Here is a 57671-nt window from a genome sequence, read left to right on the forward strand (position 1 = left end):
GCCGCCTATGCGCGGGATGGCGCCCTGACCGAACGCTATCACACGATCAACGGCGGCAAGTGGGACGGCATGATGAACCAGGTTCACATGAACTACGTCATCTGGAACGATCCCACGCAACAGACGATGCCGAGCATCATCCGCGTCGGCGGCGATACGCCCGACGGCAAGCGGCGGCGCCAGCCGACCTTCGTGCCCGCTCCGGCCCGTCACCCCGGAATCGTCGCGCGCGAGGCGGGAACGTTCGATCGCGCCCATCATGGTCCCGGCCTGCGATGGACGAGCATCCCCAATCTCGGCCGCACTGCGGGCGGCGTGCTCGCGCTGCCCCAGGGCCAGGCCGCGACCAGCGAGCGGGACGGCGTGCGTCTCGAATATGACATGGTGGTGGACAGGCCCGGCGCCGCGACACTCACGCTGTTCCTCACGCCGACCCTCGACACGCTCGGGCATGGCGGGTTGCGTATCGGCGTTTCCGTCGACGACAGGCCCCTCCAGCCGCTCACGGTGCGCCTCGAGGCGACGGGCGGCACGCAGGATACACCGGGCAAGCAGGCCTGGGCGGATGCCGTGCGCGACAATATCGTGCGGCTGTCGGCGGAACTCGGCCCCCTGACCGCCGGCAGGCATGTCGTGAAGATCTGGCGGCTCGACGACAATGTCGTGCTCCAGAAGGTCGTTCTGGCGACCGTGCCCCTGCCGCCGTCCTATCTCGGGCCGGTCGCCGCCTAGAACAGGGTCAGCGTGGGCGAAGGAGCCGGTCCCACCCCAGGGGACCGGCAGCGCCCGTCGTCAGCGCCGCGCCAGGCAACGCAGCGCGGCGCGGGCGCCCTCGGTTTCCAGCAGGTCAAGCCAGCGCCGCAGCGCATCGCGAAACACCGCATCGTCCCGCAGCGCGCGCGGCACCACTAGGTCGGACCCGACGATAGCCTCCACCCGCTCCGCCGCGTTCGTCGCAGGCGCAAGCAGGGCGGCGATCGACGGGCCGAGCGGGTCATCGATCATATGGGCACGGCCCTGATCATCGCGCCCCGCCTGCCAGCGGATCCAGCCGGCGACGGCCAGCGACAAGGCCCCTACGCCCTGGCCCGCGGCGCGCCGTGCTGCGATCGGCGCCAGCAGGCGCTGCGGCAGCTTCTGCGAGCCGTCCATCGCGATCTGGCGCGTGCGGTGCTGCAAGGTCGGATTGCCGAACCGGGCCATCAGGTCGCGGCGATAGGCGGCGACGTCCAGCTCGGGCGGCGGCGACAGCGTCGTCTCGCTCTCGTCCCACAGCGCCTCGACGAAGGCGCGCGCCTCTGGAACGCCAAGCACCTCATGCACATGGTCGATGCCCGCCAGACCGCCGAGATAAGCGATGCCGCTATGCGCGCCGTTGAGGAGGCGCAGCTTCGCCTCCTCCCATGGCGCGACATTGGTGGTCAGTTGCACGCCCGGCCCGAAGTCCGGCCGGGGACCGCAGAAATCATCCTCGATCACCCATTGCAGGAACGGCTCGGTCTTGACCATCGCGCGATCCTCGACGCCGATCCGCGCGGCAAGCGCGGCGATGTCGCCATCGATCGTGGCGGGGACGATGCGGTCGACCATCGTCTGTGGGAATGCGCCCCGGGCAGCGATCCACTCGGCGAGGGCCGGGTCGTGGCGCCGCGCCAGGCCGAGCACCGCATCGCGCAGGCGCGCGCCGTTGTGCGGCAGATTGTCGCAGGAAATGGCGGTGAAGGGCGAAAGGCCGGCGGCGCGGCGCATGGCCAGCGCGGCGACCAGGTAGCCCGGCGCAGTCTGCGGCGCATCGAGGCTGGCAAGGTCCGTCGCCAGTTGCGGGTCGTCATCGAGCAGCGCGCCGGTCGCCGGGTCGAGCTTGTAGCCCTTCTCGGTGACGGTGAGCGTGACGATATGGGTATCGGGGCGCGCAAGGGCTGCGAGCAGGTCTCGCGGCGCTTCGGGGGCGACGATCACATCCTGGACGGCGCCGACGATCCTTGCCTGCTCCGCGCTCCCGTCCCGCACGACCAGCGTGTAGAGCCCGTCCTGCGGCGCCATCTGATCGCGCACGGCAGGCGATCGCAGCGAAGCGGCGATGATCCCCCAGCGCAGGTCGCCGCGGTTCATGACATCGTCGAAGAACACCGCCTGATGCGCGCGATGGAAGGCGCCGATGCCCAGATGGACGACGCCGCGCTTTACGGTGGCCCGGTCATAGGCAGGACGCAGGACGTCGTCGGACAATCGGTCGAGCGTGGCGGAGGACAGGCGGTTCAAAGCTTATAGGCCGCCTTGACGAGATCATAGGCCAGCGCCCGCGCCAGTTCGAACGCTTCGTCTTCCTCGAGCCGATGCTCGGCGACGAGTTGCGCCAGCCAGGCGCAGTCCATGCGCCGCGCGACATCGTGCCGCGCCGGGATCGACAGGAAGGCGCGGGTGTCATCGTTGAAGCCGACGGTGTTGTAGAAGCCGCCGGTCTCTGTGACCCGCTCGCGGAACCGGCGCATGCCTTCGGGGCTATCGTGGAACCACCAGGGCGGCCCCAGCTTGAGGGCCGGATAATGGCCCGCCAGCGGCGCCAGCTCACGCGAATAGACATCCTCGTCCAGCGTGAAGAGGATCAGGGTCAGGCGCAGGTCGTTGCCGAAGCGGTCGAGCAAGGGCTTCAGCGCGCGGACGAATTCGCCGGGAAGCGGAATGTCGCCGCCCTTGTCCCGTCCGAAACGGGCAAGCACGGCGGCATTGTGACTGCGATAAACGCCGGGATGCAATTGCATCACCATACCGTCCTCGGTCGACATCCGCGCCATTTCGGTGAGCATATGGCCGCGGAACAGCTCCGCTTCTGCCGGCGCCACCGGGCCCGCCATTACCCTCGCGTAGAGCGCTTCAATCTCCGCCCGCGGCAGGTCGGCGGTGAACGCGCTGGGATGGCCGTGGTCGGTCGACGTCGCCCCCGCTTCACGAAAATCGGCGCGGCGCTTCGCATGGGCGCGCAGATACCCCGCGAAACTGTCCGCATCCTCGCCCGCCATCGCACAGAAGGCGCGGACGTTCTCGACGAAGCCCGGCGTCTCCGGATCCATCACCGGATCGGGACGATAGGCGGTGACCACCCTGCCCTTCCAGCCGCTCGCGCGGATGGCGCGATGATGGTCGAGCGGATCGAGCGGGCCCTCGGTGGTCGCGATCAGTTCGATATTATAGCGTTCGAACAGCGCGCGCGGGCGAAAGGCGGGCGTCTTCAGCGCCGCATCGATGACGTCGTAATAATGATCGGCGGTTCCCGCCTCGAGCCGGACGTCGATCCCGAACCCCTCGGCGAAAACCCAGTCGAGCCACATCCGCGAGGGCGTACCCCGGAACAGATGATAGCGTTCGGCGAAGCGCTGCCAGATTGCGCGCGGATTGGGTTCAACCGCGCTGCCGTCGACGGTGGGAACGCCGAGCTGGTCCAGCGTCACGCCCTGGCTCATCAGCATCCGGAAGACATAGTGATCGGGGACGATCAGCAGCTCCGCCGGGTTGGCGAAGGGCTCGTCATAGGCGAACCAGCGCGGATCGGTATGCCCGTGCGGGCTGACGATCGGCAGGTCCTTGACGGTCGCATGGAGAGCCCGCGCAACATCGCGCATGCGCGGATCTGCGGGAAAGAGCCGGTCGGGATGGAGTGTCAGCGGCTTCATGCGGCGTCCCTCGCCAGACCTTCGGTTGAGACCGGCGCATAGGTCGGATTGATGAAATGATAGACCGCGAGCGCCAGCAGATAGGCGATGCCGCAGAAGGCGAAGATCGGCGTGTAGCTGCCCACGCTGTCGAGGACATAACCGGCATATTTGGCCATCAACATGCCGCCCGCCGCGCCGGCGAAGCCGCCAAGACCGATGATCGACCCTTGCGCCCAGCGCGGAAACAGGTCGGCGGGCATGGCGTAGATGTTGGACGAGAAGCCCTGGTGCCCCGCGCAGGCGAGGCCGATGAGCAGCACGGCGATCCAGAGGCCGGGCGCCTGCTGGGCGAAGGCGACCGGCACCGCCAGAAATGCGCAGCCTAGCATGGCGAGCTTGCGCGAACGATTGGCGGAATAGCCTTTGCCGAGCATGCGCGAGGAAGCATAGCCGCCCGCGATCGAGCCGATGTCGGCCAGCAGATAGACCGCGATCAGCGGCGGTCCGAAGCCCTTGAGGTCGACGCCATAGCGGCGCGAGAAGAAATCCGGCAGCCAGAAGAGGAACATCCACCAGACCGGATCGATGAGGAAGCGGCCGATGATATAGGCCCAGGTCTGTTTAAGCTGGAACAGCGCGCGATAGGGGATCGGCTTCTGCTCGATCGGCGAATCGCTCTCGATATAGGCGACTTCCTCGACCGTGGTCATCGCATGCTCGCGCGGGCGCCGGTAGAAGGCGAGCCAGGCGACGAGCCAGATGATGTTGACTGCGCCCGTGATCCAGAAGGCGGCGCGCCAGCCCATCGCGAGCGCGATCGCCGGGACGACCAGCGGCGTCACCAGCGCGCCGATATTGCCCCCCGCGTTGAAGATGCCGATGGCCAGCGCCCGCTCGCGCTTCGGAAACCATTCGGCGGCCGCCGCGATCGCGGCGGGAAAGGTGCCGCTCTCGCCCAGCGCCAACGGCAACCGCGCGATCGCGAAGCCCATGGTGGACGTGACCAGCGTCTGCGCGAAATGGCCGAGCGTCCAGATGCCGACCGCCACCGCATAGCCGATCTTCGCGCCGACCTTGTCGATGAACCGCCCGAACAGCAGGTAACCGACGCCATAAGCTGCCTGGAACCAGAAGGCGATGTCGGCATAGCCCGGCTCCGTCCAGCCAAATTCAGCCTGCAGCGAGGGCTTGAGCACGGACAGCACGAGGCGGTCGACATAGCTTAGCACCACTGCCGCGAAGATCAGCGCGCAGACGATCCAGCGGATTCTGCCACGCGGTCGAGAAGCATCGGCCACCACGGATCACCAATTGTACATGGTGCCGTCCTCAAGCCGGTTCACCGGCAGGAAGGCGCGCTTATACTCATATTTCGCGGCAAGCTCTTCGTCGATGTCGACGCCCAGGCCGGGCTTGTCCCCCGGATGCATTATGCCGTCGGCGAAACTGTAGGCATGGGGGAAGACCGCGTCGGTTTCAGGCGTGTGGCGCATATATTCCTGCACACCGAAGTTCGGCACCGACAGGTCGAAGTGCAGCGCAGCCGCCATGCAAACCGGCGAGAGGTCGGTCGCGCCGTGGCAGCCGGTGCGCACCTGATACAGGTCGGCCAGCGCAGCGATGCGGCGCAGATGCGTGATGCCGCCGGCATGGACCACCGTCGCGCGGATATAGTCGATCAGCTGATTCTGGATCAGGTCCTTGGCATCCCAGATCGAATTGAAGATCTCGCCCACGGCCAGCGGCGCCGTCGTGTGCTGGCGGATCAGCTTGAACGCCTCCTGGTTCTCGGCCGGTGTCGCATCCTCCAGCCAGAAGGGGCGATAGGGTTCCAGATCCTTGCCCAGCCGCCCCGCTTCGATGGGCGTCAGGCGATGATGGATGTCGTGCAGCAAATGCACGTTCCAGCCCAGCGCCTCGCGCGCCGCCTTGAACAGCTCGGGCACGATGCGGAGATATTTGGACGTGTTCCAGACATTCTCGGTGGGCAGGTCGGCGTCGGCGGGCTCGTAGAAATATTTGTCCTTCGACACGCCGTAGGTCGACGCCATGCCCGGCACGCCGCACTGCAGCCGGATCGCCTTGTAGCCCTGCGCCTGATATTCGAGCGCGACTTTCACGGTGTCCTCGACCGTCGTGCCGTTGGCGTGGCCATAGACCATCACGCCCTCGCGGCTGGCGCCCCCCAGCAGCTGATAGACGGGCAGGCCCGCTACCTTGCCCTTGATGTCCCACAGCGCCATGTCGACGGCGGCGATCGCGGTCATCGTGACCGGACCGCGCCGCCAATAGGCACCCTTGTAGAGATATTGCCAGATATCCTCGATCCGGTGCGCGTCCCGGCCGATCAGGCACGGAATGACATGATCGGTGAGGTAGCTCGCGACCGACAGTTCACGCCCGTTGAGGGTCGCGTCGCCGAGGCCGGTGAAGCCCTCGTCGGTTTCGATCTTCAGCGTGACGAAGTTGCGGCCGGGACATGTGACGATGACCTTGGCGCCGGTGATGATAGGCATGGACGATCCCTGTTCAAACGATTTCGAGCGTGACGGATTGGAGCGCGCGGCTGTCGGGGCCGGCCAGGATGTCGAACTGGCCCGGCTCGACCACTTCCTGCATGTCGAGGTTCCAGAGCGCGAAGGCGTCCGGCCCCAAGGTGAAGCGCACCGTGCGGCTTTCGCCGGGCGCGAGCGTCACCCGCTCGAACCCCTTCAACTCCTTGATCGGGCGCGTGACCGATGCAACGCGGTCGTGGACATAGAGCTGCACCACCTCGTCGCCTGCACGATCGCCCACGTTGCGGACATCGACTTCGACGGTGACTTCGCCGCCGACGCCGATGCGCGGCGCCGACAGGCGCGGGGCGCCGATTTCGAACCGCGTGTAGCTGAGGCCGAAACCGAAAGGGAACAGCGGCTCGATGTCCTCGAACACATAGCCGCGCCGCGCCGATGGCTTGCGGTTGTAGAAGACCGGGATCTGTCCCGCGTCGCGGGCGACGGTCACCGCCAGCTTGGCGCCCGGATTGACGTCGCCGAACAGGATGTCGGCCATGGCCGTGCCGCCTTCCTGGCCCGGATACCAGCATTCGAGCAGCGCGTTGGCGCCCTCGGCGACTGACGGATAGCTGGGGGGCCGCCCGTTGATCGCGCAGACGACGACGGGCTTGCCGGTCGCCTTGATCGCCGCGAACAGATCATTCTGCTCGCCCACTAGGTCCAGGCTGGTGCGGTCGCCCAAGTGATTGGCGGCAAAACCTTCGCGGCTGGTCTGTTCGGTGTCTCCGATGGCGAGGATGACGACATCGGCACCCTTCGCCATGTCGACGGCCTGCGCGATCAGCTGCCGGTTTTTCGCCGGATCGGCCAGCAGAACCTCATCCACCGAACGGTCCTCGCTCTGCGTGATGAACACGCCCTGAGCATGGACCACCTCGGCCTTGCCCTTGAGCTTGGCCTGTATGCCTTCGAGCAGCGAAACGGCCTCGCGGGGTATGCTGGAATAACCACCCAGGCGCGCCACCGCCGCATTGGGACCGATCACCGCCACTTTCGCCTGCGCGCCCGCCTTGAGCGGCAGCACGCCGTCATTCTTGAGCAGCGCAATCGACCTGTGCGCGGCCCTGAGGGCAAGTGCCCTTGCCTCCGCATTGCCGGTCAGCCGGTCATAGTCCTTCTGCGGCCAGGGATTTTCGAACAGGCCCGCGCGGAACTTGAGCGTCAACATCCGCTTGCAGGCGGCGTCGACGGCTTCGGGAGGGACGAGCCCCGCGCGGACCTGTTCTACGAGCGTCCGATAGGCCAGGCCGTCGGGCAGCTCGCAATCCATTCCCGCCCGCAGCGCAGCACGCGCAGCGGCCCGGAGATCAGGCTGGACATGGTGGATGGTGTCGAGTTCGGGAACGGCGCCATAGTCGCTGACGACCGCGCCGTCGAAACCCCATTCGCCGCGCAATATGTCGCGCAGCAACCACTGGTTCATATGGCTGGGTACGCCGTCGATCTCATTATAGCTCGGCATGACCGCGGCGATGCCGGTGCGCTTCACGACGGCGCGGAACGGCGGGAAGAAATTCTCGCGCAGGTCGCGCTGCGAGATCGGCGCCGGGGCAATGTTCTCGCCGCTTTGAGGCTGGCCGTGCCCGGTCATGTGCTTGAGCGTCGCCATCACCTTGCCGGGGCCGAGCTCCTTGCCCTCCCCCTGGAGGCCGAGGACGGCGGCCACGCCCATCTCTCCGCACAGATAGGGATCCTCGCCGAAGGTCTCCTCGATGCGGCCCCAGCGCGGATCGCGCGCGATGTCGACGACGGGCGAGAGCGCGAGGTGAACGCCGCGGGCGCGTACCTCGCGCGCGACGACGGACTGGACGTCCTGCATCAGCTGGCGATCGAAACTGCCGGCAAGGCCGATCGCCATCGGAAACATGGTCGCATCGGTCGCCATGTAGCCGTGCAGCGATTCCTCGTGGAACAGCACGGGGATGCCGAGGCGCGTCTCTTCCACCGCCCATCTCTGGACGGCATTGACGAAGGCGACGGTGTCCGCCGGCGTGCGCCAGCGCGCGCCGACGCCGCCGGCCTGGGTCGAGCCGTTGGGCGCACCGCGCCGGTCCGATGGACGCGTGATCTGGCCGAAGCCCGCCGGATAGGCGGCGCTGGCCTTGGCCGGCGAGAAAGTGAGATCGTCCATGATCTCGGCCTTGGTCGCCCAGAGCGCGATGATCTGGCCGACCTTTTCTTCCAGCGTCATCCGCCCCATGAGGTCGCGCACGCGCAGGTCGATGGGCGCGGACGCGTTCTTGTAGAGCGGCGTGCCCGGACGCGCGACAGCGGACGCGGCGCCCATCAACGATGTCGTCGCGAGCAGGCCCAACATATGGCGGCGGGAAAGCACAGGGGCGGTCACGGCGTGACCGTCAGCGTCGTCGACTTGAGATCAACCGAGCTGTTGCCGGTCATGATCTCGAACTCGCCCGGCTCGACGACACGCTCCATGCGGTCGTTCCACATCTGCAGGCTTTCGGGTCCGACGGCGAACTGCACCGTCCGGCTTTCTCCCGGCTTCAAGGTGATGCGCTCGAAGCCCTTGAGCTCCTTCACCGGCCGAGTGACCGAGCTCACCTTGTCGCGAATGTAGAGCTGAACGGTCTCGTCGCCCGCGCGGGCACCCGTGTTGCGGACGTCCACCGATACGGTGACGGTGCCGCCCGGGCCCATCCGCGGCACCGATAGCCGCGGCGGCGACAGCTCGAAGCGCGTATAGCTGAGGCCGTAGCCGAACGGATAGAGCGGCGCCGTGGTATCGAACAGATAGCCACGCCGCGCGCTCGGCTTGTAGTTGTAGAATATGGGCAGCTGGCCGACCGAGCGGGGGATGGTGACCGGCAGCTTGCCGCCTGGGTTAATGTCGCCGAACAGGACGTCGGCCATGGCGTTTCCGCCCTGCTCGCCGAGATACCAGCCCTCGACCAGCGCATCGGCCTGCTCTGAAATCTTGACCGTGGACGCCGGGCGGCCATTGATGAGCACGACGGTGATCGGCTTGCCCAGCGCCTTCAGCGCATCGAACAGCTCCTGCTGTTCGCCGACGAGATCGAGGCTCGGCCGGTCGCCGAGGTGATTATCGGCCCAGCCTTCGCGGCTCGACTGCTCGGTATCGCCCAATGTCAGGACGATGCGGTCGACGCCCTTCGCCGCCTCGACCGCCTGCGCGATCAATCCGCGGTTTTCCGCCGGGTCGGACTTGACGACCTTGTCTTCCCACCAGTCGTCATTCTCGGTGATCTTTACGCCCTGCGCGAAGACGATCTTCGCGCGGCCGCCGACCTTGGCCTTGATCCCGTCGAGGATCGAGACGGTGTGCGAGGGCTCGCCATAATAGCCGCCCAGGCGTGCGACAGCGGCGCTGGGGCCGAAGACGCCGATCGTGCCCTCGGCCTTGAGGGGAAGCATGCCGTCGTTCTTGAGCAGCGTGATCGACCGCTGCGCGGCCTTCAGGGCGAGCGCGCGCGCCTCCGCGTTGTTGGTGATCGCGGCGGATTGCGTGGCGTCGGCATAGGGGTGCTCGAAAAGACCCGCACGGAACTTGAGTTCCAGCATCCGGCGCACGGCCTGATCGACCTCCGCCTCGCTCACACGCCCTTCGCGCACGGCCCTGGTGAGCGTCGCATAGGACAAGCCGTCGGGCAGATCTGCATCCACGCCCGCATCCAGCGCGCGCTTGGCCGCACCCTCCAGATCATTGGCGATATGGTGGATGCTCATGAGCTGGTCGATCGCCGAATAGTCGCTGACCACCGCGCCGCGGAAGCCCCATTCGCCCCGCAGCACATCGTGGAGAAGCCAGCGATTGGCATGGCTCGGGACGCCGTCGATCTCGTTATAGCTCGCCATCACCGCTTCGATGCCGGTGCGTTTCACGACCTGCTCGAACGGCGGGAAGAAGTTCTCGCGCAGCTCGCGCTCGGAGATCGGCGCCGGGCCGACATTGGTCCCGCTTTCAGGCTGGCCATGGCCGGTCAGGTGCTTGAGCGTGGCGAACACATGGCCGGGGCCAAGCAGGCGCGAACGCCCCGGCCCTTGCAGCCCCTCGACCGCCGCGACGCCCATCTCGCCGACGAGATAGGGATCCTCGCCAAAGGTCTCCTCGATCCGGCCCCAGCGCGGATCACGGGCGATGTCGACCACGGGCGACAGCGCCAGGCGGACGCCGCGCGAGCGGATTTCGCGGGCAATCACGGTGTTGACGTCGCGCACCATGGCGGGATCGAAGGACGATGCCATGGCGATCGCCTGGGGAAAGCTGGTCGCGCCGACGGCGGCGTAGCCGTGCAGCCCCTCCTCATGGAACAGGATGGGGATGCCGAGCCGTGTCTGCGTCGTCGCCCAGCGTTGCAGCGCATTGACCAGCGCGATCGTCTGGCGCGGATCGCGCCCTGGCGAGACACGCGGGCTGACGGCGCCCTTGGCGTCGGACGGCCGTGCGAACTGGCCCAAACCGTCGGGATAACGGGCCTTCAACTTCGCCGGGTCCAATTGGAGCCTGTCGTCGAAGATCGCGACCTTGCCCTCCCACACGGTGGTTATCTGGGCAACCTTCTCTTCCAGCGTCATGCGCGACAACAGGTCGTCGACACGCGTCTCGATCGGCTGGCCGGCATCCTTGTAAAGAGGCAGCGCGGCCGATCTGGCGGCGGCGGTCGGCGCGCCGACGGCGAGCGGGGCACCGGCGAGAAGCGCCAGGACCGACACGGCGACCAGCTTTTGACGGAACCGAAACACTAGAGCCCCTCCTTTTCACGGCACCTGACTTTTCCGGTTGCCGTTCTCTATGATAGCGTTACCATTGCGCATGCCGCGATGGCTTGTCAATGCCCTTCGACCGGTAGTAACAAGGCGGATGACGGGAGAGAACCAATGACCCAGCGCCTAAATTGCCGAATGATTGCACCGGCTCAGACGCTGCTCTCGCCTGCGGGTTCGGCCAAGCGCGACACACGATAACGCTATCGAAATGCGCCGAGCTTTCAGCTGCATTTTCGCTTAGCTTTTGTCTCCATTGTCGCTTACCGGATCGGACTAGAGTCTAGATCGACTATGCGCAGATTGGCAGGATTTCTTGATGGATAGCAGGACGTCGCGTCGGCAGCGCAACGCGCCGACCATAAACGATGTCGCAAGATATGCCGGCGTGTCCCCCATGACGGTTTCGCGCGTCATCAACAGCGAAGATGTCGTGAAGGAAGAGACCCGAAAAAGGGTCCAAAAAGCAATAGAAGCCCTTAACTATGCGCCGAGCCCGGCCGCGCGTAGCCTCGCCGGCGGCGAAGAGATGCGGATCGGCCTGCTCTACAGCAACCCGTCCTCTTCCTATCTGAGCGAGTTCCTGATGGGCAGCCTGGATCGGGCAAGCCGCAACAACGCGCACCTGGTCGTCGAGAAATTCGACGAGGAGATGTCGGTCAAGAATGTGGTGAACCACCTGGTGCGTGGCCGGATCAACGGCGTCATCCTGCCGCCGCCGCTATGCGATTCGCTCGAGATGCTCCGGGCGCTCGCTGCGGCGATGATCCCGGCCGTCGCGGTCGCCACTGGCCGGACGCCCAAGCGCATGTCGGCGGTCAGCATCGATGACGAAGATGCGGCCTATGCCATGACCCGGCACCTGATCGCGCTCGGTCACCTTCGGATCGGCTTCATCCGCGGCAATCCCGATCAAAGCGCGAGCGAGCGCCGCTACCAGGGCTATGTCCGCGCGCTGACCGAAGCCGGGTTCGCAGTGGACGACCGGCTGGTGGCCCAGGGCCTGTTCAGCTATCGGTCGGGTCTGGATGCGGCGGAACAGATACTCGACCTGCCCGAGCCGCCGAGCGCGATCTTCGCCAGCAATGACGACATGGCCGCAGCAACTGTCGCCGTCGCGCACCGGCGCGGGCTGGACGTGCCCGGCGACCTGACCGTGTGCGGCTTCGACGATACCTCGCTGGCGACCACGATCTGGCCTGAATTGACGACGATCCGCCAACCGATCAGCGACATGTCGCGCGCCGCGGTCGATCTGCTCGTGCGCGAGATCAGGACCGGCAAGATGGAGAAGGACGGGCCGCCCAGCCATATCCTGCTCGACTATGCGCTGATCCGCCGGCAGTCGGACGCCGCGCCGCGCCGCCGCCCGCGCAAAGTCTGACGGTCGCGCCTATTCTTCGTCGATGGTCCGTGCGATGGTCATCGCCAGCGTGCGGGACTGGCCTGGCTCGAGTTCGTCCATGCCCTCTGGCCGGTTGATGGCGTCGGGCATGTGGCTCACCGGCTCAAGACAGAGAAAGCCGGCGTCCGGCGGACGGTAGACATGCAGGCCCCGCGCGCCTGTCGCCGTGAGGGTCAGCCGCGTCCGCGCGTCCCGCCGGAGGGTGGCGACACCGGTCCATCCGGCGTAGTAATGATCGATCAGGATGGTCCCCATCGCTGCTGCCCCGCCGGACCAGTCGCCAAGCCTGCCAGCCGGAGCAAGCGCCTGCGGCAGATGATCGGGCGGCTCCGACAACCACAGCCGTGCCGCGTCGAATTGCATGCGGGTTGCCTGGCTGACCGGGAAATAGGGGTGCAGGCCCAAACCGATCGGCGCCGTCCCGGCCGCATCGTTCCGCACGGCAAGATCGATCGCGAGGGCCTCGCCCGTCAGTTCGATCCGCTGCGTCGCGCTATAAGGCCACGGCCAGGCGCCCCTGCCTGGATGACGGTGGCACAGCGTCGCGCTATGGGACGCGGCAGCCTGCACGTCCCAGCCGGACAGCCAGCCAAGTCCATGCAGGCTGTGGGGATGATCCCCGAAATTGCGCGGCAGGCGATAGTCACGGCCGCCAAAGGCGAAGCGGCCGTTTGCGATCCGGTTGGCATAGGGGACGAGCGGAAAGCTCGCCATCGCCAGCGGATCGCGCGCCGCGCGCGGTGCGGGACGCAGCATGTCCTGACCGCCGATCCGCCAAGCCAGGACCGCGCCGCCCCGGTCGGGTGCAAGCAAGACTTCCGCATCGCCCGCGGCAAGGCGCAGGACGGTCAGCCGACCATATCCTCAAGCTCGCGCCCTTTTGTTTCGTGCACCATGGCCCGAACGAAAAAGAAGGACGCGAAGGCCGCCAGCGCATAGAAACCGTAGGTCACCGGCAGACCTACTCCGGCCGCGAGCGCCGGAAAGCTGACCGACACCAGGAAATTGGCGGTCCATTGGGCGAAGCCCGCCACGGCCAGACCCGACCCGCGAATCTGGTTGGGGAACATCTCGCCCAGCATGACCCACATGACCGGTCCCCAGCTGAGATTGAAAAACACCACGTAAAGATTGGCCGCGACCAGCGCGATAACGCCGGTCTGGTCCGAGAGGCGCAGGTTGCCGCCAACGAACGAGCCCGTCGAAAAGCAGATCGCAACCACGGCCAGCATGACCGCCATCCCCGCCGATCCCATGAGGAGCAGCGGCTTGCGGCCGACGCTGTCGATCAGGAACACGGTTGCGATGCATGCGAGGATCGACAGCGAGCCGGACAGGATGTTGATCAGCAGGGCGTCGCTCTCGCTGAAACCGACCGACTGCCACAGAACGGCGCCATAATAGAAGACGATGTTGATGCCGACCAGCTGCTGGAACATGGCCAGGCCGATGCCGGCCCACACCACGCCGCGCAGCTTGCCGCTGGTCTTGTCGATCAGATCGGAGAAACGGGGACGATGATGATCCGCTGCCAGGCTGGCGTCGATCTCGGCGACCTTTCGGTCCGCTTCGGTCGCGCCGAACAGCCGCGTCAGCACAGTGCGTGCGTCATCCACGCGACCGCGCGCTATCAGATAACGGGGACTTTCCGGGATCAAGAGCAGAGCGAGGAAATAGATGCCGGCGGGTACCACCTGCATCCAGAACATCCAGCGCCAGGCCGGCAGGCCGAGCCACAGCACCGCGAGCGATCCTCCGGCCGAATGGGCGAGCACATAATTGGCCACGAACGCGCCGGTCAGGCCGGTGATGATCATGATCTGCTGGACCGACGACAAGCGGCCGCGGATGGCCGCGGGCGTCACCTCGCTGATATAGACGGGCGACAACACGCTCGCCGCGCCTACGCCGAGCCCTCCGACCAGACGCGCGGCGATGAACAGCAGCGAGGAGGCCGCGGCGCCCGCCGCAAGGGCACTGGCCACGAACAGGAGTGCGGCGATCATCATCACCGTGCGCCGGCCGATCACGTCCGCCAGCCGGCCGGCCAGGAACGCGCCCGCGGCGCAGCCGATGAGGATCGCACCGACGTTCAGGCCGGTGCCGAGCTTCGAAAGGTTGAAGGCATGTTCCAGCCCGTCCTGCGTCCCGTTGATGACGCCCGAATCATAGCCGAACATGAACCCGCCGATCGTCGCCACGGCAACGATGGCCGTGATGAAGGCCATGTTGACCTGTTCGATTTGCCGTTCTCGCATCCCAATCCCCTCTTCGATTTTATAAGTCGGCGTAGTGGCCGGGAAGCCCGCTGACACCTGGGTCAAAGGCAAACAGATCCCCTGCCTGCGGCTGCTCGTGCAGCATCGCGCCGGTCAATCCCTTGCGCGCGGTCGTGGCATAGGCGGTCGCCAGGCCGTCGCCGCCAAAGGCGACCTTCGTGACGTTGGCGACGCGAAAGGCGATGTGCGTCATCAACGTCCCGGAGGGGTCGTAGCGCCGCACCCCCCAGCCGCCGAATAGGCCGATCCACAGGCATCCGTCCGCGTCGACCGTCGGCCCGTCGGGATACCCCGCGCCCTCCTCGATCCGCGCGAAGGGCGCCGTCTCGACGAGCCTCGCCGCGTCGATCCGACTTTTCCAGATCGTGCGTCCAAGCGTGTCGACATGATAGAGGATCGTGCCGTCAGGCGACAGCGCCGGCCCGTTGGTGATCGTCACGGGCAAGGCGCCCGTGTCACGCGATACGCCGCCGTCCGTGCGATAGATGCGGCCGCTCATCAGAACCTCCACGTCGTCCATGGACCCGAACCAGATCCGTCCGTCACGATCGACAGTAGCGTCGTTCAGCCGGTTGCCCGGAAGATGCGTTTCCGGATCGTGGATCAGGGCGAACCGTCCAGTTGCAGGGTCGAAGCGGTGCAACCCGGTCTTGAGGCCGACGATGAAATCGCCAGCGACGGCGGGCACGATCCATCCGACAGGCGCCGGAACCGGCCAGCTGCGCAACACTGCCGTCGCCGGATCGTAGCGGTGGATCAGCGGCCCCTTGATATCGACGAACCACAAAGCGCGGTCCCGCTCGACCCATAGCGGCCCTTCCCCCAAGACGGCGCCCAGGCTCAAAACCGATTGCGGCGTGCGCTCCATCGCTCAGCGCCACCCAGCATCGACGAAATAGTCATGGCCGGTGCACATGCGCGCGTCGTCTGATGCCAGGAACAGGGCCATCGCCGCGATATCGGCGGGGAGGATGCGGGCGTCCAGGCACTGGGACGCGACAATTTCCGCTTCCCCTTCCTCCGTGTACCATTTCATCTGGCGGGGCGTCTTCACATTGCCCGGCACGATGGTGTTGACGCGGATGTTGTCGCGGCCGAGGTCGCGGGCCAAGCCGCGCGTCATCCCTTCGATCGCAGCCTTCGCCGTCTGGTACAGCACCAGGTCAGGCAGGCCCAGATGCCAGCTGATCGACCCGAAGTTCAGGATGACGCCGCCCCCAGCCCTGCGCATGGCGGGCACCGCCGCCTGCGCGGCAAAGAACATATGCCGCAGGTTCACCGCCATGCGATCATCCCAATAAGCGGGCGTGACCTCCGCTATGACATGGCGATCGTCATTGCCGGCATTGTTGACGAGAATGTCGATGCCGCCCAGCGTCTGCTCTGCATCAGCGATGACCTGCTGAACGGCATTCACGTCGCGCAGATCGCAGCGGTGGAAGGACGGCGCAAAAGCCCCATTCCGCGACCGGGCGACCAGCGCCGCTCCTTCTTCTTGCAATATGTCGCAAAAGGCGACGCGCGCGCCCTGCGCGACGAAAGCCTCGACCAGGCCTTCGCCGATGCCGCTGCCGCCGCCGCTGATGAACACACGTTTTCCCGCAAGGCTGGGATAGGTGGCCGACGCGGTCATGCGAGGGCGTCCTCCGCCTCATGGCCGATCAGGCCCCGCGCCGCCAGATTGGCCATGAACGCGCCCAGCCCGAAGGTCCAGGGCGGCGCTTCCTTCGACGTCACGACCCGGTTGACCAGCCGGCCCAGCCGGGGTGTCGCGATCGATACGCGGTCGCCGACCTTGTGGGTGAAGCCTCGCCCGGGCTCGTCGCGATCCTGAACGGGCGCGAACAGCGTGCCCAGGAAAAGAGCGAAGCCATCGGGATATTGATGCTCGCTCAGCGCCTGGCGCACCAATTCCAACGGATCGCGACTGATCTGCGCCATGCTGCTGACGCCCTCCAGACGGTAGCCCTCCGGCCCTTCAATGACCAGTTCGACCTCGGCGGCGCGGACGTCGTCGATGGTGAAATCTTCGTCGAACAGGCGGATCAGCGGACCCAGCGCGCAGGAGGCGTTATTGTCCTTCGCCTTCCCCAGCAGCAGGGCCGACCGCCCTTCGAAATCGCGCAGGTTGACGTCGTTGCCGAGCGTGGCGCCGACCGCCTGGCCCGCCGAATCGACGATCAGCACGATTTCGGGTTCGGGATTGTTCCAGGTGGAGTCGGAGCGAATGCCGATCTGCATGCCCGAACCGACAGTCGAAAGCACCGGCGCCTTGGTAAAGACCTCCGCGTCGGGGCCGATCGCGACTTCCAGATATTGCGACCACAGGCCGTCCGCGATCAGCGCCTGTTTAAGGGCGGCAGCTTCGGGCGACCCCGGCACAACGGCGCGGATCGAACCGCCGACCTGTGCTTCCAGCCGCGTACGAATACCGAGCGCCGCGGCGGAGTCGCCGCGCGCCCGCTCCTCGATAACCCGTTCAATCGCCGACAAGGCGAAGGTAACACCGCAGGCCTTCACACACTGCAGATCGACGGGACTAAGCAGCGGCAGATCCAGCTTGTCCAGATCGCCAAGCGTATGGCCGGTGCCCACGTCGAGCGGCAGCGCATCGATCAGCGTTGAGACGGTGGGTCGGACCGCCGACATGTCGTAAACCACGCCTCGATCAATCAGAATGGGGCTTGGACCAGTTGGCTGCATGATCCGGCCGACGAAGCGGCCTGTCCGCCAATCCGGCGGTACATCGTCGCTCAAGCAAAAATCCCCCGGCATCATCAACTCCTACTCGACACTTTTCATTGATAGCGCTACCACCATGGAAGGCCGGTGCTGTCAAGTGGCGAGATAAAGCGGCCGTGGGAGAGGGCGTGGTGCGGAGCGGACGAAGGACAAAGCAATGAGCGGTGCGGTCCTGTGCATCGGCGAAATGCTGCTGCGCCTGTCCGGGTCCGGAGACGGACGCCTGTTCGACACCCCTGCCGTCCGCGCGCATTTCGGCGGCGCCGAGGCCAATGTCGCGATCGCGCTGGCGCAGCTAGGCTTGGACGGCCGCTTCGTCAGCCGGCTGCCGAACGGTCCGTTGGGCGATGCCGCGATCGACCATCTGCGCCGCCATGGCGTGGCGACGACCGGCATGGTCCGCGCGCCCGGCCGGCTTGGACTCTATTTCCTCAGTCCGGGCGCCGGCGTGCGAGCTTCCTCCATTGTCTACGACCGGACCGGATCGACCTTTGTCGAGGCGGCGGCGGAGGATTTTGATTGGCCGCGCCTGCTGCACGGCGTACGCTGGCTGCACCTGTCGGGTATCACGCCGGCGCTCGGGCCGACCAGCGCCCAACTGGGCCTTACGGCCGCTTTCGCAGCGAAGGCGCAGGGCGTGTCCTTGTCATTCGACGGCAATTATCGCGCGACCTTGTGGGACAAGTGGGAGGGAGATCCCCGCGCAATCCTGACCGACTATGTCGCGTTGGCCGACCTGTTCATCGGCAGCCATCGCGACATCGGTCTGCTGCTGGGCCGTGATTTCAGCGGCAGCGGCCCGAAGCGCCGCCGGGAAGCCGCTCTCGCGCTCTTCGACGCCTTTCCCCGGCTCGGCCATATCGCGTCCACCGCGCGGACCACCCTGGACGCCAATCATTATCGTCTCTCGGCGCGCGTGGACGGTCGGGAGAGCTTCCATCAGACGGACGAGGTTGCGTTGAACGCGGTCACCGATCGCATCGGCACCGGAGACGCTTTCGCCGCCGGTGTGCTGGCCGCGCTTCATCAGGGGGCGGAAGAAGCCGCGGAGCAGGGCCTGGCGCTCGCCTGCCTCAAACATTTCACCGCTGGCGACGCCAGCGTTTCGCGCCCCTCCGATGTCGCCGCATTCCGGCAAGGCCGGTTCGACGTGCAGCGGTAGGCGCTATTTCCCCCCTCTCGAACAAAGGACAGGACATGATCACGGGCGCAATATTGATCGGAGCGAAGGACGTCTCCAGGGAGCCCTTTTTCGACGCGATCAATCCGGCCACGGGCGCGGTTCTTGCGCCCGCTTTCAGCAATGCTGACGCCGCCGATGTCGATCGGGCATGCGCGCTGGCAGAGGCGGCGGCCATCGCCTTCGCCGATCTGCCCCCCGAGGCGCGGGCGACGTTCCTGGACACGATAGCGGACGCGATTGTCGCGATCGGCGATCCGCTGATCGAACGGGCAATGGAGGAGACCGGATTGCCCCGCGCCCGGCTGGAGGGTGAACGCGGCCGCACCACCAGCCAGTTGCGCCTGTTCGCGCAGCTGTTGCGGGAGGGCTCCTGGGCGCAGGTCACGATCGATCCCGCCCTGCCGGATCGTCAGCCGCTGCCCCGCCCGGACCTGCGCCGCCGCCATCTGGCGATCGGCCCGGTCGCCGTCTTCGGGGCCAGCAATTTCCCGCTCGCCTTCTCGGTGGCGGGCGGCGACACGGCGGCGGCGCTGGCGGCGGGCTGCCCCGTCGTGGTGAAAGGGCATCCGGCCCACCCCGGCACGGGAGAAATGGTTGCCCGCGCCATTACGGCCGCCGTGGCGTCCTGCGGCCTGCCCGAAGGCGTGTTTTCCTTCCTGCCGGGCGCGACCAACGAGCTGGGCGCCGCGCTCGTCGCCGATCCGCGCATCAAGGCGGTGGGCTTCACCGGCTCGCGCGCGGGAGGCCTGGCCCTCCTGAAAATCGCCGCTGCCCGCGCCGAGCCGATCCCGGTCTATGCCGAAATGAGTTCGATCAATCCCGTCATCCTGTTCCCCGCCGCGCTCAAGGCGAGAGGTGCGGCGCTCGGCCCAGCTTTCATCCAGTCGCTGACGATGGGCGCTGGGCAGTTCTGCACCAATCCGGGGCTGGTGATCGCGATCGGCGACCCCAACCTCGACACCTTCATCGATGCGGCGGCCGCGGCGCTGGCGGAGAGCCAGCCGCAACCAATGCTGACGCCCGGCATCCACGCCAGTTTCGAAAAGGACGTCGAAGCCCTCGAGTCGCACGAAGCGGTAACGCCGGTGGCGCGCGGCTGTGTCGGCGATGGCGTGAACCAGGCGCGCGGCGCGCTGTTCCGCACAAGCGCCGCGCGCTTCCTGGCCGACCCCGCCCTGTCGCACGAGGTGTTCGGCTCCTCCGCTATCATCGTCACCGTGCGGGACATGACCGAAGCCGCGAGGGTGATCGCGGGGCTCGAAGGACAGCTTACCGCCACGCTGGTACTGGATGCCGAAGATGAGCCCGCCGCGGCGGCGCTCATTCCCCTGCTGGAACGCAAGGTCGGACGCATCCTGGCCAATGCCTGGCCGACGGGCGTGGAGGTCTGCCATGCGATGGTGCACGGCGGCCCCTACCCGGCCACGTCCGACAGTCGCACGACTTCGGTGGGCACGCTGGCGATCGACCGCTTCTTGCGCCCGGTCTGCTACCAGGGCCTGCCCGCTTCGCTGCTGCCCCGTTCCGTCGCCCCGGACAATCCGTGGTCGCTGCCCCGGCGGATCGACGGCGTTCTGCAAGCAGGCTGAAGGGCAAGGACATGACGCAAACCCGCTTCCGCTCGCAGGACTGGTTCGCCGACCCCGCCCGTTCGGACATGGTCGCGCTCTATCTGGAGCGCTTCATGAATTACGGCATCACGCCGGCGGAGCTGCGATCGGGCCGGCCGATTATCGGCATCGCCCAGACGGGCAGCGACCTGTCCCCCTGCAATCGCATCCATCTCGACCTGGCGAAACGGGTCCGCGACGGCATTCGCGACGCGGGCGGTATCGCGATGGAGTTTCCGGTCCATCCCATCTTCGAGAATTGTCGCCGGCCGACCGCCGCGCTCGACCGAAACCTTGCTTATCTTGGCCTTGTCGAAATCCTCTACGGCTACCCGATCGACGCGGTGGTGTTGACCACCGGCTGCGACAAGACGACGCCGTCTGGGATCATGGCCGCGAGCACAGTGGATATCCCCGCGATAGTGCTCTCGGGCGGACCGATGCTCGACGGCTGGCACGAAGGCGAACTGGTGGGATCGGGCACCGTCATTTGGCGCAGCCGGCGGAAGCTGGCGGCGGGCGAGATCGACGAGGAGGAATTTCTTGATCGCGCCTGCGACAGCGCGCCATCGGCCGGTCATTGCAACACGATGGGGACGGCTTCCACCATGAATGCGGTGGCCGAAGCGCTGGGCCTGTCGCTCACCGGTTGTGCGGCAATCCCAGCCCCCTATCGCGAGCGCGGCCAGATGGCTTACGAAACCGGCCGCCGCATCGTGCAAATGGCGTATGAGGATCTCCGCCCGTCGAACATCCTGACGCGGGACAGCTTTCTCAACGCCATCCGCGTCGTCAGTGCGCTGGGCGGGTCCAGCAACGCGCAGCCCCATGTCATGGCGATGGCCCGCCACGCCGGCGTGGAACTCACCGCTGCGGACTGGACGAACGAAGGCTACGACCTGCCGCTGCTGCTGGATATGCAGCCTGCCGGCCGTTACCTGGGCGAGCGATTCCACCGCGCGGGCGGGGTCCCGGCGGTCTTGTGGGAATTGCTGCAAGCGGGCCGCTTGTCGGGCGATTGCGCCACGGTCACGGGCCGAACGCTGGCCGAGAATCTGACCGGTCGCGAAACCCGCGATCGGGACGTCATCCGACCATTCGATGCGCCTTTGCGCGAAAGAGCCGGGTTCCTGGTCCTGTCGGGCAATCTGTTCGACTTCGGCATTATGAAGACGTCGGTCATCAGCGAGGAATTCCGTCGGCGCTACCTCTCGACACCCGGATCGGAAGGCATATTCGAAGGGCGCGCAATCGTGTTCGAAGGCGGGGACGACTATTACCATCGGATCAACGATCCCTCCCTCGACATCGACGAGAATTGCATCCTGGTGATGCGCGGGGCGGGACCGATCGGCTGGCCGGGATCGGCCGAAGTGGTGAACATGCAGCCGCCAGACGCGCTGATCCGGCGCGGCATACAGTGGCTGCCGACGCTGGGCGACGGTCGCCAATCGGGAACGTCGGACAGCCCGTCCATCCTCAACATCTCGCCCGAAAGCGCCGCGGGCGGCGGGTTGTCCTGGCTGCGCACCGGGGACCGGCTGCGGATCGACATCAACAAGGGGCGGTGCGACGCGCTGGTGGACGAAGCAGAGATCACACGTCGACGACAGGAGGCCGCGCCCGCCAGTCCGCCGTCCAATACCCCGTGGGAAGAGCTGTTCCGGGAAAAGACCGGCCAGATGGACACGGGCGCGGTGCTGGAAATGGCGGTCAAATACCGCGGCATTTCCCGGCATACGCCGCGGCACAATCACTGAAGAGCATGGCCAAGGCTCTTGCCCCACATGTCGCCCTGGTGGCGGCGGCGTTAGCCGCGCAGCCCGCTGCGGCCCAGCCGGTGCTGGATGGGATGTTCGGATCCCATGCGGTGCTGCAACGCGAGCGGCCCATCCGCATCACCGGATCCGCCGCGCCCGGCGAGCCTCTGACCATGACGCTGGACAGCATGCAGGTACGCGGGCGCGCCGACCAAAGAGGACGCTTCTCAATGCGGCTCCCCGCCATGCCGGCGGGCGGACCCTATGCGCTGTCGGTCACCGCGCCCTCCGGCTCGGCCTATTCTCGCGACATTCTCATTGGCGACGTGTTCCTGTGCTCGGGTCAGTCCAACATGGAACTCCCGGTCGCTCGCGCGCAGGACGCACGGAGTCAGATCGCCGCCTCGGCCGACGTTGGCTTGCGCCTGATGACGATCCCTCATGGCACCGCGCTGGCGCCGCAGGCCACCCTGCCCGGCCAACCAGGCTGGGCGGTGGCCGGCCCGGACAGTGTGTCTGCCTTTTCCGCTGCCTGTTTCTACATGGTCAAGGAACTGCGCCGGACGGCCGCTGTGCCGATCGGTGCGATAACTTCAAGCTGGGGCGGATCGCGCATCAGCAGTTGGATGGGCGATCCTGCGCTGGCGGCCTCGGGCCAAGGCGAGGCGGCGCGGTTGCGGGCCGTCTTCGCCCGCGATCCCGCAACGGCCGCTCGCCGTTTCGGCGCGGCGTGGGAAGCCTGGTGGCGTGCATCGACCAGCGATGCGTCGGGCGCGGAACCTTGGCAGCCGGACGCGGCGGTGGACTGGAAGCCGGTGCCGCGCATGACCGCGTGGGAGGATTGGGGCGTCCCCACTCTCGCCGATTACAACGGCATGGTATGGTTCACCAGGGAGGTGACACTGACTGCCGAACAGGCTCGCCAGAGCGCGACGCTGGAACTGGGCCTGATCGATGATGCCGACCAGAGCTGGGTCAACGGCAAGGCGGTGGGAAGCGGCGGTGATCCCGGATCCCCCAGACGCTACCCGCTGCCGCCCGGCACGTTGCAGGCCGGGCGCAACGTCATCCGGGTCAACGTGAACGATGTCTATGCCAAGGGCGGCATGACGGGACCGGCGGAGAATATGGTCGTCCGTTTTGCCGATGGCAGCGTGGTGCCGATCGGTTCCGGCTGGTCCTATGCCGTCGAGCCGAGGCGACCCGAGCGCGTCCCGCGTGCGCCATGGGACGATCTGGCGGGCGCCGGCATGATCTATGACGCCATGGTCGCCCCGCTCGGGGACATCGGCCTCAAGGGCGTGGCTTGGTACCAAGGCGAATCTGACGTCGGCATTCCGGGCTATGCCGACAGATTGCAGGCGATGATGGCTGACTGGCGCAAGCAGTTCGGCAATGACGCCCTGCCCTTCGCCGTCGTTCAGATCGCTCCCTATGGCGCCGCGACGATCGCGCCTGGCGAGAGCCGAACGGCTGAACTGCGCGAGCAGCAGCGCCGGGTGACGCAGGAAGATCCCCACGCCGGGCTCGCGCTGACGATCGATCTGGGCGATCCGCTGGACATCCACCCCGGCGAGAAGAATGAGGTCGGGCGGAGGCTGGCGCGTGTCATGCGGTCCATCGCCTACGGCGAGGCCGGGCCGCCGTCCGGTCCCCGGGCGATCGCGGCGCGCAGGGGGCCGGACGGTTCCGTCACCGTCAGCTTCGCCGACGTGTCTGGCGCGCTTGCCACGCGCAGCAGCGCACAGGCCATCGGCTTCGAATTATGCGGCGCGCAGCCTGACGATTGCCGGTACGCCACTGCCACTGTCGGGAAGGACAGCGTCACGCTGGCCGGCAACGGCTTGTCGGCAGTTAGGGTGCGTTACGCCTGGTCCGAAAGCCCGGTTGTGAATCTCTACGACTCAAGCGGCCTTCCCGCCGGACCTTTCGAGCTGGTCGTCACGGGACGATGATGAAAGGGACGAGTCCGCCCCAGTGTGCGGCAATCGCGTAGCGAATGTTATTGGTTGACGACGTCACGGTAACGGCATAGGCAAACGAAAAATGGTAGCGCAACCATTGGATTGCGCTAAACCCGAAAAGGGGAAAGGAGAAGGAGCGTGAATCGATCTCCGGCTTTGCGGATGCGCAGCATGCGAGCGCCGCGCCAGGTAGCTGTTACCGGCTGCCCAATTCCCCGCCCGCGTTAATGAACGCGGGCGCCCTTCTGATTGGGCTGTCGGGTTTGGCCCTGCTCGCCGTTCCGTCCGTCGGCGTAGCCGGCAATGCCCGCTACGAAGATTTCCGGTATGACGGGCGGTCCATGGAGACCGTGCAGCTCAAGGCGGGCCAGTTCCGGAATCCGATCCTGTCTGGCTATTATCCCGACCCGTCGATCACGCGGGTCGGTGACGACTTCTATCTGGTGAATTCGTCCTTCTCGCATTTTCCGGGGCTGCCGGTTTTCCATTCCCGGGATCTGGTGAGCTGGGTTCAGATCGGAAATGCAATCGACCGGCCCAGTCAACTGAATCTTGGGGGTCGCGCCGTATCGGATGGCGCTTTTGCTCCTGATATCTCCTGGCACAATGGCCTGTTCTATATCGTCAACACTTGCGTGAGGTGCGGCGAGAATTTCGTCATAACCGCCAGCAATCCGGCCGGTCCCTGGTCCGACCCCATCTGGCTCCCGTTCGAGGGAATCGATCCGTCCATCTACTGGGAAGGCGACCGCGCCTTCATCGTCAACAATCGTGCCCCGGCCGAACCGCCGCGCTATGATGGACATCGTGCGATCTGGATCCAGGAATTCGACTGGCGCGCCGGAAAGATGGTCGGGGAGAGCACCCAGATCGTCAACGGTGGGGTCGACATCCGCCGGAAGCCCATCTGGATCGAGGGGCCGCACATCTTCAAGAAGGACGGCTACTATTACCTCATCGCGGCGGAAGGCGGCACGAGCGACAACCATTCCGAGGTGGTGTTTCGATCGGCAAGCCTTCGCGGTCCTTACCTGCCTTATGCCGGAAATCCCATCCTGACGCAGCGGGACCTGGATCCGGCAAGACCGGATCCGGTCGCTGCGGCGGGGCATGCGAAGTTCGTGCAGTTGCCCAACGGGGACTGGTGGGCGACTTTCCTTGCCACACGCCCTTATCGCGCCGGACTGTTCAATGTCGGCCGCGAAACCTTTCTGCTTCCGGTAAGCTGGCGTGACGGTTGGCCGCAGATCCTGCCGCAGAGGACCGCAATTCCCTTCGCCGCCGCTCGCCCAGCACTGCCCGTCCAATCGCCGCCGCCGCTACCGACGAGCGGCGACTTCAGCTATATCGACAACTTCGAAGAGGGACGGCTCGGGCCACAGTGGATAGGCATTCGCACGCCCCTGACGCCATTTTATCGGCTCGACGGGGGAGCGCTGGTACTGAGCCATGGCGCCGCTCTCGGCGACCGGACCGGCGTCCCTGCTTTCATCGGTCGGCGGCAGCAGCACCACATCGCGACGATTTCCACGACCATGCGGTTCACGCCCGACCGGGACGGAGAACGCGCGGGCCTTGCCGCAGTTCAAAGCGACGACTCCTTTCTGTTCTTCGGCATTGTCCGAATTGACGGCAAGGCAATGATCGCGCTCTGTGCCCGGGACAAGGCGCAAGCGGACAGGCTGGTCGCCGCCGCGCCGGTGCGCGTCGGCAAGCCTGTGACCCTGACCATCAGAGTAAGTGGCGGCAGGATGGGCTTCGATTATGCGGTCGGTAAGGAGCGGCATAATCTGCTTCAAAACTTCGATGCGTCGTTTCTGAGTACGACGCGCGCCGGAGGTTTTGTCGGAACTGTGATCGGTCCCTACGCGGCTATGTCGTAACTGTTGGCTCGGCATTTTTATTGACAAGCCGACAAACAACTGAAAATGGTATCGCTACCAAAGATTGCGGGCTCAGCGCAACAGTGTGAACGGGAGGATTTCAACAATGACAGCAACAGGTTTTACTAGGTCGGCTCCGCGACGCCCGGGCCGCAACAGCCGCATCTGTAATCTCCCCGTCCATGCACGGGCCCAATCCGTCCGGTGACCAGCGTTGCGGGATCAACCGTCCTTCGTCGCCGCATTGTTGAAAAATTCGAGAGGAACCGAAATGCTCTACCGTCCATTTTCATCCCGCAAGGCCCGGACTCTTCTGCTCGGCGCTACGATGCTGACCGCGATGCCGCCCGTGGCGGCGAGCGCGCAGGAGGTTCGGCCCTCCTCCTCCACCGCTACGCCGCAGAGCGACGAAACCCCCGCGGAAGACATCGTCGTGACGGGCTACCGGTCGAGTCTCGCCCAGGCGACCAATGCCAAACGCCTATCGAACGGCTTCTCCGACTCGATCTTCGCCGAGGACATCGGCAAGTTTCCCGACACCAATATCGCCGAATCCTTCAATCGCATCCCCGGCATCACCATCTCTCGCGACGTCACCGGTGAAGGCACCAACGTGGCGATCCGTGGCCTGGGATCGAACTTCACCAATGTCACGCTGAATGGCGCCACGATCGCGGTCGCCTCGTCAGGTGTCACCGACGCGCAGGGCACTGACCGCTCGGTAGATCTGAGCTTCTTCCCGACCGATCTGTTCACCAAGCTGACGGTGAACAAGAGCTACACCGCCGATCTGCTGGAGGGAGGCGCCGCCGGCAACATCGACCTGCGTTCAGCGCGGCCATTCGACCGTCCGACGTCGTTCCTCGCCTATAACATTCAAGGTACCAAGCAGACGCCGGAAGATCGGATCGGCGCACGCGGATCGCTGATCGGCAGTTGGCGCAACGACACCTTCGGCATCCTCGCCGGTGTATCGGCCCAGCGGCTTTACACGAGAACGCGCGGGTATGAGACGATCGGCTATACGAATCCCGCCCTCACTGCCGCCCAGTGCGGTGCCGCCACCGGATGCAACACGACTGGCGGTGGCAACTGGACGATCCCTGCCACGGTGCCGGTGGGTGCTGGCGCCGGGCTTGTTGCCGGCACGACGATTGATCGCGACTTCCTGCTCGCCCACAATCCCGGCGCGACAATCGAGCAAATCGACAATGCCCTGTTGCCGCGCCTTGGCCGCACCGCCGACATCCGCGGTCCACGTGACCGGATCAACGCAATCGTCAGCGCCGAATGGCGTCCTTCCGACGAGCTGCATTTTTACGTGGACGGCCTGTACGGCTACAAGAAGAACAATCTGATCCGTGAGGATATGGCCTGGATCGTGCGCAACGGCGGCATCATTCCGCTCAACCTTACGTTCGACAAGTCGGATTGTAGCGCCGGCTGCACGGTGACTGGCGGCACGTTCGCCAATGCGCAGTTCTTTGATGAATTCCGTCCCTATATCGAAACCACCAAGCTGTTCAGCATCAATCCGGGCGGCGAGTGGGAGATATCCGATCGCCTGAAGGTAACGCTGCAGGGCAATTACGCGCGTTCGACCTTTCATCGCGAAAACCCGACAGTGGGCATGACCACGCCGCTCGGCGTCGATAACACCGTGACCTATTCCAATACCGGCGGAATCCCGGAGATCACGAGCGGGCTCGACCTCAACGATCCCAAGAATTTCGGATGGTATACGGGCAGCCGCGTCAGCGTGAACGACGAGCGCCGGTTGAACGTCAACAAGGGCTTGCGCGGCGATCTCACATGGGGCGACAAGGCGCTCAACCTGCGCGTCGGCGGCGCCTACGACAATGTATCGCGGCGAATCCGCGGCTATGACAATACGCAGGCGTGGCAGAACGCGGTCTGCGGCAACAATCCCAGCGTTTTCGTCCCGTTGCCCAATTCGCAGCCACCGTGCGCGGGATTGAATGCCCCGGGCGCTGCGCCGGCGGGCTATCCCACCTATCCTGGCCTCGGTACCGGATACAGCGCCGGCACTTCGGGGCCGCTGACCTATGGCGGGTCGCTGGTGCCCAACAGCGCGGCACCGACCTATCTGATGCCCGGTCCGGCCGGTTTCGTGACGGTCAACTTTCCGGCCTTCGCCTCCGCCACCAATTATGACAGCTTCCACGACAGCGCGCCGGAAAGCGGCGGTTCGACGACCGGTGCGAGCGGCGGCCTGATCCGCGAGGTCGTCAAATCGGCGTTTGTCACGGTCAACGGCGAGCAGGAACTCGGCGGCAACATGTTGCGCTTCAATGCCGGCGTTCGCTACGTCAACACCATCCAGACCATTGCCGGACGCGTCTCGCTTCCCGATCCGCGCAACACGGATGCCTCAGGCGCGACCCTCCCGGATGGCAGCCGCTATCCCAATGTCGTAACCATAGTGTCAACGAAGAATAAATATACCAAATGGCTGCCGGCAGTGACGCTGGCCTATGATGTCGGCGACCATGCAGTCGTCCGCGCCGCGGCGTCACGCACCATGACCCGACCGGACCCGGCGGCACAGCTGCCCGGCGTCAATTTCAGCGCGCCGTCGGCCGATCAGGCGTCCATCGGCAATCCCTCGCTGGCGCCGTATATGTCCACCAACCTCGATATGGGCTTCGAATATTATACCGGCCGGGAAGGCGTGATCAGCTTCAACGCGTTTCGCAAGTCGATCAAAGGGTTCACGACCACCGCCATCACGACGGTCCCGTTTTCCAGCCTGGCGCAATATGGGATCACCTACGACACCATCAATCCTACGCAGCGGATCGCCATCGACTCGCGCGGCGGCCCAACGGCGGCGCAGGTGCAAGTGACGTCGCAGGTCAACGTGCCCAACAAGCTGACGATCAACGGTCTCGAATTCCAGTGGGTGCAACCGCTCGATTTCGTTACCAGGTTGATCGGCGTTACCGGCTTCGGCTTCAATGCCAATGCGACGATCGTCGACCAGCGCAGCGATGGCCCTGCGACGGCTTTCGGCGTGGCACCGTTCACCTATAATATCACGGGTTATTACGAAAAGAACGGCGTCATGCTGCGTGTCTCGACCACGTATCGGCAGGGATCACAGAGCAGTAATGTGGCCCAGAACGGCATCCCGGCAGCAGCGCTGTTTACGGATGACTATACAACCTACGATTTTTCCTCGTCGTTCGACCTGGACAAGATCTTCGGAATTCGCGGAGCGCCGCAGCTGACCTTCAACGTCGCGAACTTCACAAACTCGACGTTGCGGTCGTACTTCCAGTTCAAGAATGCGACTTTTACCTCGTACAAGCCCGGTCGCCAGTTCCTGATCGGCCTGCGCGGTTCATTCTAGAGTGTAAGGAAGGGGGCGTCGCACGACGCCCCCCCTTCGTGTAATGGCTTGCTGCATGGGCCAGCCGCCGGAAGGACCTGCCGGTCCTCCGGTTTTCAAGGGAGACCGACGGTGTTCACGAGGCGCAGTATCCTGGGCGGCGCAATGGCCGCCGGTCTACTCGCCTCGTCGTTGGCGGCGGCGGTTCGGTTCGATCGACGCAAGCCCGGATTCGATGTCGCCCTTGCCACGGGGGAGGTTACACCGATTTTCGTCGATCCTGCGGATCTAGCCGGCGTTCGTCGCGCCGTCAGCGATCTGGCGGCCGATATCGGACGTGTCACAGGCAGGAATGCCGAGATCCTATCCAACGACGGTGACCTGCCTCCCCGCGTCATCATCGTCGGGTCGCTGGGACACAGTCCGATCATCGATCGGCTGGTTGCGGCCGGCAAGCTGGACATCGGCGACATCCGCGGCAAATGGGAATCCTTCGTCGTACAGACCGTGGCCAGCCCCTTGCCGGGGGTCAGGGAAGCGCTCGTCATCGCGGGAAGCGATAAGCGCGGTGCGATCTACGGCGTCTATGACTTGTCCCGTACGATCGGCGTTTCGCCCTGGTACTGGTGGGCTGACGTGCCCGTCACCAGGCAGGATCATGTCCGCGTCAGCTACGGCCGCTATGTTCAGGGCGCGCCCGCGGTCAAATATCGCGGCATATTCCTGAATGACGAGGCACCCTGCCTGTCGGGATGGACGACTGAAAAATTCGGCGGCATGAACTCGACATTCTACGCGAAATTGTTCGAGCTGATGCTGCGGCTCCGGGCCAATTATCTCTGGCCGGCCATGTGGAACAACAGCTTTGCCGAGGATGATCCGGCGAACCCTGGCCTGGCCGAGGAATATGGCATTGTGATGGGCACATCCCATCATGAACCGATGATGCGCGCGCACAAGGACTGGACCGACCGCCGACCTCATTTGGGCAACGGCCAATGGAATTACGCCACCAATCGCGAGCCGATACGGCAATTCTTCCGCGAGGGCATAGAGCGTAACCGGGACAATGAGGTCATCGTCACCATCGGCATGCGGGGCGACGGCGATGTCGCGCTGGAAAGTACAGGCGGCCTGAAATCCGACATCGCCTTGCTCGAAACCATCATATCCGACCAGCGCGACATCATCGCCCAGACCATGGGACGCCCGGCCGACAGGGTGCCCCAGGTGTGGGTGCTCTTCACCGAGGTCTACAAATATTACGATGCCGGACTGAAGGTGCCGGACGACGTAACGCTGTTGTTCGCCGACGACAATGTCGGGAATCTGCGCCGGCTGCCGTTGCCGTCCGAGCGTGGCCGGCCTGGCGGCTTCGGCATCTATTTTCACATGGATATGCATGGCGGCCCGTTTTCCTACCAGTGGCTCAATTCCAATCCTCTGCCCAAAATCTGGGAACAGATGAACCTCGCGCACCAATATGGTGCGAACGAGATCTGGATCGCCAATGTCGGTGATCTCAAACCGCTTGAACTGCCGGTCGAATTCTTCATCGCGATGGCGTGGGACCCGTCCAGGGTAGACAAGGACAAGATCGCCGGATGGACGCGCTACTGGGCAGAATGTCAGTTCGGCCCCGACCATGCCGAGGAAATCGCCTTTCTCCTCTCGCGCTATGCCAAATATAATGCTTGGCGCAAGCCGGAGCAGCTGCGCCCCGAGACGTACAGTCTGGAACATCACCAGGAAGCGGAACGAGTATGCGACGCCTGGAACCAACTGGTCGAGCGGGCGGACGCGGTGAATGCGGCGCTGGCCCCAGACCAGCGCGACGCCTTCTACCAACTCGTACTCCATCCGGTGCGCGCCAGCGCAAACCTGACCAACATGTATGTCGCGGCTGCCCGTAATGCCCGTTTCGCCGAGCAGGCACGCGCCAGCACTCGCGCCGAAGCGGCGGAGGTGCGGCGGCGCTTCCTCTACGATCATGCTTTGAGCGATTATTATAATCGCCAGATGGCCGGGGGGAAATGGAACCACATGATGGACCAGACCCACATCGGTTATTTCGACTGGTATCCACCGGAAGCCGACATCATGCCGCCAGTCACCGATCTGGACCTGAAGGCGGATCATGGCTTTGGCGTGGCGATAGACGGCAGTGAACGGTCATGGCCAGGCTTTTATCTTCCGCCCAAGCTCCGCATACTCGACAGCATATCGAAGACGCCGACCTACATCGAAACATTCCCGCGCGGGACCGATCCGATCGCTGTTCAGGTTACCGCCGACCGGCCCTGGGTTCTGATTCGCGAAGGAAAGGCGTTCAGCAGTTCGCCCCTCGACCGCCGCTTCTGGATCGATGTCGACTGGGCCAAGGCGCCGGCGGGGCAGAGCGTCGCGCTCGTCACCATTTGCGACGACAGGGGCAGTCAGACGGTCGAAGCCCGCCTCACGGCCATCAAGGCCACGCCATCCCAGGCAAAAGACGCGCAAGGCGCGTTCGGGGGACTGACGGGGGCATTTTCAATTCCGGCCAACGCATTCCGCCGATCCATAGCGGTCGACGGAGTCCGCTGGGAAGCCATCGAGGATTACGGTCGGGTGAAGGCTGCCATGTCCATATTTCCGGTCGATGCCCACTCGTTTCAGGATCCCGCCGCAGCGCCTCGATTGGAGTATGACATCTTTCTCGGGGAAGCTGGCAAATACCACGTCCTGCTGGTGACAAGCCCGACGCTGGAAGTCATCCCTGGCAGGACGTTATCAGTGGCGGTTATTCTGGACAATCAGACGCCCGTCGTACACGGCGTCTTCACACCGGAAGACCGCGTCGCCGAGGATTTTCTCGGCGACAGGCATTTGCCCAATACCGCAAACAACGCCCGAACGATGCGCTTTGTCGTAAGTTCGGATCGGCCCGGCCGGCATGTTCTGACGGTAGCGATGATCGATCCCACCGTGGTCATACAAAAAATAATCATATCGAAGGACGAACCCGACGACTCCTATTTCGGCCCGCCTTCACCCAGTATGCCTTTTGAAATAACTTAAGTCCATGGATCGAGCGACCTGAGCATATGCTAAGCGGACTTTCCAAGAACGTCCCCCTTGCAGCTAAGGTCAGGACCTATTGGATTGCTTGCGGTGGTGAGGGTCGGTTGATTCAGCCGCCTTCATAGCGAAATCGGCGACGTCGATGTGGAAGTAGTCGATCTCGTATTTCTTGAATTGTTTGGGCTTTTTGCAATCTGTCTTCGGCAGGCGCGAGATGCCATGTCGTTGCAGACAGCGGTGCAGGCTTGAGCGCGTCCGGTGCGGAAGACGTCCTTGAGCGCGATGTAAACATCGTCGAGCGGCAACCTGGCCTGGACGCGCAAGGCGACGATCGCGGCCTCTTCCATCGGCGAAAGCACCGTGCTGCGCCACTTCAGGACCGTCTTCTCGTTGATCCCGTAGCGCTTGGCGAGGATCGCAACCGAAGCCTGCGATCGCTGTAGCTCTGCTCGTATGGCGTGCGTGGTCTTGGCGCTGCCGTGGAGAACCTGGCCCATAAGTCCCTCCGCTTTGAGGTTGTCAATTTAACGCCATCACATGCTGGGACTAAACACCTAGTCATCCTGTATCGGGTCTCACAGAGGCGAACGTTGCATTGACTCGACGCGGGCTTGCCGGCCCATCTGACTACCTTCGCAGATCATTCGTCCCTGCGTTCCCTCTCCGGACACCGCCCTCGGATCATATGTGGACGGCCCCCTCTTGCAAGGGGTTGAGAGGTGATTTGATCGGCCCGGTTGCGTTCATATGTGCGGCCTGTTGTTGCAGCCGCGCATGGCTGCCGGCCAAGATGGCATCCGCGACGCGAGCTCCAAACAGCATCGCGACCAATGACGGCCACTGAAACGAGCGGACTGTCTCACGTGTTGGATCGGTCGATCGCACCATCTTCTCATCATCTTGCAAGTTGCGGCCTCATCGCAACACGGTTGCTCGATAGCTGCTCCCCGTGCTGGCTGAGCTTGTCATGCGGCCTGGGCGAGCGGGGTCGCTTCGGCCGATTTGTAGCGTTCGCCTGTGGCCATGAGCTTCCAGGCGATGCGGGCGTTCTTGTTGGCGAGCGCTATGGCGGCGAGCTTGGGCGGCTTGCGCGCGACGAGCGCCTTGAGCCAGGGCGATGCGGATTTGCATCGCCCGCTTCTGACATGCTGGATGATCGCCATCGCACCGGTGACCAGCGCGGCGCGTAGCGTCTCGTCACCGGCCTTGGTGATCACGCCGAGCCTGGTCTTGCCGCCGGTCGAATGATCCTTCGGCGTCAGCCCGATCCACGCGCTGAAATCGCGGCCCGAGTCGAACAGCTCGGGCGCCGGCGTCTTCAGCCTGAACAGCGTGGCGGCGACGGGACCCACTCCGGGGATTTCGGCCAGCTGGCGGCTGCACTCGTCGGCGCGGTGCATTTCCTTGTGCCGGGCGTCGATCGTGGCGATCTCCTGCTCGAGCCGGGCCAGTTCCTCACCCTGGAGGGCGAACAACTCCCTGGCCAGCGCCGGCAAGGTCTCGTCGGCGGCGATCCGGGCGAGCAGCGGCTGGACGTGCGCCAGTCCCTTGGCCGCGGTCAGCCCGAACTCGGCGGCATGACCCCGGATCGCATTGGCAAGCTGGGTGCGGCTCGCGATCAGCCGGTCGCGCACCCCCATCAGCATCAATCCCGCCTGCTGCTCGACACTCTTTGCCGGCACGAACCGCATCGTCGGCCGGCTCATCGCCTCGCACGCCGCCTCGGCATCGGCGGCGTCATTCTTCCCCCGCTTTACATAGCGCTTCACATATTGCGGCGGCATAAGCCGGACCTCATGGCCCATTGCACCCAGCACCCGCGCCCAATGATGCGAACCCGCGCACGCTTCGATCCCAATCTCGGTCGGCGGCAAGCCCTCGAAAAACGTCACCATCTGCTGGCGCCGAAGTCGCTTGCGCAACACCGGCTCTTCCGCCGCGTTCACCCCATGCACCTCGAACACATGCTTTGACGTGTCCATACCTATGCGCTTAATCTCTTCCACGGACGGCCTCCTTCCATGCGTCTCTCACGACCATGTTGGCACATTGCGATGCCGCCGGGGGCCGTCCACCCCAACAGCTTTGGCGCTTTACCGCTGGCAAACAGGTTCTATCCTATCTCACGCTTGGAAAAAAAGTGCCATCACGCAGCATAGCATGCATGATGACCGCGAGGCGGCGGGCAAGAGCGACGCGGGCCTTCTTAGGGCCTCGGCGTTTGGCGATCTTCATGGCCCATGTCTTCAGGGCGAAGGTTTCCCGGCTGCGGGTGAGGATCGAGTTAGCCGCTTCGTAGAACAGCGGGCGCACGATCCCGTCGCCGTGCTCGGTGACCCGACCTGTCCAGTCGAGCTCGCCCGACCGATGGCCTCGGGGCACAAAGCCGAAGTAGGCTCCGGCATTGCGTGATTGTCGGAAGCGTCCAGCTTCATCGACTGCAGCGGCGAAGGCAGCAGATGTTTGCACGCCGACGCCCGGGATGGTCATCAGGATTTCGCAGGCCTGTGACCGGCTGGCCATGATCCGCAGACGGCGGTCCATGGCCTTGATCTGCTCGACCAGCTCAGCATGCACAAACAGCAAAGACGCGATCGTGTCGCCAAGGCCCGGGATGTACCCGGCCTGCATAATCCGCTCTAGAAATGCCGTTCCCTGGCCCGCATCTGGACGATAGCCAAACGTGGCGCAGAGACCGCGGATCATGTTGTCGAGCGGGACACGCGCTTTCACCAGTGGCCGCGTGCGGTGATCACGCTGCGCACGCCATGCGCAGCCGGAGATTTGACGTGCACCTCCTTGTAGAAGCCGGTGCGCGCCTATTGCGTCAGCCCGGCGGCATCGTGCGGGTCGGTCTTGTTCGCTTTCATCGCTTTCAGCCTCTGGCCGCAATTATCTACCGGCAAAACCGGGTTGCTGGCCTTATTGGGAATTTTTCCGCGTTAAAACAACGGCGTTCGGAGGAGCCGAGAGCCGCGATCGCCCGCACGAAGCCGAGCGGATCATGGACGCGATACGTCCCGGTCGGCCGCAGTGCAGCGACGCCGGGCTCGGTGACAGCGATCTGCAGTCGATTGTAGCGATTGATCGAGCGCACGGCCTCGCCCAGGGTGGTCTTTCCATCAAGGACGACGAGACTCGCAGCCCAGCGAGGGTCGGACGGCACGATCGGCCAGGCGCTGGCGGCAGCGCCCAGCGCGACGCTGTGGCCCGCCTCCAGCAAGGCCGGCGCGCCGGCCCGATCCCGCGCGGGTAGCGCGACGCGTCCGGCGAGCGCCGTCACGCGCGGCGCCCCATCGAACAGGCTGATCTCGAAGATGGCCTGCCGGGCGGCGATCTCACCCGTCGGAACGGTGACAATGAACGGCGATGCGGATCCAAGACCTATATGGTAGTTGACGTGCGAACCGTCCGCCCAGCGCCTCCTTACCGCCTCCGGTTCTCCATTAGGATCGGTCACCGCGACTCGCGTGACGCCCGGCAAGTCTCTAAGACGACAGATTACGGTCCGGGGGCCCCCGCTATATTTCCCAAAATCATATATGACCTTCACCAGACGAAAATGCAGCAGCCATCATCTCCATGAGATCATCGAAAAAAACCTGACGATCAAGGTCTCTCTGTCGGTTCCGTGCGGAGAATTGAATAATCCCCCCGTAGAACATCGCACCAACGGTTTCCGACCTGGAATCAAAGACTTCCATTTTCAGGAAGGACAATCTTCTTCGTAGAAGAGTCATCACCTCCGTCAATGACGGAAAAGGAATATCCGGTTCATCGACGGGATGCAGCACAGTACCAACCGGCCTGACATGGACCAAATAGGACAAGACCAGCTTAATATAGCTTATATCATCTCTCCTTATGAAAACTTCCATATATGGTTCAAATAATATCCTAATGAGCGTCTCAACATCATCAATTCTTCCATAATGGTATGCTTCGTCCAAAAGCTTTTTTCGAAGCGGTTCAAGCTGACCTTCACGATACCATAATATCGCGCGAATAAGGCCATTACGGTCTCCAAAATGATATTGGACGGAAACGATGTTGCGCTGACCAGCAGCTTGACAGACCGCCCGCAGGGAAACCGCCCCAATTCCGTATTCACCGAACAGGCGCTCGGCTGCCAGCATCAACTCCAGCCTCGTTGCCTCCGAAACTCTACCGCTTTCCAAGCCTCGCACTCCAGACATTGCCCGAGCCACCACCGTAACGCGAGCCGCCAAAGCCACCACCCTTGACAGTAGCAAGAATCATGTCATCATCTTTTTAATTCGATCGAATTAAAAAGATGGATGCGGAAAGGGATGTCTTGCGCGGAGCCAACGTCGCTTCATAAAGCGAGGAATCTAGCCATACGATCCCTCATTAAACCACCCTTCGGCGTGCGCCTATCTCGACCTTGAAAAATTCGAGCGCGCCGCCCCGTCAAGTCTGGCTGGAAGGAAAGCAGCATGAATTCTTCACCCGTCGTCGCAAAGCCGGCCCACGTTCCGGAAGATCGCGTCGTCGATTTCGACATGTTCGCGCCACCAGGCGGCAAGCAGGACATCCATGGAGCCTGGATGACGCTGCACAGGCCGGGCATCCCCGAGGTGGTCTGGACTCCCCGCAATGGCGGCCACTGGATCGCGACGCGCGCCAAGCAGATCAACGAGGTTTTCTCCGACCACAAGCGTTTTTCCAGCCGCGTCTTCCTGCTGCCAAAAGAAAATGGCGAGCAATTCAATGTTATCCCAGGCTCACTCAATCCGCCGGATCACGGCGCCTTCCGAGCCCTGCTGACCCCCATACTCTCGCCGAAGGCGGTCACCGCCCTGGAAGGAATGATCCGCGACCTAGCGGTCGATCTCATCGAGGGCATGCGGTTGCGGGGCTCGTGCACGTTCAACCATGACTATGCCGAGATACTGCCGCTCAAGGTATTCATGCTGCTCGTGAACCTGCCCTTCGACGACGCGATCGGCCTCAAAAGGGTCGCGGAGCAGCTCGTGCGGCCATCCAGCCAAATGGCGTTCGGGGAGGCCATGCAGCACCTGATCGCCTATCTGACGCCCCATATCGACGCGCGGATGGGAACGGATGCCGACGATCTGCTCAGCCGGATCGTCAACGGCGCCATCAAGGACCGCCGGATGACCCGCGACGAGGCGATCAACATGAGCATCTCGGTGCTGGCGGCGGGCCTGGATACGGTCGCTAACTTCGCGTCCTTCGCCCTGCTCTTCCTGGCGCGCAATCCCGATCGCCGCCGAGAGCTCATCGACAATCCCGGCCTGATCGGCAACGCGGTCGACGAGTTGCTACGCCGTTTCCCGGTCGCGATGGCGGCCCGGGAAGCGCGGGCCGACCTGGAGTTCTGGGGCGCGCAGATCAAGGAGGGTGAAATGGTCCTTGCGGTCGGCCCGCTCGCGGGGCTCGACGACCGTTGGAACGAAAACCCGCTCGAGGTCGATTTCAACCGGGGGAACATCAAGCACGCGGCATTCGGCTTCGGAGTCCATCATTGCGCCGGTGCCCACCTCGCGCGCCTGGAGCTACGGATCACGCTCGAGGAATGGCTGACGCGCATCCCCGAGTTCGAAGTCGCGCCGGGGACCGAGATCACATATAGCGCAGGGCATGTCTGTGTCGTCGACCAGCTTCCCCTCGTCTGGGATCCGTCCAGCACGGTGACGGTGGATGTATCGACAATAGCCGCCGAGTGAGGTGGCGGATGGATCATGTTCCGATCCGTCCCGTCATTCCGGACTGGTGCACGACATTTCCGGGCAATTCGGGCGATGTCTACGGAATATTGTCGCCACCATCCATCGGTCGCAGCCGCCATCGGCGAGCCGGCGCGCGAGATGCAAAGAGTGGAGCATGAACTGGCCGGACTGAACGTCATCACGCGTACGGGTGAGACGCTGCGCGTCGAAGGGCCGCGACGGCCTGTCCGTCATGCATCTGATCCACGATGCCGGTATCGACGAGTTGCTGGCAACTGTGCGGGGGCTGCTGCTCCTGCGCGACCTGCCATGTCTTCGTGGACGACGGGATCGAGGATCGCCTTCCGCCAATCGGCGATGACGGGAGCGATCTCCTCGACGGCTCACATCATCGCCACGAGCGCTCGCGTCTGTCCTGCCAGCTCCCCTGGTCGGCAACGCTGGATGGACTGACCGTTGAGATCGCGCCCGAAGACTGACATGAGTAGGGAACGAGTGGTAATCCACCGTGTGACCCGCTTGAAGCGAAGCGGATCGCACTCCCCTTTCCGCCTTTCGTCCTTTTCCCAAGTTGTCGGGCAATGCTGCCGGCTTGGATCCTCTAGCCGTCAATCGCGGCCGGAATCTCGCCGCTGGAGGCTCGATAAGTATCGGGCCGACGATCGCGGATCAGGCGCGCGCCCTGAAAAGTCTGTACATCCTCTATTCCGCCATGGATATCGACATCGGCCACGGCCATGCCCTTGTCGACCGTCCCCGTGGTGGCGACCACCCTGCCCCAGGGATCGACGATCTGGCTGAGGCCGACGAATTGTGCCCCACCGAGTTCGCCGCCAAAATTGGAGGAGATGAACCAGCGACCATTCTCGGCGGCGCGGATACGATCGAACATCCTGTACAGATCGACCATGATATTGGTCTCGGGATCCTTCTCATTGACCATCATCGGCCATGCAGTCGGCATCACGAGAATGTCGGCGCCGCGCAACGTCAACTCTCGCGTCGATTCCGGCCACATCTTGTCATAGCAGATCAGCATGCCGATCCGCCCGATCCGGGTTTCGAAGACAGGCCAGTCATCGCCCTTGCGCCAGGTCAGTTGTTCGGTGATGCCGACATGAACCTTGCGATATTTCCCGACAAAACCCTCCGGTCCCGTCAGAACGGCCGTATTATAGATCACGCCGGGCGAATTTCCAGTCTCGTGGAGCCCGAAGACCACATAGATGCCCAGCTTGCGCGCATGCTCGACGATCTGGCGCACATGCGGGCCGCCCGGAACGGGCTCGGCGCTTCTGAAGGCATTTCTTATCCTTTCAGGATATACTTTATCCACGTCCGGCGGATAGCCCTGCAGGCTCGTTTCTGGGAAAACCACCAATTCCGCGCCCTTGCCGGCAGCTTCGTCCATGCAGGAGAGATGACGTCGCGTGCTGATCTCGACATCGTAGCTGCCCTCGAATGCTACCGTTGCAATGATCGTCATTGTCAGCGTCCTCCCTCTCTTCTAACCATGCGCGCTGCACGGACCTCTCGTTCATGAACGCATCGTTCCCGGTAAGGACCCAAACCGGATAAACAGGCGAAAATGCGTTCCCTCGGACACTTGGCTTAGGCAGAGCGACGCACCTTATAGCCTATCGCAACGCGGTCGAACGACGCCTGCGTGCCGATTTCTTTCAGCTTGTGCCGCTCCACCTCATTCTTGGTAGCCGAAACCGGCAATGCCTCGACGAACTCGACGAAGCGCGGCACCTTGAAATAAGCGATCTTGCCCTCGCAATGCTTGATGATGTCGAGCGGCTCGAGCTCCGCACCGCCGACGAGCTTGACGAAAGCCTGGATTTCCTCATCGCCTGAGCGCGCATCATGTGCACCGACCACTGCGGCGCGCTCGACCGCGGGATGGGTCATGATGATCTCCTCAATCTCGACGGCCGCGATATTCTCGCCCTTCACCCGGATGGAGTGAGCCATCCGCCCCACGAAGTGCAGATAACCCTGCTCGTCCAGATAGCCGAGATCACCCGTGTGGAACCACAGGTCGCGACACGCCTCGGCGAATTTGTCCGGCCGGTTGTAATAACCCATCATGAAAGTCGACGGATATATGTTGCGGATCAGGATTTCGCCGGTGACGCCAGCTGCGACCATGCTGCCATGGGGATCGCCGATCGCGACATCGACCCAACCATGTCCCTTGCCTACGGAATGGTACGGCCGGTCCCACAGGCGCTGATTGACCGAGCCCAGCGGGCCGGTCTCGGTCTGGCCGTAGATCTCCAGCGTGTCCACATGGAACTTCTCGCGGAAGGCCAGCAGCTTTTCGTGCGGCAGTCCGGTCGTGGCGGTAGCGACGATCTTCAAGGTGCTGGCCGCGGCATCTTCCGGCTTGGCCTGCGCCATCAAGGCCATCATGATCGGTCCCACCATGACCGTGAAATTGGCACCCTGGCGGGTGATGGCATCCAGCATCGCGTCGGTCGAGTACCAACGCATGATGATGGTCGTCATGCCCCAGTAGATCGGCGCCAGCACGTCCACCGCGGATCCGATCGTATGATAGAGCTGCCCCACGCTGACATGGGTGTCCTCGGCCTTGGGCTGGAACAGCTCATGGTAGCGGTAGAGACCTGGGAGATACCAGGCGTTCGAGACGAGAACGCCCTTGGGCAGGCCGGTACTGCCGCCGGTGAAGATGATGCCGGCGGGGTCGGACCAGTGAATGTCGACCTCGGGCTCGACATCCTCCCCATCGAGCAGGCGGGTGAAATCGGCAAAGGGCGCGGGGTCGGCAGCGCCGCGCACGATCTCGTGCAGCTTGAAGCCCAGCTCCTCGCGGATAGACCGGTAATTGACCGCCAGCAGATCGTCCATGATGATCGCCGCCGGACGGCATTCCCGCAACGTGTGGGCGAGATCGACGGGCATCAACGCCACATTGACGGGCGCCCAGATCGCACCGAGCTTGGCGCAGCCGAACCACGCCAGAATATGATCGATGCTGTTCTGCATATAGGTGACGACCACGTCGCCCTTGCCGATGCCCAGCGCCTTCAGGCTGTTGGCGATGCGGTTCGCAGTCCCGTTCACCTCCACATAGGTGATGGCCTGATCCTCGAACCGGATTGCCACCTTCTCGCCAAGCGCAGCCTGGCGTGCGATGATCCCCTTTACCGTCGTCACGTCGAGGTCATAATCTTTCAGGCGCATGCATTACCTCTCAACAGGACATGCGCGGGACTCAGGCCGGCCGGCGCCCGCGCTTTTCGGTTTCATACTCGACGATCGATCGAACACCATCGGCAAGTGACCGATGAACGAGGCCGAATTCGTCGGCCGCCCGCTTGCAGCTGACGGCATTGGGAAGCGGCATCTGGGTGTCGCTGCCGAAAGCGATGTCGGCATCGGGACACAGCTGGAGCACCGCATTGGCGATATCCGCAAAGGACACGTCCGGCCCGCCGAGGTCATAGACGGTGTGCCGCGGCGCCTCGGCCTCGAAGAGATCGGCCAGGAACCGGGCGGTGTCGCCCACATGGGCGACGCAGATCCGCGCATCGGGAACATAGGCCACCTGAGCCCGATCCTTGCGCGCCGCCTGAACCGGAATGATGTTGACGCCCCGGCTGGCGATGTCCGCCCCCGGGCCATAGACCGCCGGCAGGCGCACGCACACGATGCGGTTGGCACCGAGACGGCCATTGACCTCGCCCGCGAAATATTCGCACAACAGCTTGGTCGCACCGTAGACCATGAATGGCCGCGCCCGGCTCGTTTCGTCCAGCAGAGCGCCATCGGCGGGTTGCACGCCGTGGACGGCCGTCGAGCTGGGGAACAGAATCCGCTTGATAGGCAGCGCATAGGCGAGGTTGAAAATGTCGAGCGCGCCACGCCCCATCACCTCCCACTCACCGCTGAGACTGCGGGCGCCCGGCGAGTCGCGGAAGAAGGGTCCATAGTAGATCCCGTCCACCCCCCGCGGGCCGATGGCCTGAAGGATCGTCTCCTGCTTGCTGCAATCGCCGGTGATCCAGGTGATGCGATCGGCGAGCGGCGTCAACCGGCCCATATCGCCGCGCACCTCCAGACCGATCACCTCATGCCCACGCGCCAGCAATTCTCGGACCAGCTCGACGCCGACAAAACCCCGCGCGCCGACGACCAGGATTCTCATGCTGCGGCCTCGATGATCGGGTTGACGAGGCGATGCGGCCGTTTCCAGTCGATAGAGCGGCTGCAGCCGCTGAGCCGCGACCCGAGCGGACGCCCGCTGATTGCCGCATATTCCTTGCTGACCTTGACGATCTTATCGGGATCGACCCCGGTTTCGATCCCCATGCCGTGCAGCATCTCGACCAGATCCTCCGTAGCGACGTTGCCGAAGGCATCGGGGACGAACGGATAGTCGCCGCCGAGGCCACCGAAAGACGCGTCTAGGCAGAAATGTTGAAACGGCGAATTGAGCGCGGCCAGAATATTCGCCAAACCTGCACCACGCGAATCGTGGACGTGAAAAGTGATGCGCTGATCGATCGGCAAGATCTTCGCCAGATCGGTAAACATCGCGAGCACCTGCACCGGGTCGGCCTGCCCGCTGGAATCGGAGATGATCAACTCCTTGACGCCCTGCATGTTCCAGATGCGCTGCGCGTTGCGCAGCACCAGCTCGGGATCCACCCAGCCTTCGACCGGCGAGCCGAAGCTCTCGCTGACGAACACCGACACCTTGAGTCCTCCCTCGGCAGCGGCCGCCGCCGTGCGTTCGATCTGGGCGAGCAGCGCCTCCATGTCCGGGGTTATGCCGTTGGCCGCCATGCTCGAGGCGATCGGCGAGAACACCAGGAACACGGTGTCGAGCAGGCCGGCCTCGCGCATCTTTATCGCGCGCCGGGCGCCCCCCTCGCTGAAAACCACGCCCGAGATGTCGATGCCGTCGCGCAGCGAGCCGAGCCCGCCCAGCAGCGCCTCGGCATCGGCCATGTGCGGCATCTTCTGGGCGTTGACGAAGGAAACTGCATTGATTTCCTTGACACCGGCCTCGACGAGACCGCGGAACAGCCCGATCTTCTGATCGGTGGGCACGACCATGGTGTGCGACTGCAGTCCCTCGCGCATGCCGACATCGCGAATATCTACGCGGGTGTTGCCGAGCTTGGCGGCGATCTGGTCAAGCATGTTCATTGTCTGCCTCATATCTGCGCATGGCTTCGGCGAGCGACGTCATCATCGCCCGCACTTCTGGAAATTCGCCTGTCGGAATCTCGACGATCACGCGCTCGGCCCCGATCCTCGCATAGTCGGCGAAATAGCGCGCATGGCCCATCATGATCGTGACGGGCAGCCGGCCGCGGCCGGCCTCTTCCGAACGGACGTGCAACTCGGCGATCTTTTCGCCCAGCGCGTCGAGATCCTTCTGATGACCAGGCAGCCAGCCGTCGCCGAAGCCGATTACCCGGTCGATCACCGTCGGCCCGCCGCCGCCGATCAGCACCGGCGGATAGGGCTTCTGCACCGGCTTCGGCCAGGAATAGATCGGATCGAAATCGACGAATTCGCCATGAAACTCGGCCTCGTCCTTGGTCCAGATCTCCTTGATGGCGCGAATCCGTTCCCCCATGAGCCGCGTGCGCGTCTTGGGATTGGTGCCGTGATTGGCCATTTCCTCCAGGTTCCAGCCGGCTCCCACCCCCAGGAGCAAGCGCCCCCTGGAAAGAAGGTCGAGCGAAGCGGTCGTCTTGGCGAGCAATATGGGATCACGGCAGACGATCAGGCAAATCGCCGTGCCCAGCTTGATCCTATCCGTGACCGCGGCTGCGGCCGAAAGCGTGACGAACGGATCAAGCATCCTGAAATGTCCGCGCGGCATTTCCCAAGGCGGCATCGGATAGGGCGACTCGCGCAACACCGGGATGTGGGTGTGCTCGGCACAGAAGAAGGATTCGAAGCCCAGTTGCTCGGCCAGACGGGCAACGTCCAACGCGTCCGCGCCTTCGTCGCTGTTGTGGCAATAGATCCCGACTTTCATGCCTCTCCCTTCATTATCGTCACAGAGATTAAACCCCGCCGGCTGCAAGTCAACGCATTTGTTGACGATATTGTCTTCTCCGCATAGCTATCCGCTCGAAGAAGGAGAAAGGCATGGCCACGGAAGCAATCGACGAAGCCTTGTCGCGCATATTGCGGCCGGGCCAGACCATCGTGATCGGCCAGGCGCTGGGGACGCCGATGCAGCTCGTCGCGGCTCTGCCTCGCCATCTCGATCGCCTGCAGGGCAGCCGCATCCTGCTGGGCTGGGTGTTGTCGGATTTTCCCGATCTGCCCGGTGTCGCTATTGACTCATTCTTTCCCTCGGGGCCGTTCGGCAGCGAGGCCGGACTCGCGCAGCGCAATGCTCGCTACCTGCGATCCACGCTGCACGACCTGGCCAAGGCGCTCGCCTCCGGAAGCCGTCCGGTGGATGTCGCAATGGCGCAGGCGACACCGCCGCGCGACGGCGCCTATTCGCTGGGCGTCACGCTAGACTTCGTTCATCCCGCCGCGGCCCGTGCCAGACATGTCGTGCTGGAGATCAATCCAAACACCCCATGGACCGGCCCCCGTTCGACCATCGAGGCAGCCGAGCACGTGATCGCCGTGGCCGGCGACGGACCGGCGCTGTCAGGCGGCGTCCTGCGCGCGGGTCAGGAGGCGTTGGCCGCCAATCTGCTTCCCTGGATCCCCGATGGGGCGACGCTGGAATTCGGCATCGGCCAATGGTTTCCGCCGCTGGTCGCCCAGCTCGCGGCCGCGAGACGGAATCTCAGGCTCCATACTGGCCAGATTGGCCAATGGGTCCGCCAGCTGATCGACGCCGACGCCTTGAACCCGGACATGCCGATCATCGGAACCGGCGCGGCGGGCGATGCAGAATTCTACCGGTTCCTCGATCGGCATCCGGGAATAGAATTGTGGCCAGCGACGATGACTCACGACCCCGAGCACCTGCGCCGGCTGCCGCTGTTCCGTGCGGTCAATTCGGTCTTCGAGGTCGATCTGCTGGGCCAGGCCAATAGCGAGCTGGCCCCGAACGGGGCGTTGGGCGGAATCGCCGGCCTGCCGGATTTCGCACGCGGCGCCTGCGCCAATCCGGAAGGATTGTCCGTCGTCGTACTGGCATCGACCGCGCGCGGCCAATCCCGGATCGTACCCAAGGTCGGCATCCCGGTACCGTCATTGGCCAGCGGCGAAATTGACGTCATCGTGACGGAACAGGGCAGCGCCGACCTGCGGGGCCTGTCGCCCGCGGATCGGGCTGCGGCGATCATCGCCATTGCCGACGAGACTCATCGCCCCGCCCTCACAGAAGCCGCATTCGCCATTCTGTGAAGCGGGCATGGCCGAATCGCGCTCGTCGATCTGGCCATGCCGGGCCTTGCTCGCCGGCGCGCGAAACGGGCCGGGCGTATCGACCCGGCCGAAACCGCTCAGGATATCGGGGGATTAATCTGGCCCTTCATGCCAACTGCGTCACCCCAACGGAAGCCGGACTCGTTCTCCACTGTCATCCAATCGACTGTCGAGAGTCATGCCAGCTCTCGCTGGCATGACGGTCCGGATTTACGCGCGATGCTTCTAAGCCTGGCAGGCGCATCGTTTCCGCGGACACCGGTCCCACTTTTCCGCACGATGCTCAACGGCCCGGGTTGAGGCCGCCATTCACGCCGAGGATCTGCGCGGTGATGAACTTGGATGCGTCGGAGATGAAAAAGGCCACGACGGGCGCCATCTCCGTCGCGGAATCGCCCATGCGCCCGCCCAGCGGAACCGTGGTCCGCAGATGGCTGGCGAAGGCGGCGCGCTGCTCATCGTTCATGCTCGCGACAAACTCATCATACATCGGCGTGGCCATGAGCGGGTTGAGCACATTGGCGCGGATGCCATATTGCCCCCAGGCCGAGGCGAGCAGCCGCGTGTAGCTCATCACTGCCCCCTTGGTCGCGGCGTAAGCCGACGTGGTGGGCGGGACGGTCGACAACGCGTTATCCGAGCCGAAGTTGACGATGGAGCCGCCATTCCGCTTCAGATGCGGGAAGGCCGACTGGCACATATGCGCCACGCCCTTGACGTTGATCGCCAGCAGCCGGTCCCAACCCGCTTCGTCATTGTCCTCCGGATCGATCGTCTGGGTGATTCCGGCGATGTTGACGATCCCGTCGAGGCCGCCGAGCTCGGCGACCGCCGCATCGACATTTGTCCGCACGTCGGCTTCATCGGCGACATTGACCTTGCGAAAACCGACCTTGCCGGGGCCTTCGGCACTTGCTTCGGCCGCGACCCTGCTCGCATCCTGCACGTCGAAAATGACGACATGGGCGCCTTCCCTTGCGAAATGGCGAACGGTACACTCGCCAATCCCTCTGCCGCCGCCAGTGATGATGACCTTCTTGCCCGCAATGCTTATCGGCATCTCTCTCTCCCTTCGCGACGATCCGCAGGATGCACGGTGCCACGTCTCAATTGTCCTAGGATCGGGTGCGCGCGCGTCCCCTCACGAGACGGGATCCGCCAATGAGCCGAGCAGCGCATATAAGGCATCCGTCGTTCCTTGCTGCCCGGGCCGGAACGAGACGCCCTCGGGCAGAAGCGGCAGATCCATGAACTTGCACCAGTCTTCCACCACCACCCGGGTCTTGAGCTTCCATTCGCCGTCGCGGCGCTCGAGCCGGTCGGCGTAGCGGCCCGCCCGCATACGCAGTTGTTTGCTGCCATCGACCTCGACGGTCGAAGCCGAAAGATAATAAGCCTCGCTCGCGGCCACATCGCCGTGGAATTCCACCAGATGATTTCCGATCATGTGGAAGGTGAGGATGCAACCACCCGCGGCCTTGGAGATGGCATCGGCGATCGCATCCCGCCCCTCGAGCAGGAGCGCGCCGAATTCGCATGTGCCATCGGGATGGAAGACGGAGGCGATCATATCGCGATCGACGCGGTCGACACCGCGGCAATAGCGCGCCAGCAGATCATGGACACGTTGCTTGTCCACAAGATAGCGCAGTTCGTCGGTACTTGGCTCGGACATGGCAGCCTCCCTTTGGCTTGCGATGAATCGGACAGAGGCACGCGTCCCGCACGCCTCTGCCCCGGCAACGGCGTCAGTCGGATATCACCGGCAACACTATGTGCGAGGCGAACCGCGCATCATGGAAAATCGTCTGGCGCGCGCGCGCCAGGTCTTCGGCGGCGTCTGTGCCGAAATCATGTCCGGTGTTCGGATTGCGGTCATAGCGCGGAAAGTCGCTCGAGGTGACGTCCACCCGAATACGGTGTCCCGCCTGGAACAGATGCGCCGTGGACCACATGTCGATCTCATATTCGACGATCGCGCCCGGCTCGACCATGGTCGGCTGATCCAGCGCCTCGCGGAAACGCGCCCGGATCACACCATCCGCCACGTTGAACGCCGAGCCGTCCGGACGAACGTCGACCAGCTTGACCATGAAGTCAGTGTCGGGCGCGGAGGTGGCGGCGAACAGCCGCATCAGAATCGGCCCCACCACCTCGATAGGCTTTTCGAGCGTGTCGCTCGTATAGACGAGCACGTCCTGCCGTACTTCCACGATCGCCTGATCGCATGAGCCCGCATCTCCGCCGAATGACAGCAGAGTGGTGCCGCCGCATGTGGGCACCGGGTCGGCCGGATCGTAGATATAGCTGTCCGGCGGCTGGACGCCCGGCCTGTCGAACGACAGCCGGCCATCGCCGTCGCGCGAGTTGGCCCGGCCGCCGCTGCCAAGATACAGCGGCGTATAGCGTGTGCGGGCGATCGGCCATTCCTGTTCATGGCGCCAGCGGTTGGCGCCCATGACGAATATCTTCACCGGCGCCTCATCCATGAGGCCAGTATCGATTCCTTTCATCCAATGATCATACCAGCGCAGCTCCAATTCATCGATGTCGAGCTCGGCTTCCGGCCCGAAATCGACCTGGCCAGCGATGCGCGAACCGAAGATATGTGTCCAGGGGCCGATCAGCATCTTCTGATTGCGCGCCACCTCTTCGGGCGCCTCGGCGCGGATGCGGTTGAACATCTCCGTAGTGTCGACCAGGAACGGATCGAACCAAGAGCCCACATGCAGCATCGGGATGGTGACGTCGCGGGCACGGGGCCTCGCATCCATACCGTGCCAGTAGGCCCCATCCTTCCAATTGTCGATCAGGTCTCGGACATAGGGCGCATCCTCGGCCAGCCGGTCGATCCAGTCGCGCAGCGGCAGATGCAGGAATTCTGGCATCTTGAGCTTGCCGAAGCGGATCGCCGGATTTTCGAGGAATTGATTGAGATAGTGCAGCCGCCGCTCGCCCTCTGCGCCGCCCATGCGGATGGCAATGTCCCGAGCGAGGCCGATGATATAGGATAGCTGCCAGCCGAGCTCGAAGACGCCGCGCCGATAGACGCAATTCTCGAAATAAGAGATGGGTGCCGACATCGGCGCACCGGCCACCAGATGCGGCGGCTTCTCGATGGCGGCGAGATATTGGACCAGACCCATATAGGATTTGCCGACGATCGCGACCTTGCCGTTCGACCAGGATTGGCTCGCGGCCCACTCGACCGTATCGAATCCATCCTCGGCATCCCAAACATAAGGATAGAAGTCGCCGCCGGATTGCCACCGGCCGCGGGTATCCTGCACTACGACCACATAGCCGTGCTTGGGGAAATAGCGGCTGTGGATCAGGTGGCGGCTCATCGTCTTACCGTCGGCATAGACCTGCATGCCCTTGTCATAGGGCGTCCGGATAATCATCACCGGAAACGTGCCCTCGGCGTCGGGACGATAGACATCGGAATACAGCGTCACCCCGTCACGCGTCCGCATCGGCACGTCATGCTCGACGATGATCCGCCATTCACCGCTGTCCTTGGTCGTCATCCAGTCTCTCCTGCCGCGCCCGTAGCTCGGCGCTATCACGATCTTAGGCGACCGTCTGTCCTTTTTCAACGATCATGTTGATACGAAGGGCACAACCGTGCAGCTACTCCGCATGTCGCGTCGACGGCAAAGCAAAGGCCATGATCGTGTCGCTCGAACCCGATCGCAATATTGCGTTGCCCCCTGCCGCGATCACCAGATATTGCCTTTTCGATGCGGCGGTGACGTAGGTCATGGGTGTCGCATTGCCGCCGGCCGGCAGCGGAGCCTGCCACAGGATCTTGCCCGTCAGGCTGTCGAACGCCCGGATCTTCCGATCCTGTGATGCGGCGATGAAGGTGAGGCCGCTCCGGGTCATGATCGATCCGCCGCTATTGGGCACGCCGATCGGCAAAGGGACGCGCAGGGGAAGCCCGAAAGGCCCGCTATAGCCTGTGGTGCCCAGCGGACGCGACCACAACAGCCGCCGCGTATCCAGATCGACCACAGCGATCCGGCCGAAGGGCGGCGGGGTACAGGGCATCGCCAGGGGCGAAAGAAACGGCCCCGTCGACAGCGCGAAAGGCGTGCCTTTCTGGGCCACCGGGGAGCCGACGTGCGCACCGCCGTCATTCGACGGCACGATGCCCATCGCATCGGCCTCGGCACGCGGAACGAGCCGCGTATAATTGCCCAGCCGGTTCCAATTGACCGTCATCAGCCGGCGCACGGGATCGATCGACACGCCGCCCCAGTTTATGCCGCCCGCATAGCTCGGATATGTCACCGTGGGGCCGAGGCCGGGTGGCGTGAGAGGTCCGTCATAGCGCGCTTGACGGAATTTGATCCTGCACCATAGCTGGTCCAGCGGCGTCGCACCCCACATGCCGGCCTCGCTCAGGCGCGTATCGTCGAATGCGGGCATTCCCGTCGAGAATGGCTGGGTCGGCGCCAGGAAGTCGCCCGGCGACGGCCGCTGGGGTGCCGGCAGCTCGCGAACCGGCGTCAACGGATGACCATTGCGGCGATCCAGAACAAAGACCTGGCCACGCTTGGTCGGCTGGATGAGCGCAGGCACCACGGCGCCGCCGATTGGCAGATCGACCAGCGTCGGCTGGGAGGCGACGTCATAATCCCACAGATCATGATGGGTGGTCTGAAAGGACCAGCGCAGCTCACCCGTGCGCGAATCCAGCGCCACGACCGAGCTGCCATATGTCTCGCTGGCCGCGGAACGATGCGCACCCCAATAATCGGGCGTGGAATTGCCGGTCGGAAGGAAAACCAGATGCAGCGTCTCGTCGCCGCTCATCGGCGCCCAGCTGTTGGCGGTTCCGCGCGAATAGCTCCGCCCGGGCGACGGCTCGCCATGCTCATGCGGGCGATCCATATCCCACGCCCAGGCGAACCGTCCGGTCGCCGCGCCATAGGCTCGCACCACCCCGGACGGCTCGCCCACATATTGTCCATCGGCAACCCAGCCGCCCACGATGACATTGCCGTCGACGATCGTTGGAGCGGAGGTGACGAGATAATAGCCCAGCTGGGCGCGTCCCATGCCGCGCCACAGGTCGATCGCACCGTTCTGACCGAAATCCCGACAGGGCCTGCCGTCGAGCGCATCCACTGCCATCAGTCTCGCATCCACGGTTGCAAAGAGGATGCGTTCGGCACATTGGCCGTCCGCGCCCGGGGCCTTGTAATAGGCCACCCCACGGCAGGTGCGAGTCGGCGGCAAACGGCTGTGCGGATCGAAAACCCACCTGGCCTTCCCGGTATCCGCGTCCAGCGCCATGATGATGTTGGTCGGCGAGCAAAGATACAGCGTATCGTCAACCATGAGCGGCGTCGCCTCGAACCCGAGCGCCGGGCCCATATCACCAGTATGCGCCGTCCAGGCGAGCTGCAGCCGATCGACATTTGCGGGCGTGATCAGCGACGCCGTGGAATAGCGTGAACCGCCCGGATCATTGCCGTAGTTCAACCATCGCGATGCCGAAGCAGTGGGATCGGGCGGACCAACCGAAGCGGCCGCCAGACGCGAGGGAAACGGAAAGCGCTCGCCTTGATAGGTTTTAGCGATCGCGAACCAGGCTGCCGCGCAAATCAGCAGGGTCCCGGCCATGCTGCACAAGGGCCTCGCGCGCAAAGCCGGCCAACAGACCCAGAAACCGAGAACCGCCGGTGCCGCGAGCCGCGCCTGGAGGCCCCACAGGTCGAGCCCGCATTCCCACAGGCTCCATGCCATGCTGGCGGCGAGCATGATAACGTAGGCCCAGATAGCCCGCCGATCGCCCCGCCAGGAGAACAGCGCCGATGCCAGCACGGCCAATCCCGCCGGCACATAGTAGATCGATCCGCCAAGCAGGACCAGTTGCACACCGCCCCCCAGCAGCGCACAACCGACGATCGCCAGGACTGCCGCCAGCAACCGGCGCGGCCTTCGCCCTCGCGCCGCGACTTCGCAGCGCCCGCTCGCGGCGGAAGGCGGGTTTTCCATGGCATCGGCCACTGAGGTGACGTCGCTCAAAACCGTTCGCCGACCAGATCCTCGCTGATCGTCCAAAGCCGCTTCGCCCGTTCGGGATCGAGCGCGTAGCGGCGCACTCCGCCGATCACGGCATTGATCAGACCGTCGTTGAACTCGGACACATGACAGTCCTCGCAATAACGGCCGCCCACCATCTCGGCCGGCGCCACGACACCGGCCCAGACCGAGGTCGCCGCCCCTTGGGGGATCGACTTGAACTCAAACATGGGCATGCCCTCGGCGGCGAGCTCCTCGTTCATCTGGACGATCACCTCGTCAAATTCGCCGGGACGCATGTGCTGCTGAAAACCGGTCTTGATCCCGCCCGGATGCACCGAGGTGGCGCGGACGCCGCGATCCCGGTGCCGCCGGTCGAACTCCACCGCAAAAAGCATGTTCGCCGTCTTCGAGCGGCCATAGGCGGTCATCGGATCGTAGGGCGGCTTCTCGAAATTGGGATCGTCCAGATCGATATCTGAAACATAGTGCGACGAAGACGCGAGCGACACCACCCTGCCGCCCGGAGAGACCAGCGGCGCCAGGCGGTTGATCAGCAGGAAATGGCCGAGATGGTTGGTGCCGAACTGCGCCTCGAACCCATCGCACGTGACCTCGTGCGCGGCGGTCATCATGCCGGCATTGGCGATGATGAGATCGAACAGACGCGCCTGCGCCATCAGTATGTCGGCACAGGCGCGAACACTGGCGAGCGAACCCAGATCCAGCTCGATAAGCTCATAGCTGCCGCCGCTCGCGCGCGCCGCCGCCTCCACCGGCGCCATGACTGCACGAGCTTTGGCGAGGTTGCGTGCCGCGCCAATGACCTGTGCGCCATGCGCCACCAGCGCGCGGGCCGTTTCGACGCCCAGCCCGGCGGAAACGCCGGTCACCAGGATTCGCTTGCCGCTCAAATCCACCCCTGACAGGACATCGTCGGTGGTGGACTTCGCCCCGAAACCCTGCGCCATCTTCGCTCTCCAACGATTTATGTCTCTTGAGATCAGACATTCGGGCCAAGCGTCAGCGAGGCAGCGCAGCAGATGCGCCACCGCGCCGACGCAGCCGGCGTTGCGAGCGCCGCGCGCCGGAGCAGCCGGCCTGCGCGACGCCGTGAAAATCGATACGAGACCTAGCGGTTGCGACTCTCTTCGCGGAGGCGGAAGCCGCCGCTATCGTAGCGGGTACTCGCCGACACATAATTCTTATCGCTGTCGGGATATTCGAGCGGCGGCTTCTCCCCGTTACGGGTCAGCTCGAACATCACGTAGCTGGGATCCGTCCGATCGTCCTTGCACTTCGCGATGGCATCCGAATTGGGCACGCGCTCATTCACGGCGTCGACCCGGTTCCAATTCTCCACCACCAGGCGATGGAAGATGCGCCATTCCCCGTCACGCTTTTCCCAGCGATCGATATAACGGAGCGAGCGGTTGATCAGATAGGCGACCTCGTTGCGCTCGGTTTCCGCGCAGTACCAGGATTGCGCCTCGGACGTCGCCAGATTGCCGTTCAGTTCGATCACCAGATTCATGATATAGTGGACCTGGCGGTGGGTATTATGCTTGCTGACATCCTCAAACAGGCGAGCAATGCTGTCGCCCTTGAACTTGGAATGGCCGTGGTCGACCAGCGCATCGGGCCAGAACGCATCCTGACACAGCGCACCCTCGTTACGGTCGATGCCGCGCGCATAACGCATGAGCCGATCGTGGATCTCTTGCTTGTCGATCACGGCGCGCATGCGGCTTTCAAGTGCGGTATCCAATCGAACTCTCCTTGAGATTCTGTTGTGCAACGGGACGGTCAACGCAGAAGTGCGCGATCCATTATGGCACCCATTCTCATGGCTCCCAAACGCGCGCGAGCAGTGGCCCCGGACGCCCCATCAACATGGGTGATGACAAATCACACGTCAAGCGATAAGTCCCGCCACCGAGATTCTCGCCGGAGCATCGCGCAAAGCATGCACACCTCGAAACCCAGGATGGCGCTGCTTCTGCGCTTCTGCTCAATCGCGCTCGTCTCGACCACGTTCATGCTCGGCAAGCTGGCGGCGCAATCCGGCATCCATCTTGTGGAAATGCTGTTCTGGCGCCAGGCCATCGGCGCACCTATCCTAATTGCAGGATTGGCTATGACCAATCGGCTCGCATTGCTGCACACCCACAAATTCGGCGGCCATATCTGGCGAGCCATATTGGGCTTGGCCGCGATGGCGCTCAGCTTCGAAACGCCTATCCTGCTTCCCCTGCCGGTCGCAACGACGCTCGGTTTTACCGCGCCGCTGTTCGCGCTGCTGCTCGGGGTGGCATTCTTCGGGCAGCGGGCAAGCCGCGAATGCGCGGCAGCAGTGCTGCTCGGCTTCCTTGGCGTGCTGATCCTCGTTGAGCCAGGGCGAAGCGCCCTGCCCCTTCCCGGCACTGTATGCGGCCTGGCAGGCGCTTTTATGGTGGCCCTGATCAGCTACCAATTGCGCGACCTGGCCCGTACCGAGCACCCTCTCTCGGTGGTCTTCTGGTTTTCCGCCACGAGTTCACCCGTTCTGGCTCTTGCGCTGCCGTTCGTGATGCATGGCCATACGCCGATACAATGGCTGTTGCTCGCGAGCATAGGGATGCTCGGCGTCCTGGCGCAATTCTTCATGTCCGCGGCGCTGAGATACGGCGCGGTAACCAGCATCATCGTGATGGACTACACCGCGCTGATCTGGTCGGTCCTGTTCGGCTGGCTGATCTGGCACGAACCTCTGTCGACCTCGACCTGGCTTGGCGCGCCGCTCATCATCGCGGCCGGCTCGATAGTGGTGCTGGCTGCCCACCGCGCGCAGTGGGCAGCCGATCGCCCCAACAGATCCGCCGAGGGCGACTCCGCTCCGGTGTGAGGGATGGGGGGACGCCACCGATGGGTGGTCTCACGATTGAATCTCCTTCGGGCAGGGCGAAGCCGCCAAAGCGAGCCCCGGGCAAGACATCTACATAGCTGTTGACCATCAAGCCCCGTGATATTAGAGCCTGATGGTTGCTCGATCCGGTGCACGCGATGGCGGGAATACACAAGTTCATGAAAACACGTCCAAAAAAATGAAAGTCCGGACGTCCGACTGCTTCCAGCGCCTCGATATTGATCGACCAACGCTATTTGAGGCCACGATGAGGCTAGTGATAACGTGACCTATGTAATCGTCGAAGCGTGCCGGTCCGAAAAGGCTGCGTCTTGTGTCAGGGTTTGCCCGGTCGATTGCATTCGACCGACGACGGACGATGCGGAGTTCAATGAGACCGAGCAATTGTACATAGATCCCGACGCGTGCATCGACTGCGGCGCCTGCGTTGCTGAATGCCCCGTCGACGCGATCTACGCCGATCATCAACTTCCGGCCGGGATGGAACACATGATAGCGGTCAATGCCGCACATTTCCGCAAATAATCGCGCCCACTCCCCTCTGGCCGCAAGGCCGACACGACCACCTCCGGGTCGAGCGGGGCATCCCAAGTGGCAGAATCCCAGCATCCCTCCTATTTCGCTATCGCTTTGCCCCATTGAACGGTTTGGCTATGAGTGGCAGGCTTGAGGGCAGAAACGCGCGTTTGCAGGGCGAAAGACGAATGAACGGAATCAAGAAGCGGCGTGCGGAAGCTCGCAAAGTGAGCAACGATCGCTATGTCAAGCGCCGCCAGGAGGTGATTGCGGCGGCTGCCAAAGTATTCAAGGAAAATGGCCTTGCGGCCACGAGCATTGATGATATTGCCAAGGCAACCGGCTTGAATCGGGCGTCCCTATATTATTATGTAGGCGACAAGCATGAACTATTTGGCGAAGTTATCATAGACGTCGTCAAGCATAATGTCGAAATGGCCGAGAAAATACGCGATAGTGAGGGAGAGGCAGAAGAAAAAATCCACCAGCTCTTTGGCAGCCTCCTACGATCGTACAACGATTATTATCCTCACGTGCATGTTTTCATGCAAGAAGATTTCTCGCAGATCAGCCACAACAAAGCGTCCGATTGGCTCGATCTGCAAAGACGCTTCGACCGCGCCTTGATCGCGATCATAGAAGAGGGTATGCAGCGAGGAAGCCTGCGAAGCGATCTGCCGGTCAGGCTGGTGGCATTCGGCCTGATCGGCATGGTCAACTGGACACATCGCTGGTTCCACCCGGATGGCCCGGTCTCCTGCGAGGACGTGGCCCAAGTGTTTGCAAAGCTGGCCATTGAGGGCATGCGTAAGGCTGGTTGAGCCGTTGCGAGGGTCCCCTTTGTAGCGATCAACCCGCGAGTCGCATGCTTGGGCCCGCCTGACGATAAGGTGCCGCCGGAGGTGTCTGAACCCGGAAGACGGCATAGGTGCAGGTTGCTTCAACCGGCGGATATCGGTTTCGCTTCCCCGATCGTTCGATAGCGATTGAGGCTGGACAACGGCGTGGCGCGCCAATCCGCTTTCGGACGGCGCCATATTACCCAAGAGCATGCCACCTCCGCCCATCCGGTCGCTGTCGAAGCGCCATTTCCCTTTCCTCGCGCAGATCCGGCCTACAGGAGCCCGACCCATCGCCTCCCCCTTCCGTGCCAAACCGGTCGCCATCCACCCTCGCGCAAATCGTCCTGCTGCCCCGTTCGGTTTGAACGGCAATCATCGAACGACCCATTTGCCATCTATCATCAGTACTGTTGACGCGCCGGGCCCTGCTCGTTATCTCATGCCGCGAGGCCATTTGACGAACTCCTTCGTGGCCCATGACGCATTCCGGCATCGGAACGGAGATGGCAAAGAAGGAGCAAGCAAGAAGCAAAGGCCGAGGGTGCTCATCGCATGATGGGCGAACAGGAGACATAAATGATGCGCTTGTGCGCTTGCATCGCCAGATCGCCAGCCACGGTGAGCCGGATATGAGCCGGGACCTCCCTGAGTTCGGCACGCCGCAAATGCTGGAAGACCCGTTTCCCTTTTTTGAGGATAAGCGGGCGCAATGCCCGGTCTTTTCCGTGCCGAGCCGCAACGTCCATATCGTCACGCGGCGTGAAGACATCGAGTTTGTCGCACTGCATCCCGAGATTTTTTCCAACAAGGGGCGCGCGTCGCTCGAGACCTTCCCCGGCCAGCGTTACAAGACCATGCCCGACCTCGCCAGCATGGATGGGGAAGAGCATAGGGAGGTACGCAAGGCGCACATGGCGTTCGTATCCCCCAAGCGCCTTCGCGAGATGCGACCGGCCATGGAAGCGGAAGCGCACAGGCTCATCGATCTGTTCATCGATCAAAAGGAGATCGATTTTATCCCGAGCTTTGCCAAGCCGTTCCCGGCATGGGTGATGGGCAGCGCGCTCCTGGATTTGCCGCGTGAAATGCATGCCCAGCTTGACATTTGGGCAGTCAATTATTTCGATCTGTTCGACAAGAATTTGCATCGCGGCGGCACGAACGGTCCCGATCGGCGCTTGATCGACAGCTATGTGGAATTCACCAACTATTGCGGCGATCTGACCGTATCGCATCGGGAAAACCCGCGGGACACACCGCTCAGCGAATTTGTGAACACAGCCAAATCCGATGGCGAACTCTATAGCATCGACGAGATGACCTGCTTCGTCCGCCTCTTGGTGGTGGGCGCGCAAACCAGCACGAACCTGATGGCGCAGGCGTTGGTCGACGCGATCCGGCTGGGCCCGCAGTTGGACATCACCGACCGCCGGGAAACGCAGAAGCTGCTCGACGAGTCGCTGCGCCTCGATGGCCCAGCAACCTATGGTCCGCGCGTCTGCACGCAAGATGTCGAACTGGGCGGCGTTCACCTGCCAGCGGGCAGCCGAATCATGCTCGCCTGGCAATCGGGCAATCGCGACGAAGCGACCTTCGAAAATCCCGACCAACTGTGCCCCAATCGCGAGAAATTGGCCAAGCAGCTCGGTTATGGCCTCGGCGCGCACCGTTGCATCGGCGCACCGCTTGCCCAGCTCGAAGGCGAGGTGGCTCTGCAAGCGCTGTTCGGCCGTTTCAAAACCATTCGCCTCTCGGACAAGAATGATTTCCGGCACGATACCTCGCTGACGAGCATGCGGAACCTGCTGGCACTTCATCTCGAACTGGAAGCCGCGTGACGGCCTGAGTCGAAACTCCGGCCCGACCGTTTTCAGCAGGGCAGGAAGCCGATGGGAAACACCCGGAACAGCCGTGCCGGATCAACGAATGTCAGCAAATGCGCGATCGGGAAATTGCGCGAGCAACGGAGCGGATAATGCAATCGGCAAAAAGCGAATTCGACGTCATCATTATCGGAGCGGGCGTTACGGGCCTGCACCAGCTGTACGAGATCCGCAAACTCGGCCTTTCGGTGCGC

General features: G+C 63.8%; 42 protein-coding genes and 2 pseudogenes (2 of these 44 running past the window's edge). 17 read left to right on the forward strand and 27 right to left on the reverse strand.

Annotated features, from left to right (window positions below; translation table 11 throughout):
- Positions 1-732, forward strand: the final stretch of a protein-coding gene (locus GQY20_RS29265; RefSeq protein ID WP_232476318.1) for a glycosyl hydrolase 115 family protein. 1893 nt of this gene lie to the left of the window's left edge; 732 of the gene's 2625 nt are visible here — the last part of the coding sequence; the start codon falls outside the window, past its left edge; the stop codon is at positions 730-732.
- A gap of 60 nt (positions 733-792) precedes the next feature.
- On the opposite strand, the gene GQY20_RS29270 is transcribed toward GQY20_RS29265, so the two are convergent.
- Genes GQY20_RS29270 through GQY20_RS29295 form a run of 6 tightly spaced genes read right to left on the reverse strand, consistent with a single transcriptional unit; the run spans position 793 to position 10933 of the window.
- A complete protein-coding gene (locus GQY20_RS29270; RefSeq protein WP_157220713.1) occupies positions 793-2262 on the reverse strand; it encodes a mannitol dehydrogenase family protein in 1470 nt (489 codons plus the stop codon).
- Complete coding sequence (gene uxaC, locus GQY20_RS29275) at positions 2259-3671, reverse strand: glucuronate isomerase (protein ID WP_157220714.1); 1413 nt, start codon at positions 3669-3671, stop codon at positions 2259-2261. Before uxaC ends, GQY20_RS29270 begins: the two co-directional genes overlap by 4 nt.
- A complete protein-coding gene (locus GQY20_RS29280) occupies positions 3668-4951 on the reverse strand; it encodes an MFS transporter (RefSeq protein ID WP_157220715.1) in 1284 nt (427 codons plus the stop codon). The genes uxaC and GQY20_RS29280 overlap by 4 nt, the downstream gene beginning before the upstream one ends.
- Before the next feature lie 6 nt (positions 4952-4957).
- Complete coding sequence (gene manD / locus GQY20_RS29285; protein ID WP_157220716.1) at positions 4958-6169, reverse strand: D-mannonate dehydratase ManD; 1212 nt, start codon at positions 6167-6169, stop codon at positions 4958-4960.
- Positions 6170-6182: 13 nt separating this feature from the next.
- Positions 6183-8498 (reverse strand): glycoside hydrolase family 3 N-terminal domain-containing protein, encoded by a 2316-nt coding sequence (locus GQY20_RS29290; RefSeq protein WP_232476319.1) that lies wholly within the window; start codon positions 8496-8498, stop codon positions 6183-6185.
- A gap of 56 nt (positions 8499-8554) precedes the next feature.
- A complete protein-coding gene (locus GQY20_RS29295) occupies positions 8555-10933 on the reverse strand; it encodes a glycoside hydrolase family 3 N-terminal domain-containing protein (protein WP_157220717.1) in 2379 nt (792 codons plus the stop codon).
- Positions 10934-11273: 340 nt separating this feature from the next.
- Between GQY20_RS29295 and GQY20_RS29300 the strand changes: the two genes are divergently transcribed.
- A complete protein-coding gene (locus GQY20_RS29300; protein WP_157220718.1) occupies positions 11274-12338 on the forward strand; it encodes a LacI family DNA-binding transcriptional regulator in 1065 nt (354 codons plus the stop codon).
- 9 nt (positions 12339-12347) lie between these two features.
- Here GQY20_RS29300 and GQY20_RS29305 read toward each other — a convergent pair whose 3' ends face one another.
- The 5 genes from GQY20_RS29305 to GQY20_RS29325 are packed head-to-tail and all read right to left on the reverse strand — an operon-like array spanning position 12348 to position 17416.
- The gene (locus tag GQY20_RS29305) at positions 12348-13211 is read right to left on the reverse strand and encodes an aldose 1-epimerase (RefSeq protein WP_332836120.1); all 864 of its coding nucleotides are present in this window, start codon (positions 13209-13211) and stop codon (positions 12348-12350) included.
- A complete protein-coding gene (locus GQY20_RS29310) occupies positions 13208-14617 on the reverse strand; it encodes a sugar porter family MFS transporter (protein ID WP_157220719.1) in 1410 nt (469 codons plus the stop codon). Before GQY20_RS29310 ends, GQY20_RS29305 begins: the two co-directional genes overlap by 4 nt.
- Positions 14618-14636: 19 nt before the next feature.
- On the reverse strand, positions 14637-15506 hold the full coding sequence (locus tag GQY20_RS29315) for an SMP-30/gluconolactonase/LRE family protein (protein WP_157220720.1): 870 nt from the start codon (positions 15504-15506) through the stop codon (positions 14637-14639).
- Positions 15507-15509: 3 nt separating this feature from the next.
- Complete coding sequence (locus tag GQY20_RS29320; protein ID WP_157220721.1) at positions 15510-16271, reverse strand: SDR family NAD(P)-dependent oxidoreductase; 762 nt, start codon at positions 16269-16271, stop codon at positions 15510-15512.
- Positions 16268-17416: a fumarylacetoacetate hydrolase family protein gene (locus tag GQY20_RS29325; RefSeq protein ID WP_408641149.1), complete on the reverse strand. Its 1149-nt coding sequence runs from the start codon at positions 17414-17416 to the stop codon at positions 16268-16270. The genes GQY20_RS29320 and GQY20_RS29325 overlap by 4 nt, the downstream gene beginning before the upstream one ends.
- A 121-nt stretch (positions 17417-17537) precedes the next feature.
- Between GQY20_RS29325 and GQY20_RS29330 the strand changes: the two genes are divergently transcribed.
- The 7 genes from GQY20_RS29330 to GQY20_RS29360 all read left to right on the forward strand — a co-directional run bounded on the left by GQY20_RS29330 (position 17538) and on the right by GQY20_RS29360 (position 32189).
- On the forward strand, positions 17538-18542 hold the full coding sequence (locus GQY20_RS29330; protein ID WP_157220722.1) for a sugar kinase: 1005 nt from the start codon (positions 17538-17540) through the stop codon (positions 18540-18542).
- Between the two features lie 35 nt (positions 18543-18577).
- Positions 18578-20152: an aldehyde dehydrogenase (NADP(+)) gene (locus GQY20_RS29335; RefSeq protein ID WP_157220723.1), complete on the forward strand. Its 1575-nt coding sequence runs from the start codon at positions 18578-18580 to the stop codon at positions 20150-20152.
- A gap of 11 nt (positions 20153-20163) precedes the next feature.
- On the forward strand, positions 20164-21933 hold the full coding sequence (locus tag GQY20_RS29340; protein WP_157220724.1) for an IlvD/Edd family dehydratase: 1770 nt from the start codon (positions 20164-20166) through the stop codon (positions 21931-21933).
- 5 nt (positions 21934-21938) lie between these two features.
- Positions 21939-23888, forward strand: coding sequence for a sialate O-acetylesterase (locus tag GQY20_RS29345; protein ID WP_157220725.1), 1950 nt, complete (start codon positions 21939-21941; stop codon positions 23886-23888).
- A 236-nt stretch (positions 23889-24124) separates the two neighbouring features.
- Positions 24125-25780: a glycoside hydrolase family 43 protein gene (locus GQY20_RS29350; RefSeq protein WP_157220726.1), complete on the forward strand. Its 1656-nt coding sequence runs from the start codon at positions 24125-24127 to the stop codon at positions 25778-25780.
- Positions 25781-26051: 271 nt separating this feature from the next.
- Positions 26052-29153, forward strand: a complete 3102-nt coding sequence (locus GQY20_RS29355; protein ID WP_157220727.1) for a TonB-dependent receptor — start codon at positions 26052-26054, stop codon at positions 29151-29153.
- A 111-nt stretch (positions 29154-29264) separates the two neighbouring features.
- Positions 29265-32189 carry a glycosyl hydrolase 115 family protein gene (locus GQY20_RS29360; RefSeq protein ID WP_232476321.1) on the forward strand — a complete coding sequence of 975 codons (2925 nt, stop codon included), beginning with the start codon at positions 29265-29267 and terminating at the stop codon, positions 32187-32189.
- Between the two features lie 132 nt (positions 32190-32321).
- Here the strand turns inward: GQY20_RS29360 and GQY20_RS29365 are convergent.
- The 5 genes and pseudogenes from GQY20_RS29365 to GQY20_RS29385 form a co-directional block, all read right to left on the reverse strand.
- A pseudogene (locus tag GQY20_RS29365) lies at positions 32322-32689 on the reverse strand (IS481 family transposase); the annotation flags it as partial.
- Between the two features lie 468 nt (positions 32690-33157).
- Entirely contained in the window at positions 33158-34198 is a 1041-nt protein-coding gene (locus GQY20_RS29370) for an IS110 family RNA-guided transposase (protein WP_157220728.1), read from the reverse strand.
- A gap of 112 nt (positions 34199-34310) precedes the next feature.
- On the reverse strand, positions 34311-34925 hold the full coding sequence (locus tag GQY20_RS29375) for a transposase (protein ID WP_198351278.1): 615 nt from the start codon (positions 34923-34925) through the stop codon (positions 34311-34313).
- Between the two features lie 163 nt (positions 34926-35088).
- Positions 35089-35652: a FecR family protein gene (locus GQY20_RS29380; RefSeq protein ID WP_157220729.1), complete on the reverse strand. Its 564-nt coding sequence runs from the start codon at positions 35650-35652 to the stop codon at positions 35089-35091.
- Positions 35653-35728: 76 nt separating this feature from the next.
- Positions 35729-36328 carry a TetR/AcrR family transcriptional regulator gene (locus GQY20_RS29385; protein ID WP_198351279.1) on the reverse strand — a complete coding sequence of 200 codons (600 nt, stop codon included), beginning with the start codon at positions 36326-36328 and terminating at the stop codon, positions 35729-35731.
- A 321-nt stretch (positions 36329-36649) separates the two neighbouring features.
- Between GQY20_RS29385 and GQY20_RS29390 the strand changes: the two genes are divergently transcribed.
- The gene (locus GQY20_RS29390; RefSeq protein WP_157220731.1) at positions 36650-37903 is read left to right on the forward strand and encodes a cytochrome P450; all 1254 of its coding nucleotides are present in this window, start codon (positions 36650-36652) and stop codon (positions 37901-37903) included.
- 162 nt (positions 37904-38065) lie between these two features.
- Positions 38066-38385, forward strand: a pseudogene (locus tag GQY20_RS29395) (2Fe-2S iron-sulfur cluster-binding protein).
- 122 nt (positions 38386-38507) lie between these two features.
- On the opposite strand, the gene GQY20_RS29400 reads toward GQY20_RS29395, so the two are convergent.
- The 5 genes from GQY20_RS29400 to GQY20_RS29420 all read right to left on the reverse strand — a co-directional run bounded on the left by GQY20_RS29400 (position 38508) and on the right by GQY20_RS29420 (position 43934).
- Complete coding sequence (locus GQY20_RS29400; protein ID WP_157220732.1) at positions 38508-39392, reverse strand: carbon-nitrogen hydrolase family protein; 885 nt, start codon at positions 39390-39392, stop codon at positions 38508-38510.
- A gap of 125 nt (positions 39393-39517) precedes the next feature.
- Positions 39518-41119 carry a class I adenylate-forming enzyme family protein gene (locus GQY20_RS29405; protein ID WP_157220733.1) on the reverse strand — a complete coding sequence of 534 codons (1602 nt, stop codon included), beginning with the start codon at positions 41117-41119 and terminating at the stop codon, positions 39518-39520.
- A gap of 31 nt (positions 41120-41150) precedes the next feature.
- Positions 41151-42083, reverse strand: coding sequence for an NAD-dependent epimerase/dehydratase family protein (locus GQY20_RS29410; protein WP_157220734.1), 933 nt, complete (start codon positions 42081-42083; stop codon positions 41151-41153).
- Positions 42080-43102, reverse strand: coding sequence for a beta/alpha barrel domain-containing protein (locus GQY20_RS29415; protein ID WP_332836118.1), 1023 nt, complete (start codon positions 43100-43102; stop codon positions 42080-42082). Before GQY20_RS29415 ends, GQY20_RS29410 begins: the two co-directional genes overlap by 4 nt.
- Positions 43077-43934, reverse strand: a complete 858-nt coding sequence (locus GQY20_RS29420) for an LLM class F420-dependent oxidoreductase (protein WP_157220736.1) — start codon at positions 43932-43934, stop codon at positions 43077-43079. The genes GQY20_RS29415 and GQY20_RS29420 overlap by 26 nt, the downstream gene beginning before the upstream one ends.
- 113 nt (positions 43935-44047) lie before the next feature.
- Here GQY20_RS29420 and GQY20_RS29425 point away from each other — a divergent pair, with 113 nt between their 5' ends.
- Positions 44048-45274 carry an acetyl-CoA hydrolase/transferase C-terminal domain-containing protein gene (locus GQY20_RS29425; RefSeq protein WP_157220737.1) on the forward strand — a complete coding sequence of 409 codons (1227 nt, stop codon included), beginning with the start codon at positions 44048-44050 and terminating at the stop codon, positions 45272-45274.
- Between the two features lie 304 nt (positions 45275-45578).
- Here the strand turns inward: GQY20_RS29425 and GQY20_RS29430 are convergent, their stop codons facing one another.
- The 6 genes from GQY20_RS29430 to GQY20_RS29455 form a co-directional block, all read right to left on the reverse strand.
- The gene (locus tag GQY20_RS29430) at positions 45579-46355 is read right to left on the reverse strand and encodes an SDR family NAD(P)-dependent oxidoreductase (protein ID WP_157220738.1); all 777 of its coding nucleotides are present in this window, start codon (positions 46353-46355) and stop codon (positions 45579-45581) included.
- 81 nt (positions 46356-46436) lie between these two features.
- A complete protein-coding gene (locus tag GQY20_RS29435; RefSeq protein ID WP_157220739.1) occupies positions 46437-46970 on the reverse strand; it encodes a nuclear transport factor 2 family protein in 534 nt (177 codons plus the stop codon).
- Positions 46971-47043: 73 nt separating this feature from the next.
- Positions 47044-48825 (reverse strand): CocE/NonD family hydrolase, encoded by a 1782-nt coding sequence (locus GQY20_RS29440; RefSeq protein WP_157220740.1) that lies wholly within the window; start codon positions 48823-48825, stop codon positions 47044-47046.
- 103 nt (positions 48826-48928) lie between these two features.
- Positions 48929-51334 carry a membrane-bound PQQ-dependent dehydrogenase, glucose/quinate/shikimate family gene (locus tag GQY20_RS29445; RefSeq protein ID WP_232476322.1) on the reverse strand — a complete coding sequence of 802 codons (2406 nt, stop codon included), beginning with the start codon at positions 51332-51334 and terminating at the stop codon, positions 48929-48931.
- Positions 51331-52302: an SDR family NAD(P)-dependent oxidoreductase gene (locus GQY20_RS29450; RefSeq protein ID WP_157220741.1), complete on the reverse strand. Its 972-nt coding sequence runs from the start codon at positions 52300-52302 to the stop codon at positions 51331-51333. Before GQY20_RS29450 ends, GQY20_RS29445 begins: the two co-directional genes overlap by 4 nt.
- 161 nt (positions 52303-52463) lie before the next feature.
- On the reverse strand, positions 52464-53099 hold the full coding sequence (locus GQY20_RS29455; protein ID WP_157220742.1) for a nuclear transport factor 2 family protein: 636 nt from the start codon (positions 53097-53099) through the stop codon (positions 52464-52466).
- A 219-nt stretch (positions 53100-53318) separates the two neighbouring features.
- On the opposite strand from GQY20_RS29455, the gene GQY20_RS29460 reads away from it, so the two are divergent.
- From GQY20_RS29460 to GQY20_RS29480, 5 genes are all read left to right on the forward strand, one after another.
- Positions 53319-54215 (forward strand): DMT family transporter, encoded by an 897-nt coding sequence (locus GQY20_RS29460; protein ID WP_157220743.1) that lies wholly within the window; start codon positions 53319-53321, stop codon positions 54213-54215.
- A 285-nt stretch (positions 54216-54500) separates the two neighbouring features.
- On the forward strand, positions 54501-54761 hold the full coding sequence (locus GQY20_RS29465) for a 4Fe-4S dicluster domain-containing protein (protein WP_157220744.1): 261 nt from the start codon (positions 54501-54503) through the stop codon (positions 54759-54761).
- Between the two features lie 179 nt (positions 54762-54940).
- Complete coding sequence (locus GQY20_RS29470) at positions 54941-55573, forward strand: TetR/AcrR family transcriptional regulator (RefSeq protein WP_157220745.1); 633 nt, start codon at positions 54941-54943, stop codon at positions 55571-55573.
- A 614-nt stretch (positions 55574-56187) separates the two neighbouring features.
- Positions 56188-57432, forward strand: a complete 1245-nt coding sequence (locus tag GQY20_RS29475) for a cytochrome P450 (RefSeq protein ID WP_157220746.1) — start codon at positions 56188-56190, stop codon at positions 57430-57432.
- Between the two features lie 137 nt (positions 57433-57569).
- On the forward strand, positions 57570-57671 hold the start of the coding sequence (locus tag GQY20_RS29480; protein WP_232476323.1) for a flavin-containing monooxygenase. 1530 nt of this gene lie beyond the right edge of the window; the window shows 102 of its 1632 coding nt (coding positions 1-102); its start codon is at positions 57570-57572; the stop codon falls past the right edge of the window.

Source organism: Flavisphingomonas formosensis (genome assembly GCF_009755815.1).
Lineage (GTDB): Bacteria > Pseudomonadota > Alphaproteobacteria > Sphingomonadales > Sphingomonadaceae > Flavisphingomonas > Flavisphingomonas formosensis.

Bases quoted from the DNA above. Each gene is read 5' to 3' on its own strand.
- GQY20_RS29325 (WP_408641149.1), bottom strand. From the start codon at position 17,416: ATGATGCCGGGGGATTTTTGCTTGAGCGACGATGTACCGCCGGATTGG.
- GQY20_RS29420 (WP_157220736.1), bottom strand. From the start codon at position 43,934: ATGAAAGTCGGGATCTATTGCCACAACAGCGACGAAGGCGCGGACGCG.
- GQY20_RS29425 (WP_157220737.1), top strand. From the start codon at position 44,048: ATGGCCACGGAAGCAATCGACGAAGCCTTGTCGCGCATATTGCGGCCG.
- GQY20_RS29440 (WP_157220740.1), bottom strand. From the start codon at position 48,825: ATGACGACCAAGGACAGCGGTGAATGGCGGATCATCGTCGAGCATGAC.
- GQY20_RS29350 (WP_157220726.1), top strand. From the start codon at position 24,125: ATGAACGCGGGCGCCCTTCTGATTGGGCTGTCGGGTTTGGCCCTGCTC.
- GQY20_RS29385 (WP_198351279.1), bottom strand. From the start codon at position 36,328: ATGCTGGCAGCCGAGCGCCTGTTCGGTGAATACGGAATTGGGGCGGTT.
- GQY20_RS29430 (WP_157220738.1), bottom strand. From the start codon at position 46,355: ATGCCGATAAGCATTGCGGGCAAGAAGGTCATCATCACTGGCGGCGGC.
- GQY20_RS29290 (WP_232476319.1), bottom strand. From the start codon at position 8,498: ATGGGCGCCGCGTCCGCTGTCGCGCGTCCGGGCACGCCGCTCTACAAG.
- GQY20_RS29335 (WP_157220723.1), top strand. From the start codon at position 18,578: ATGATCACGGGCGCAATATTGATCGGAGCGAAGGACGTCTCCAGGGAG.
- GQY20_RS29315 (WP_157220720.1), bottom strand. From the start codon at position 15,506: ATGGAGCGCACGCCGCAATCGGTTTTGAGCCTGGGCGCCGTCTTGGGG.
- GQY20_RS29390 (WP_157220731.1), top strand. From the start codon at position 36,650: ATGAATTCTTCACCCGTCGTCGCAAAGCCGGCCCACGTTCCGGAAGAT.
- GQY20_RS29405 (WP_157220733.1), bottom strand. From the start codon at position 41,119: ATGCGCCTGAAAGATTATGACCTCGACGTGACGACGGTAAAGGGGATC.
- GQY20_RS29330 (WP_157220722.1), top strand. From the start codon at position 17,538: ATGAGCGGTGCGGTCCTGTGCATCGGCGAAATGCTGCTGCGCCTGTCC.
- GQY20_RS29435 (WP_157220739.1), bottom strand. From the start codon at position 46,970: ATGTCCGAGCCAAGTACCGACGAACTGCGCTATCTTGTGGACAAGCAA.
- GQY20_RS29300 (WP_157220718.1), top strand. From the start codon at position 11,274: ATGGATAGCAGGACGTCGCGTCGGCAGCGCAACGCGCCGACCATAAAC.
- GQY20_RS29320 (WP_157220721.1), bottom strand. From the start codon at position 16,271: ATGACCGCGTCGGCCACCTATCCCAGCCTTGCGGGAAAACGTGTGTTC.
- GQY20_RS29345 (WP_157220725.1), top strand. From the start codon at position 21,939: ATGGCCAAGGCTCTTGCCCCACATGTCGCCCTGGTGGCGGCGGCGTTA.
- GQY20_RS29340 (WP_157220724.1), top strand. From the start codon at position 20,164: ATGACGCAAACCCGCTTCCGCTCGCAGGACTGGTTCGCCGACCCCGCC.
- GQY20_RS29410 (WP_157220734.1), bottom strand. From the start codon at position 42,083: ATGAGAATCCTGGTCGTCGGCGCGCGGGGTTTTGTCGGCGTCGAGCTG.
- manD (WP_157220716.1), bottom strand. From the start codon at position 6,169: ATGCCTATCATCACCGGCGCCAAGGTCATCGTCACATGTCCCGGCCGC.
- uxaC (WP_157220714.1), bottom strand. From the start codon at position 3,671: ATGAAGCCGCTGACACTCCATCCCGACCGGCTCTTTCCCGCAGATCCG.
- GQY20_RS29400 (WP_157220732.1), bottom strand. From the start codon at position 39,392: ATGACGATCATTGCAACGGTAGCATTCGAGGGCAGCTACGATGTCGAG.
- GQY20_RS29415 (WP_332836118.1), bottom strand. From the start codon at position 43,102: ATGAGGCAGACAATGAACATGCTTGACCAGATCGCCGCCAAGCTCGGC.
- GQY20_RS29470 (WP_157220745.1), top strand. From the start codon at position 54,941: ATGAACGGAATCAAGAAGCGGCGTGCGGAAGCTCGCAAAGTGAGCAAC.
- GQY20_RS29450 (WP_157220741.1), bottom strand. From the start codon at position 52,302: ATGGCGCAGGGTTTCGGGGCGAAGTCCACCACCGACGATGTCCTGTCA.
- GQY20_RS29355 (WP_157220727.1), top strand. From the start codon at position 26,052: ATGCTCTACCGTCCATTTTCATCCCGCAAGGCCCGGACTCTTCTGCTC.
- GQY20_RS29460 (WP_157220743.1), top strand. From the start codon at position 53,319: ATGGCGCTGCTTCTGCGCTTCTGCTCAATCGCGCTCGTCTCGACCACG.
- GQY20_RS29310 (WP_157220719.1), bottom strand. From the start codon at position 14,617: ATGCGAGAACGGCAAATCGAACAGGTCAACATGGCCTTCATCACGGCC.